This is a genomic window from Mycobacterium alsense (assembly GCF_002086635.1).
Taxonomy (GTDB): Bacteria; Actinomycetota; Actinomycetes; order Mycobacteriales; family Mycobacteriaceae; genus Mycobacterium; species Mycobacterium alsense.
On sequence record NZ_MVHD01000022.1, the window covers coordinates 1 to 57,671 of the forward strand.

Genomic DNA, 57,671 nt, shown 5'->3' on the forward strand with positions numbered 1-57,671 from the left:
GCGCTGGGCGGCGCCGGCACGGGCGTGGGGGGCGGGGGCGCCGGGCTGGGCACCAGGGAGCTGACCGGCGGCAGCGGCAGGGGCGCGACCGTCGGCGGGCGCGGGGCCTGGCGGTTTTCGATGCCCGTCAACGTGACGGCCACGCCGCCGACCGCGGTCACGGCGACCACGGCGCACATCCCGACGATCAACTGCGACAGCCGCAGTCGCCGCCATGGCCTTTCCTTGGGCGGCTCGATCACGTTGAGGCGCATCGACCACCCGGCCGGACCGTCCTCCTCGAACGCGGCGGCGCTGTACGGGACCCGGATGTCGCCGGGGAATTCGGTTTGCGACCAAGCCAATTCGCGGTCGGTGAGGGCCTCGTCGTCGATCACCAGCACGTCGCCGGCGGGTAGTTCGACGATCTCGCCGGCGGCGGCCGTGAGCAGGCCGATGGACGTGCGCGTCCGCAAATCCCGCTCCTCGCCGCGGGACGCCAGCGTCAGCGCGCCGAGGGCCGCGGCGTGCCCCGGCTGCGCCGGGCTGACGACCGGCCGGCGGCCGTGCACCGAAAGGCGTTCGGTGACAAGGGGAATGCTCGCGCCGCCGCCGACGGTGACCACCGCGGACAAGTCGGTCCAGCCCCGCTTGTGCCGGGCCAGCATCTCGTCGAACGCGTAGATGAAGCCGGACAGCCGATCCTGAATCAGGTCGCCCAGCTCGTCGCGCGTCAGCTTCATGGTGCACCGCCGCCCACCGAGCTCGGCCGCGAATTCGACGGCGGTTTCGGTGGACAGCCGCTCCTTGGCCGCGCGGCACTGCTCCCGGAGCAGGCCGAGTTGCCCGACCCCGGCGGTGCTGGCGGGGTCGATGCCGCTGCCGTGTCCGAGTTCCTCGAACACCTTCAGCAGCACCGCCTGGTCGATCTCCTCACCGGAGAACGCCGCGTAACGCATTGTCGGGCTGACGAGTTCGAAGTCCCCGGCCAGGCTGATCAGGGTGGCCGAGGTGCCGCCGCCACCGAAATCGATCAGCGCCACCACGCCCGTCGCGGCCAGGCAAAGCTCCGCGTTCGCCGCGGTCAGCGACGCGATGGCGTCCGAGACCAGCCGGGGCGCCATGCCGCTTCGGACGAACCCCAGATGCGTGCGCAAGCCGTTGCGCAGCGCCTGCACCGTGCCGGGCTTCCAGTACGCGGGGACGGCGATGGAGATCTCCGACGCGGCCGAATCCGCGCCCGCCGCCACCATCATCGCGTCCAGCGCCTCGACCATGAGCAGGTCCGGGTCGTGCGTGGAGCCGTCGGGCGAAACCAGCGCGACCGACTCCCCGATTCGCTCCACGAAGCCGCGCATGAGCACGCCCGGCTCGGCCAGCTTCGGATCTTCCGTAGGCAGGCCGATTTTCGGCGCACAATGCGGATACAGGCTCAACACCGCACGCCGTGCTACCGGTGGGCTTTCGTTGCGCGCAGCGACCAGGTTCGTGGTCCCGATCGACAACCCGACTGGGTCGTACATAGAGCGAAAACCTTCGTCTACTGAGGGTATAGAGGTCGTTGGCCAGCGTTAACCATAGCCGCGGACACGCGCAAAGCCGATGGCTTGCAATGTCATTGGTATCGGCTCGATGTGATTGTGTCACCGAAGCGGTATCAAATACCCCTTGACAAACCTGGTCAGATCGGGTCGAAGGGGGCCTGGTTCACACCACGGTGAGCGGCAGCGAGCGCCTCGGCTCGAACTGGAACGTGGATCCGCCGCTGAATTTGGCCACCGAAACCTCGGGCAATTCGGCCGCGGGGGCGTCGGTTTCGACCAGTCGTGCGGTCCACTCGGTGCCGGTGCCGCTGACGTGAACCCGAAGGCGCGGATCCACCGCGGTGGCGATCGCCTGCAGCGGCCGCACGGATTCCGGCGAGCACAGCGATATCCAGGCGCCGTCGTCGTGGGCCGGCGACGGACGCACGATCAGCTCGTCGTCCGCCGTCTGCGCGACGACGTAGCCCGCGGGATTGAGCAGCGGGTGCAACTCGAACACCGTTCGCGCCCCGTCGATTCCGCCCGGAGAGCCCAGGGCGCGGTGGATCCGCTCCGCGCCCAGCCCGGCCACGCCGATCAGGCCGCGGGTGCCGACCGAGACGGCCTGTGCATCGTCGGAGGCGCGCGCCCGCACGGCGACGGCGAACGACAGGTACAGCAGGTGCATCTGCAAGCACACCTCGTCGGCCATGCGCACCAGCGCCGAGTGCGAGAACGCGGAGAAGTCGAAGTCGGACAGCAGCGGCCCCGAGTAGTCCGCCTGCCCGTCATCGGAGCGATCGATGGGATCCAGTTCCCATGTCGCGGCGCGGGTTTGGCGGATGGTGTCCAGCGCGGGTATGCCCTGGGCCTCCGGGTGGGAGTCGTCGATGATGACGGTCCACGCGCAGTGCGGGTGCCGATCCGCCGGCGTGCGCGGCGGCCGGTGGATGGGACGCATCTGCGCGCGCGGGTTGGTCGCCACGGCGGTGGCGTCGAAGGTGGGGTCCTCGATGGTGTGGCACATCCCGAAGACGTACTCCTCGCCCATGGGCTCGACGTCGAGCAGCGCCCCGCAGTGGTCGAGCTGGAATTCCCCGTGCCACCGGTCGTCGATCGTGTAGCGGAAATCCATGAACTGCGGCGGGGCGCCGATGTCGAGCTGCAGGCCCTTGAAGATGGTGGGCACGTCGACGCCCTCGTAGTTCAGCGCCCGCTGCATGCGCTTGGTGTAGACCGGGCTGGCGCCCGCCCACTCCTCGATGGCGATCTGCACCATTTCTTCACGGCCGAATTCCTGGATGCACCAGGCCATTCCCGAGCGGTCGATCATGTGACCGATCAGGAGCAGTTCGGGCACCAGGACGGACAGCTCCCGCCGGGACAACCGCGCGTATCGGGATGGGCTCACCGCCCAAAAATAGTTGCGTCTATGTTATAAAGTCAACAATGACTACCGTCTCGGCCGCCGCGGGTAAGGGCCCGGGGCGCCCCGCCGGCCCCACCCGGCGCACCACCGCGCCGCGCAAGCGCGGCGACGACACCCGCACCAAGATCATCGACGAGACGGTGCGCTGCATCATGGAGGAAGGCTTCGCCGCCGCGACCGCCAAGCACGTGGCCGAACGCGCCGGCGTGACGTGGGGGGTCATCCAATACCACTTCGGGGACCGCAACGGCTTGTTGATGGCGGTCGTGGACGACGGGGTGGCCAGGCTGGTCGAGAGCCTGTCGTCGGCCAACGTCAGCGACCTTCCGCTGCGCAGCCGCATCGAGGTCGTCGTGGACACCGCGTGGGCCTGCTACAGCAGCCCGACGTCGATGGCCGCCTTCGAAATCCTGCGTGCCACCCGCGGCGGATCGTCGCGGCGCCACCTGCTCGAGATGAACTCCGCGATCGCCCAGCTCGGCCGCCTGATCACCGAGGACCCCGCCAAAGCCGGTGTGGCCGAAGTGATCTGGGCCGCCCTGCGCGGTGTCGTGCTGGCGCAGATGATCACCGGGACGGCCGTCGACTGGAGCCTGGAACGGCACGCCCTGATCGACATGGTGACCCGTGTGCTGCAATGACGGGATGACCCCTCAAGATCTCGCCGACATCGAGGCCATCAAGCAGCTCAAGTACCGCTATCTGCGCGCGCTGGACACCAAGCACTGGGACGACTTCGCCGACACGCTGGCCGAGGACATCAAGGCCGACTACGGCCCATCGATCGGCAACGAACTGCACTTCACCAACCGCACCGAGTTGGTGGACTACATGCGCTCGTCGCTCGGCCCGAACGTCATCACCGAGCACCGCGTCACCCACCCGGAGGTCACCGTGACCGGCGACACCGCGTCGGGCAGCTGGTACCTGCAGGACCGGGTGATCGTCGCCGACCTCAACTTCATGCTGATCGGCGCCGCCTTCTACCGCGACACCTACCGGCGCACCGACGCCGGCTGGAAGATCAGCGGAACCGGCTACGACCGGACCTACGACGCCACGATGTCGTTGGCGGGCATGGACTTCAAGGTCAAGCCGGGCCGCGCGCTGGCATAGACGGCCCCGGCCCCGCTCAGTACCTGCCGAAGGCCATGGCGACGTTGTGGCCGCCGAATCCGAACGAGTTGTTGATCGCGTAGTTGAAATTGGCCTGCCGCGGCTTGCCCGCCACCACGTCCAAATCGATTTCGGGATCGAGGTTTTCCAGGTTCAGCGTCGGCGGGATCACCTGGTCCCGCAGCGCGAGCACGGTCAGGATCGACTCCACCGCGCCGACCGCGCCCACCGAGTGACCCAGCGCCGCCTTGGGCGCATACACCGCGGCGTTCCCGCCGTGCGGGCCCAGCGCGTTGTTGATCGCCTGGCCCTCGGCCACGTCACCCACCGACGTGCCGGTGGCGTGGGCGTTGACGTGACCGATGTCGCCCGGCGTCAGCCCCGCCAGCTGGATCGCCCGGCTCATCGCGTGCCCGGCGCGCTCGCCGTTGGGGTCCGGGGCCACCATGTGGTAGCCGTCGGAGGTGATGCTCGCGCCCATCAGCCGGGCCAGGATTCGGGCGCCCCGGGCCTTGGCGTGCTCCTCGGTCTCGATCACCATCAGCGCGCCCGCCTCGCCGAACACGAAACCGGTCCGGTCGCGGTCGAACGGGCGGCACGCGCCCACGGGGTCGTCGTTCTTGGTGGACATCACGATGCGCATCTGCGCGAACGCCGCGATCGCCACCGCCTCGATCTTGACCTCCACGCCGCCGCAGATGGCGATGTCGGCCTCGCCGAACACGATGCTGCGCCACGCCTGGGCGATGCCCTCGGAGCCGGACGCGCACGCCGACACCGACGTGAGCACGCCGGCCCGCGCGTGCCGTTCCAGCCCGACCGCCGCGGCGGCGCTGTTGGGCATGTACTTCTGCACCGCCAGCGGCGACACCGCCTTCCTCCCGCGCGCGCGCATGTCGTCGTAGCTGAAGACGATCTGCTCGGCGCTGCCCAGGCCGGTACCGACGGAGACCATCAGCCGGTCGGGGTCGACCTCGGGGGCGCCGGCGTCCTCCCACACCCGGCGGCTCAACATGGTGGACATTCGCGGCAGATAACCCATCCGGTGCCGCTCGGCGCGGGTCAACCCGTCGTCGAATTCCTCCAGCAGGTGCCCGCCGATGCGCACCGGCAGGTCGTAGTGCTCGACAAACGAGTCGTCGAGGGTGCGGATGCCGCTCTGGCCATCCAGCAACAACTTCCAGGTGGTCTCCGCGTCAGTCGCCAACGCGGTCGTCATGGCCATGCCAGTGACGACGACGTTTGGCAGCGTTTTCCCGGTAACCAGCTCTGTCATGCGAAGGCGCCTTTCGTCCTTGCGTAACACTAGCCCGGCGGGGCGGACGCTCCTACACCCCTCGCGGCCGCCGGTCATTTCGTGATCGCGATCACCGCGCCGGGCCGCAGCCAGCGGATGATCTGCACCAGCGTGGCATCGTCGATGGCCACGCACCCCTCGGTGGGCGCCCCGTCGGTGGTGTGGAAGAAAAACGCGGAACCCCCGCCGGGGGTCTTGTTCTTGTTCACGCCCATCACCACGGCGTGCTTGTACTGCGGGATCTGCAGGTTCTCGCTGGCGGAGGTGTCGAACGGGCACCGTGCCTTCTGGCAGACCTGCATGCTGTTGAAGGTCGGGCTGTGGTCGTCCCCGCTCCACCAGTGGTTGGGTCCGACTTGCGTATACGGCAGTCCCCCACCGGGATTGGGTGCCGTGCCGAAGGCGGAGTCGAGCGTGTACACGCCCATCGGGGTGGCCGGCACCCCGCTGCGGGCCTGCGGCGCCATGCCCGCCGAGCCGACGTGCGTCGGGATACCGGTCGCCAGCGCCTGCCACCCCGCGGTGGTGCGCTGGTAGATGTCCATCGTCGCATTCGAGCCGCCGGTGCTGACGACCGAAACCACCTGCGTGGCATTGCTGACCGAGTTCGCGAACCACGGGGTCGCCGCGCCGCCGCGCGGTGCCGGCACCAGTGGCGTCACGATCAGGCACGCCGCGGCGCACAGCGAAACGAGCAGTCGGCGCATGGATTCCATCGTCGGGCGACCCGAAGCTAAGGGTCAAGTAAAGCTTTAGCCCCGGTTGGGTAACTGCGCCGTGACCGCGTGCGCGCGGCCGGCCGGCCGACCCGGCCGAAACACCAACAGGCACAACAGGAAATAGAGGTAGCCCAGCGACCAGCCCGCGAGCACGTCCGACGGGTAGTGCACGTTCAGCGACACCCTGGCGATCCCCACCGACAGCACGTTCAGCGCCGCCACCGCGATCGCGGCGCGACCCAGCGCGCGGCCCATCATCGGCAGCAGGAACGCCAGCAGGGCCAGCGTCGCGGCCGTCACCTCGAGCGCGTGCCCGGAGGGAAACGACGACGAGTCCGCCGCCACCAGCATCGTCGCCGGTCGCGGCCGGTCCACCAGCGCCTTGGCCGCCACCGTCACCAGCCCGCTGAGCGGCGCGCAGGCCAGCAGCACCAGCGCCGCGCGCAGGTTCCGCATCACCAGCGCGGCCGCCGTCGCCACCACGCCCGCCAGCCGCAACGGGACCGGCCCCAGCACCAGCGACACCCCGTCCCAGAACCGCACCCAGAGCGGGTGCTGCGCGGCGAGGTCACGCGCGGCGTCCAGCAGCGACCAATCGCAGCGCTGCAGCCAGTTCCAGTGCTGGCAGCAACCGAGCCACATGACCGCGTAGATGATCGCGGCCACCAGGGCGACGCACAGCATGGGGACGGTCCGCGGACGGGTCACCGGTACACCGATACCAGCACGCCGGCCGTCGCCGGCGCCCCGGGGTGGCGCGCGGGCGGTCATACTTGCGTCATGGCGGTCTTCGTCCGCAGGTTGTTCGGTATCGGCAAGCTTCCCGCCGATCTGCACGCCCAGGTCGAGGCGGAGGGCCTGCTCTACCTCGCCGACTACGTCGCGGTGACCCGGCGGTTCAGTGGCGTCCTGCCCGGTGTGCGGTTGCCGCACAGCGTCGCCAGTTACGCCGGCTCGCTGGTCTTCACCTCCGAGCGGGTGCTGGCGACGCTGTCCATGCTGCCCAGGCTGGCCGGGCCGACCGTCAACGCGCGCTGGGACGCGCCGCAGACCGGCGCGGCGAAGGTGGAGATCTCGTCGACCGGCCTGCAGGTCCACGTCGACGTCGCCGCGGTCGACAAGAAGTTCAGCGGCGAGCTGTCGCTGCACTACAAGGCGACCATCCCGGCGGACGTGCTCGCGGGCCTGCCCCGCCGGTCGCTGGCCTTCGACATGCCGCCCGACTACGTCTTTCGCGCCGTCGGCGTCACCTACAGTCCGTGATCGTCATGCGCGGCCAGGGCGGCTGCCGGAGCACCGCCAGGCTGCCGATCACGGCCGCCAGCAGACCGGTGACGACGCCGATCAGCGCGATCCGGTTCTGGTCGACGGCGGGCACCCAGCGGGCCTCGCCGCCGCTGACGACGAACACGCCGAGCGGTTTGGCGACGGGGATCACGGTGGCCCCGGCGGCGGTCTCGTACGGCTCGCCGTAGACGCGCCCCGCGGCGTCGTCGGGCAGCTGGTCGAGTACGTCGGAAAGCTTCATGGGTCCACGCTAGTGCGGCTTTCCTACCATGGCTGGCGTGAGCGAGCAGGCGTACAGCCCCGAGGAGCGGCGGGCCGTGTATCGGGTGATCTCCGAGCGGCGCGACATGCGCCGGTTCGCGCCGGGCGGGGTGGTGAGCGAGCAGGTGCTGGCGCGCTTGTTGCAGGCCGCGCACGCCGCGCCCAGCGTCGGCCTGATGCAGCCTTGGCGCTTCGTGCGGATCACCGACGACGCGCTGCGGCGGCGCATTCACGCCCTCGTCGACGAGGAACGCCCGCTGACCGCCGCGGCCCTGGGCGATCGGGCCGAGGAGTTCATGGCGCTGAAAGTCGAGGGCATCCTCGAGTGCGCCGAGCTGTTCGTGGTGGCGCTGTGCGACAACCGCGACCGGCACGTCTTCGGCCGGCGCACGCTGCCGCAGATGGATCTCGCGTCGGTGTCGTGCGCGATCCAGAACCTGTGGCTGGCGGCGCGCTCGGAAGGCCTTGGCCTGGGCTGGGTTTCGCTGTTCGACCCGCGACGGCTGGCCGAGCTGCTGGAGATGCCCGCCGGCGCCGAGCCGGTGGCCATCCTGTGCCTGGGTCCGGTTCCCGAATTTCCGGATCGCCCGGCACTGGAGCTCGACGGGTGGGCCTACGCGCGGCCGCTGCCGGAGTTCGTCTGCGAGAACCGCTGGGGCCAGCCGCCGGGGTAACCCGACGGTAAACCGCCAGCGCCGGCCGGCGACGTCGGTGCCTGCGGTATTGTCGCCGGTCGAGGTGACCGTATGACAGAAAACCTGCTGCTCGTGCACTGGCACGACCTGGGCCGATACCTCGGCGTCTACGGCCACCCCGACGTGTCCAGCCCGCGGCTGGACAGGCTCGCCGCCGAAGGCATCCTGTTCACCAGGGCGCACGCCACCGCGCCGCTGTGCTCGCCGTCGCGCGGATCGCTGTTCACCGGCCGCTACCCGCAGAGCAACGGGCTGGTCGGCCTGGCCCACCACGGCTGGGAATACCGCAGCGGGGTGCGGACCCTCCCCCAGATACTGTCCGAATCCGGCTGGTATTCGGCGCTTTTCGGGATGCAGCACGAAACCTCGTACCCGAAGCGGCTGGGCTTCGACGAATTCGACGTGTCCAACTCCTACTGCGAGTACGTGGTCGACAAAGCCGAGGCGTGGCTGCGGGAAAGCGCCGAAAACCTTGCCGGGCAACCGTTCTTGTTGACGGCGGGGTTCTTCGAGACCCACCGACCCTACCCGCGGGACCGCTACCAGCCGGCCGACACCGCCGCCGTCGATCCGCCCGGCTATCTGCCCGACACCCCCGAGGTGCGCGGCGACCTTGCGGAGTTCTACGGGTCGATCGCCGCCGCCGACGCCGCCGTCGGGCGCCTGCTGGACGTGCTGGCCGACACGGGCCTGGACGCCAACACCTGGGTGGTGTTCTTCACCGACCACGGCGCCGCCTTCCCGCGGGCGAAATCCACGCTGTACGACGCCGGAACGGGGATCGGGATGATCGTCCGGCCTCCCACCCGGCGCAGCGTGGCCCCCCACGTCTACGACGAACTCTTCAGCGGAGTCGACTTGGTGCCGACGCTGCTCGGGCTGCTGGGCCTCAACCTGCCGGCCGACGTCGAGGGCGTGTCACACGCCGACGCGCTGCTCGCGCCGGAGCCGCAAGCCGAGCCGATCCGCGACGAGGTCTACACCATGAAGACCTACCACGACTCGTTCGACCCCATTCGCGCGATTCGCACCAAGGAATACAGCTACATCGAGAACTATGCGGCCCGTCCGCTGCTCGATCTGCCGTTGGACATCCAGGAAAGCCCGTCGGGGCAGGCGGTCGCGCCGTTCATTTCGGGCCCGCGCCCCGAGCGCGAACTCTACGACCTGCGAACCGATCCCGGCGAGACCGCCAACCTGCTGACCGACGCGCCGGGCGGCGACGCGGACGTGGAAGGGGTCGCCGCCGATCTGGCTGTGCGCCTGCATGATTGGCGCCAGCGCACCGGCGACGTCATCCCGTCGGAGTTTGCCGGCCACCGCATCGCCCTGCGTTACACCGAGACCTATCTGCAGATTCACCGCATCAGGCCGAGCAGCCGCTCGGCGATCGCCGTCGACCGCGGCATCGAGGAATAGCCCGGCTACGCCTGCTTACCGCCGGAGCGCTGGGCGCCGCCGACCTCGGCGACGATGAAAACCCGCCGGAAGGGAAAGATCGTGGTGCCGTCGGCGCGGGGCGGGTACGCGTCGTCCAACAACGGGATCAGCTCGCGGCGAAACTGCTCCCAGCCCGCGTCGTCGAGCCGCTCGCGCACCGGCACCAGCGCCGTGCCGGTGATCCACTCCAGCACCGGGTTCTCACCGGTCAGCTGATGCAGGTAGGTGCTCTCCCAGACGTCGATCTTGCATCCGGCGTCCAACAGCAGGTTGGCGTAATTCATGGGCGGCTGAACCACCGCGCCCACGCGAAACGGTATGTCGCGCATGAGTTTTGCGTAGGGCTCGCGACGGGCCAGCGCCCGCACGGTGGCATGCGACGGGGTCTCGAAGTTGCCCGGGATCTGCACGCCGATCCACGAGCCGGGCGCCAGCTCGCCGGCCCACCGCACCAGCAGATCGGCGTGCTCGGGCACCCAATGCAGGGCGGCGTTGCAGATCACCACGTCGGTGTCGGGCTTGGGCTTCCAGTCCCGCAAGTCGCCGATGACGGCGTCGATGCCGCGCTCCTTGGCAGCGGCGACCATCTCCGGCGAGCTGTCCACCGCCTCGATCGCCGCCTCCGGCCAGCGCCGGGCCAGGTACTTGGTCAGGTGGCCCGGGCCGCAGCCCAGGTCGACCACTCGACGCGCCTGCTTGGCACCCACTCGCGACACCAGGTCATAGAACGGGCGGCTGCGATGGTCAGCAAAGGCCAGGTAGACGTCGGGATCCCACATGTCGGTCCTCCTGATCAACACCAGCACGGGTCGGGCTGATAGGTAAACCGTATTACCGCATGCGGCCCCACGGCCGACCGAGTGGGCGTTAGCATCGCGTTTGTGACACCGCCTGACCGGGATCCGGTCAATCCCCCGGTTCCCGTTCCGGATGTTCCCGGCGCCGACGTGCCGGCCGGCGCGGCGGGATTGCCACCGCGCTCCGCGCTGTCGCCCCGCCAGCGAATGGTCGTCGAGGCGGCGGCCATCTCCGACCTCGCGCTGCGCACCGCGGTCGCGTCGGTGCTGACCACCACGGTCACGCCGGCCGTGCTCGCCTCGTCGGTGCGCTTCGGCAGCGAACGCGAGAGCCTGCGCTTCTACGCCGAGCTCGGCGCCGAACGTGACCCGGCGAGGTCGTTTCCGGCGCCCACCGATCTGCCCACCGTCTCATCGCGGCCGGCCAACCGGCTCGCGGAGTGGATCGCCCACGGCACCGTCGACAACATCTCGTTCCCCAGCAGCTTCCGGGCCATCAATCCCGCGCTGCGCACGCGCTGGAACGCGTTGTCCGCCAACAACGTTGTGCACGCGCAGCACTGGCGCCATGGCGACGGACCGCACCCCACGCTGTGCGTCATCCACGGCTTCATGGGGTCGTCGTATTTGGCCAACGGGCGGTTCTTCACGCTGCCGTGGTATTACCGTGCCGGCTACGACGTCCTGATGTACACCCTGCCCTTTCACGGCCCACGGGCCGAAAAGTATTCGCCGTTCAGCGGTTTCGGGTATTTCGCTGGCGGCCTGTGCGGCTTCGCCGAGGCGATGGCGCAGGCCGTGCACGACTTCCGGTCCATCATCGACCACCTGCGCCACACCGGCGTCGAGCGCATCGCGCTGACCGGCATCTCGCTCGGCGGCTACACCTCCGCGCTGGTGGCCTCGGTCGACGATCGGCTCGAGGCCGTCATCCCCAATTGCCCGGTCGTGACGCCGGCAACGATGTTCGACGAATGGTTCCCGGCCAACAAGCTCATGGGGCTGGGCCTGCGGATGTCCAAGATCACCCGGGACGAGCTCGCCGCCGGGTTGTCCTACCACTCGCCGCTGAACTACCCGCCGCTGATCGGAAAGGACCGCCGGATGATCATCACCGGCCTCGGCGATCGGATGGCCCCGCCGGGACAGGCGGTCACGCTGTGGGAGCACTGGAATCGCTGTGCGCTGCACTGGTTTCCGGGCAGCCACGTGCTGCACGTGAGCCAGCTGGACTACCTGCGCAGGATGACCCAGTTTCTGCGCGGGGTTATGTTCTAGCGGTTTCGGCCAGCCGCGCCCGGTGGGCGCCCGCCTCCGGGGTCGGCCAGATCAGCCCCGCCAGCACCCCGGCGGGCTCGTCGGCGTGCCCGTCGAGGCGCTGCGCCGACGACAGATCCAGGGTCGCCAGCGCCGGCCGGTGATTCCCGCGCTGCGGGATCAGCCCGGCCAGCGGCGCCGCGCCCGCGGGTGGCGAATCGGTCAAGAACGCACACGCGGCCGCGACGGTGCGGTGGGTGCGGTCGCCGGCGATCTCCAGCGCCGTGCAGGTCTCGCGCACCGGGTGCGAGCGGATCGCGTCCAGCGTCTCGGCCAACCCGTCGTCCACCCGGACGCGGTAGGCCGCAATGTAATCGGAGTCGCCGCGCTGCACGCCCCGCCAGGTCTCGCGGGCGTTGGGCGCCAGCAGCCGCGGGACGTCGTCGGGTGCAACGGTGCTGGCTTCCCAGCCGATCTCACGGAGGTGGTCGGCCAGCCGGCGCGCGACCACCTGGGCGGTTTCGGTCAACGGGATCCGCGACGAGCGCGCCTGCAGCGCCGCCAGGTTGTCGGCCGCCGACACCGTGAGCCCGATCCAGGTCTGGCGTCTGGAGGCGTCGGATGCGTTGTCGCGGCTGGTGATTCGGATCTTGTCGGCGCGGATGCCGTAGCGGTCCAGGTAGCCCGCGATGAGCTGCAGCGGGAGCACGTCCGAGTCACCGAGCGGCGGCCCGAGGCGCAGCAAGGCGGTCACGCTTGTGGCAGGGCCTGATTCGGGCACGAATCCCCGGGCGCGCCGCGCCATGGCCAGGCGGCGGCGCAGGATGGTGGTCAGGTGCAGGCCCTGCCACCAGCCGAACAGCACGATCACGACGGCAGCCGCGATGCCGAGCACCCAGTAGTCACGCGGGGACCGCCAAGGGTATGCCATCGCGGCGGGCACCACGGCCAGCAGCGCCAACGTGATCCGGCCCGTTCCGGGCGCGGGTATCGAGCGGCTCACGGGGTGGTCTCCTTCTTTCTGACGATCGCGGTGATGGCGGCGACGATTGCGACGACGACGGCCAGCGCGGCGGTTCCGGCGAACGCCACGGTTCGCGGGGTGGTGCTTTCGGGTGCGGGTGTCGGCGGGGCGGCGACCGGCCTGGCCGCCGGCCCGCCGGATGGGTTGCCGGCGGGCAGTTCCCACGTCAGCGCCGCCACGGGGTCCACCGCGCCGGCGCCGACGACGTTGGAGGGAGCGCGGGCACCGTTGTGGGCGGTCGCGGTGATGCGGTGCACCACCTGCGTCGCGGTCAGTTGGGGATACTTGCTGCGCACCAAGGCCGCAACGCCCGACACGTAGCCGGCCGCATAGCTGGTGCCGCTCAAGGCGATCAGCTGCTGGTGTTCGTCGGGCAGGCCATTGGCGAGGCCGCCGCCGTCGCGGTTGCTGACCGACACGATGTTTTCGCCGGGTGCCGCGACGCCCACCCACGGCCCGGCCATGGTGAATTTCGACGGCTCCGCGTCCGGCGTGAGGGAGGCCGTCGACAGCACGTAGGGCTGCCACCACGACGGGATGGAGACCGACGTGACACCGGCCCAGTTGCGCGGGTCGTCCGGGCGGCCGAGGTCGGTGAGCGGGTTGGACTCACACGACGTTCCGCCGGCGACCGATCCAGTGGGGCCGTTGTTGCCCGCGGCGGCCACGATCACGGCGTCCTTGTCCACCGCGGCGTAGCGGATCGCCGCACCCAGTGCGGCCTGGTCGACCGTCCGGTCGGCGGGCAGGCAGGTGATCGCCGAGATGTTGATCACGCGGGCGCCGAGGTCGGCGGCGTGCACGATGGCCCGCGCCAGGGTGGCGACGTCTTGAGATGCCCTGGCCAGCAACGGATCGCCGCCCGGCGTGCGCGGTGAGAATTTCGCGGACGTCGTCCTGATGGAGAGCACCCGCGCCGCGGGCGCGACCCCCGAGAACCCATCGTCGCCGGGCTGGCCGGCGATGACGCCGGCCACCAGGGTGCCGTGCCCGTCGCAGTCGGTCAGGCCGTCGGTGGTCTCGACGAAATCCCCGCCGGGATCGACATTGGGCAGCCTTGGGCCGGGGCGCACGCCGGTGTCGATGACCCCCACCAGTTGGCCCTCGCCCCGCGAAAACCGCCATGCCGCGGGAAGGTTGAGCATCGCCTGGCTGGGCGTCGTCACGGCCGGATCGCTGCCCGGGATCACACCGGAGGCGCTGCAGGGGCCGCGCTGCTCCATCGGCTGCCCGGGTCCCGGGGTGCCGCTCGGCGGCGGCACACCGGGGTCAACCTTCGGCTGGTCGACGGCCAACGCCGACGGAGCGGTCCACATCATGGCCGCCAAAGCGGCTGTGACGCAGGCCAATCCGGCTTGGGGCCTCATCATCGATTGAGCACCCAGGCGAACAGACCGACCAGGTAGGCCAGCACGGGGATCAGCGAGGCGTCGAGTCCGGCCGCGGCAAAGCCCACCAGCCGCCGCAGCGGCAGCGAATAGCTTTCCGGCACGGCGATGCGCGGATTCAGCGCCACCACCAGCCATACCAGGGCCAGCGCGACGAGTACCAGCGCGGCGCCGAGGGCGGCGCCGTACCGCCCCGTCGCGGTGTAGAGCACCAACAGGACACCGGCGACCAGGTAGGGCTGGGCGAGCAGCCAGCCCTTGCAGGCGGCCGAGTCCCACACGCGGGCGCGCAGCACGGACGTCGCCGCGGTGGCGCCGACCACGTACCAGCCGAAGCCCCCCAACGACTCCGGGCGCAGCGCGATCGCCACCGAGCCCAGCGCGCTGAGCAACACCGCGGCGGCGATGAACCCGCTCTGATGCGCGTCGCCGATTCGCACCCGCCGCGGCAGGTCCTCGAGCACGCGCAGCGACGGCGCCGACGGGGTCGGATCGCCGGGCGCCGGAATGACGGGCAGCGGGAAGCGCGCCCACAGCGCCGACAACGGAGCGGCCTCGACGGTGACCAGCAGGGCCGCCACGATGAGGCCGCAGCCGATGGCCAGTACCGGGAAATGCCAGATCAATTCGGCGCCGGCGGCCAGCGACACCGCGGCGCCGACGGTTGCGGTCGTGGTGAAGAAGGCGACCACCCGTTCGCGCTCCGGGCCCGGGACCATCAGGGCGATCAGCGACCACGCGGTCACGCCGGCCGCCGCAAGCATCAGCTGTGCCGGCCCGAACCCGCCGGGCACCGCCAGCGCCAGTGCGGCGCCGATGGGCACCAGGGCCGCGATCGACAGCGCCATTCCGGCGCGCGGGGAGCGCACGGTGATGAGCAGGCCGATCACCCCGGTCAGCGCCGCGATCGCGGCAACCGCGACCAGCCCGGCCAGCGCGCCGGTGGCCACCCGGTAGGTGACCCCTAGGCCCGTGGTCAGGAACGCCACGGCGATCGCACCGGCCAGCGCCGCACGCTGGATATGCGCTGTGCCCCAAGGCCGCAACCGGGAAGTCGAGAAGATCATGGCGGCGTCGGCGATGTCCTCGACGATGCCCGGCGCGGCCGGCCCGGCGGGCACCGGCTGCAGCGCCAACAGGTCGCCGTCGACGACTCCGACGGTGTCCAGGCTGGCGTCCAGGCTGAACGGCGCGCCGCCGATCGGTGCGAGGCTCAGGTGGGAGGCCGCGAGACCATCCAAGGTGTCCTCGGTGTCACCGTTGGTGGCCGCCGGGGCCGCCAACCGCTTGACCGCCGGTAGGATTTCGCGCAGCGGAAGCTCGGCCGGCAGCGCCATCTCCGTCAGCCTGCTGTCCGCGAGGATGGCGACGCGCACGATCGGCATCACGGCACCGGACGTCACTGGCATGGTTCTCTCTTCTCTATTTCGTTGCTGTATCAGAACGTTGGGCGGTTATGAACTCTGTGCGGAAAAGTCTCGGGACAGCCGCCGGCCGGGGAACCACTGGCCCTCCGGCAGCAGGCCGACCAGCTGTTCGACGGCGACGGCGATGGCGAACGGCGTGCCCGGGGCGAAAGTGGAGACCCACTCGCCGTCAAAGGCGCGCGACGGGCTGACCAGCACCCGGCCCGCGGCGGTGTCGACGATGCTCATCCCGACCTCGGTGGTCGAGTGCTGCCCGTCGCAGTGGGAGCCGGCGACGATCTCGACGTAGCTGCGCGCGCCGGAGAACACCGACTCCACGACCGGTCGCGCCGACGCCGGAATGCCCAGATAGTCAACGACTTCCGCCAGCGAAGCGCCGGACCGCAGCCGTTCGTCGGCGCGGGCCCCCACCCGCATCGGCATGCTGAACTCGTCGAACCGGGCCGGCGGCCGCTGCGCCAGCCCGACGCCGAGGACTGGGACCAGCCCCCGCGCGTCGTCGATCTCCATGGCGGTGAAGGTGACCAGTTGGGCGCTGCGCAACGCCACGACGGTTTGCGGCGCCGTGCCGCTCCCACCGGTGCAGCGCTGCGCGACCACGCCGCGCAGCAACTCGCCGGCGCCGGCGGCCGCCCCGGGTCCCACGTACCGCAGGTCGAGCCAGCGGTCAGGGAAGCACACCGTCTTGATCCAGCCGGCGACCGCCGCGTTGACGAGCCCGTCCCCCGATACCAGACCCATCCGGGTCAGCTCGGCGCGTTGCCGCTCCAAGAACTCGGCGCGCTGCGCGGCATCGCGATAGGGCGTGGTGATCGCGAGAACCCACGGGAAGCTGCCCGCCCCAGTGGTTTCCGCGATATACCACGCGTGGTCAACCGTCAGCTCGACGGCGTTTGGTGCTGCGTTCATCAGGCGGGGGTTAACCGCCCCATTTGGCGGCCTCGGCCTGGTCGCGGGCGAGCATCGCGGTGGTGTTGGCATCGTGGGTGCCGGCCATCGACTGGTAGGCCCGGACCAGGCTGTCCATCGCCTGGTTCCACTGCGCCTGCCACACCTGGTACGTCATGCCGGTGTCGCCCTGCCAGGCGTTGGACAGCGTGGCCTGCTCGCTGGCAATGTCCGAGCCGAGCGCCTGCAACGTGCCGGCGTAGCCCGACATGTCCGCGGCGTGGCCCAGCATCGCGGGGTAGTTGTACATGATTTGCGACATCGCAAGTCCTTTCGCGGTTTAGAGGTCTGATCAGAACGCGGTGTAGCCGGAAGCGGCCGCGGCGTCGGCGGCCACGTAGGTGCCGGCGGCGTCCCCGAGGTTGGCCTGGGCGATGTCGAGCAGGGTGTTGATCCGCGCCGCGACCTCCACGAAGCGGGCGTGGGCGGCCTGAAACGCAGCCGAGGACTCGCCCTGGTGGAACGCCTGCGCCGAGACCGCTTCCTGCTCGGCCTGGCTGATCGTGCTGCGCATCAGCGCCGCCTTGGCGCTGAACGCCGACTGCGCGGCCACCAACTGCGGAATATGAGCGTCCAACATACTCATGGTGATTGGTTTCCTTTCGCTCTCTTCGGATTTCGGTTGCTGACTGCCACGTTAGGTGCCGTCGTCTCCCCCTCTCCCCGGTTCGTAATCCCACGTTCCCGGCACCATCGGCACCCGCGGACCGCCGCCGAATTCGTCGCCGGCCAGCTTGGTCAACCCGGCCGCGCTTACGGCGGACTCTTTGTGTGCGGTCCCCGCGAATCCCAGGCTCCCGGCCCCGTTTCCGGAGGCCACCGCCGACACCAACTGCTCGGCGGCAAAGTCGGGCGGAAGGCCGATGTCGGCATCCATGTCCAGGAACTCGTCGCCGTACTCGCGCATCGCCGCCCGCCGGCGCCGCCGGGCCCGCGCCTCCGCCCGGATCGGCGCCACTGCGCCCGCCGCCGGTAGGGTCGCCGCCGGCGCCTTGGCGCCGCCGCGGCCACCGAGTGTCGGGCCGGACTCGGTGCCGGGGCCGCCGCCGAAACCCACGATGTAGGCGAAGGTTCCGGCGGCTGTCGCCGGGGCCGGCGCGGCCGGAGCACCGGCGCCCGCAGCGCCCACCGATGCCGGTGCCGCCGCCGGAGCCGCGGCCGTCGGGGCCACGCCGGCGACCGGCCACACCGCGGAAACGGGGGCGGCGCTCGCGGCGATGCCTCCCGCCACGGGTGCCGCCAACGCGGGAGCCGCCGCGGCCGCGAGCGCCAGCGCCGGCTGCAGGGTCACCGGGAGGATGAGCCCAAGGAAAGGACTGAGCAGCAGCGACGGGTAAGTGATCGACGCTCCGACCCAGGAGAACGCCTGGTAGGCGATCGCGAACAGCAGCGGGCCGTAAAGCACCAGTGCCTCAGACGGATTCGTCATGAACGCCTGGATGATCTTCACCGAGTTCCCGATGGGATCCTGGAAGAACGTGGCGAGCTCCTGGAACATGTTGCCGTAGAAATTCGTGTACTGCGACAGCAGCTGAGAAAACAGGTCGGAGACATTGAGCGACGAACCCGACTGGGCGGCCGGGGTGGCCGCGCCGCTCTGGTTCACGATGGACGGAGCCGGGGTGGTGCGCGGCGCCGAGGCCAGCGCCGCGCCGGAGACCGCCTGGTAGGCGCTCATCGTGGTGGCCGCCTGGATCCACATGCGCACGTAGTCGGCCTCGTTCAGCGCGATCGGAATCGCGTTGATCCCAAAGAAATTCGTGGCCAGCAGCACGCCGTGGATGACGTGATTGGCGGCCAGCTCTACCAGGGTCGGCATCGCGGCCAGCGCGCCGGTGTACGCCGTCGCGGCGACCTCGTGCTGGGCGGCCACGCCCGCGCTGTCGGCGCTGGCCTGCTGCAGCCACATCAGGTAGGGCAGGTGGGCCGCCGCGTATTGCTCCGCGCTCGGGCCCTGCCATGCCCCGGCCTGCGCCGCCCCGAGGATCCCGCTGAGTTCGGCCGCCGCCGAAGCGTATTCGGCGCTGAGCGCGGACCAGGCACCGGAGGCCGCCAGCAGCGACTCCGGCCCCGGACCGGCGCTCAGCAATGCCGAGTGCACCTCCGGCGGCGACGCCATCCAGACGGGGGCGGTCATTGTCAGCCGGCCGCCATCCCATAGCTCGCGGCCGCCGCCGTGTCACCGGCGAGGTAGCTGGCGCCGGACTCACCCACGCCGACGCCGGCGCGGCCCAACTCCTCGACACCCTGGGTGGCGACGGCGGCGTGCTCCTGGCCCTGGGCGCTGAACCCCGCGGCCGTCTGCAGCGACACGGGGTCCGCCGCCGGCGGCACCACCGCGGTAATCGCGGGGGCCGCCGCCGCATGCGCGGCCGCCAGCCGCGCCGTCAGCGCCTCCACGGCCGCGCTGGTCGCGGCCAGCCCCTCGGGAACCACTCGCAACGTCATGACTAACTCCCCTTCTGTTGCGTCTCACCGGACATCACGGCCTCACCGGCTAGCGGATTGACCAACTGCACATACGTCGGAATGTCGCTGTCGCCCAGCAGAATTGCCCGACCGGCGGGCAACCGGCCAAACCGCTGCCCGCGGATCTTGCCGCTGTCCTGCGGGTTGCCCGAAAGCATCAACGTGGTCGCCTGCAGGTCGTTGAAGCGGCGCAGCAACGGGCTGGTCATCAACGCGTGGGCCGACCCGGTGGCGCGCGCCGTGACGATCACCCGCAGGCCCAGGTCGCCGGCCTGCGACAGCTGGGCGATCAGCGGGGTCCACGGCCGCTGCCCGACATACGGACCGCTCATCGCCGGCGCATCCGGGATCTGGTCGACGTCATCGATGATCAGGTAGTGCGTGTGGCCCTGGTACGTCCAGCGGGACAGCTCCGCCGGCGACAAGCCCGCCGGCGGCCGCCGAGACTCGATCAGGTTGGCGAGCCCGAGCATGGCCGGGGCGACCCGGTCGATGTTGGCCGTGTACTCGTTGTCGGGGAACAGCGGCTCGTCGACCAGATGCAGCCGGCGGTCCAGCACCGTGAACGCCACCTGGTCGGCGGTGGAGTGCTCGCGGATGGTGCGGATGATGTGGCGCAGCAGCGTGGTCTTCCCCGACCTGCTGTCGCCGAACACCATCAGCAGTGGGTTCTCGGCGAAGTCGACGGCGACGGGCGCGAGGTCCTCTTCGCGCTGACCGATGACCACCGACTCCGCGCCCAGGTAGAGCGGCCCCAGCGCGTCGGGCGCGAGATTGGTGGGCAGCAGCCGCACTGGCGGTGCAAAGACCCCGGGGTAGCGGGCGTTGATCGCGGCCACCTGGTCGAGCTCGGGAAGCGCGAACAGGAAATGCTCGGCGGCCATGGTCAATCCGCGGCCCGGCTGGTCGTGCGGAACGCTGTCGGCCGGGCGGCGCAGCGCGCCGACCACCCGCACGTTGCTGTCCCGCGCGTCGTGCAACTTGAGCTCGAGCCGCAGTCCGAGGCCGTCGCGCATGGCCAGCGGCACCTCCAGCCAGCTGGGGGTGGTGATGACCACGTGGATGCCGTAGGCCAGGCCGATGTTGACCAGCTCGGTCACCTTGGCCAGCAACGGATTACGGGTGTTGAACTGGTCGGTGTTGTCCCGGCCGAACGCGTAGAGGTTGTCGATGACCAGGAACACCTCGCCGTAGCCGTCGTCCGGCGCGGAGCCGTGGCGGTCGCGGAAGGCCTCGCGCTGCTGCCGCGACAGCAGCAGCTGCTCCAGCTCGCCGAAGGTGCGGCGGATGCGTTCGGGTTGCAGCGCCGAGGCGACGCTGCCCACGTGTGCGAGGTCCTCCAGCCCGCGCAGCTGCCCGCCGCCGTAGTCCAGGCAGTAGAACGTGACCTCGCGCGGCGAATGCAGGTTGGCCGCCGACATGATGAACGTCTGCAGCGCGGTCGATTTCCCGGATTTCGGGCCGCCGTGGATCACCATGTTGCCGGCCGCCGACGAGGCGTCGAAGACCAGCGGGTCGCGGCGCATCTCGAAGGGCTTGTCGATCTCACCGAGCGGCCAGCGGCGCTGCCCCGGCGCCACGCCGGCGCGAGCCAGCACGGCGGTCAGCGGGATCGGTTCGTCCAGCGGCGGCAGCCACAGCTGCGGGGCCCGCGGCCCGTATCCCGCCAGCTGCTCGCCGATGGTCGCGATGAGCTTGCGCGGCGGTCCGGCGACATCCTCGTCCTCGCCCGTGGATATCACGGTGCCGATGTCGGGCTCCACCATGCCGGCCGTGAACAGCTTGGGCTCCGGGTTCGAATGCACCACTAGGGCTTTGGCCGCCTGCGGTGGCTCGTAGATGCCGTCGACGTAGGTACTGCGGAACTTGATCGGGGTCGCGCCGGGCGCCGGCACCAAAAAGGCCACGCCCTTGTGCTCCTTGCCCGATTCGATGTGGTACGCGTCCTCGACGCCGATGATCTGGCGCGACACGCTGGGGCTGGCCACCTTCAAACCGATGCGGTACGAGGTGTTCTTGTCGATGTCCTTGATCTTGCCCACGTCCAGCGTCTGGGACGCGAACAGGATGTGGATGCGGAACGAGCGCCCCTTGCGGGCCACGTAGTCGAACAGCTCCGCGTATTCCGGATGGTCGGCGAGCATCAGGGTGAATTCGTCGGCGACCACGAACAGGGTGGGGATCGGCGGCAGGTCGTGCCCGCCCGCTACCGCGTTCTCGTATTCGGTCACCGAGTTGAACGCGCTGCCCTGCACTCGGCGGCCGGCCTCCCGCAGCAGTGTCTCGCGTCGGGCCACCTCGCCGCGCAGCGTGTCGGCGAAGCGGTCGGCCAGCGACTTCTTCTCGGCCATGTTCGAGATCACCGCGACGACCTGAGGGAAGTTGCGGAAGCTGTCGGCGCCGGCCTCGCCCTTGAAGTCGGCGTAGATGACGATCAGCCGGTCCGCCGAATGGGTTGTCAACAGCGACAACAGGATCGACATCAGGGTCTGCGACTTCCCGGACCCCGTCATGCCGATCATCAGACCGTGCGGCCCCATCCCGCCCTCGGCCTCGTCCTTGAGGTCGAACATCAACGGCTCGCCGGTCGCGGTGACGCCGATCGGGACGCGCAACTCGTCGTCGCGACGGCGCGGCGCCCACAGCGTCGGCACGTCCAGCCGCGACGCGTCCGGGATGCCCAGCAGCGTGGTGAAAGTCGCGCCGCGGGTGGCCGCCGAGCGCAGGCCGGCATGCGTCGGGTTGGAGTCCCACCGCGACAGCTGCCGGGCCAGGTGCGCGGCGTCGTCCGCGCCGAGTCGATCCGCGCTGTCGACGTAGGGCTGCCAGCCGCCGGTCTGCCAGCGTTCGATGGCGCCGCCGGTAAGGCGCAGGATCGGCTTTTCCGGATCCGAATACTGCTCCCGGTGCGGGGGCGTGGCGGAGCAGTGCACGACAGTCACTCCCGCCCGGCCCACCGCCAGTGCCGAGGCGTTGAGGTCATAGTCGGGATCGTCGACGACGATCAGCAAGTGGCGCAACGCATCCCCGGGTGCACCGGTGAACGCGGGGCGGTCGACGAGCGCCGGCCCCAGCATGGCGATCAGCTCGTCGGGGTCCGTCGACAAGAAGCGGGCCGGGCCCACCCCATCGAGCTCGCCGGGAATGTCGGCGTGCGGCAACCACTTCAGCCAGGACCAGTCCTGGCTTTCCAGATCCCGCGAGGCCAGCGCCACGCCGAGCACCGTGGGGTCGTGCCACGTCACCGCCTGGGCGATCCAGGCGCGCAGCGCCGCCCGCACCTCGTCTTCGGTGCCGAGCACCGTGATCCGGGAGACCTTGGCCAGGTCGATTCCGGTCGGGACGTCGCGGACCGTGCGCTGGGTGTCAAGCAGGCTGCGTAATGCGCTGTGCGACACCGGTTCCAGGTCGATCTCGTCGGCGGTGTCGTTGACCCGCAGCGCGGTGGCCAGCGGCGCGTGGTGACGACCGGCCCGCAGCACCAGGAAGTCGGGGTCGTGCGGATCGCGCTCCCACTGGCGTCGCGAGCCGGGCACCGCCGCGAGCGCACTCGGATCCGGGTGCGACCACTCCGCGGCCGCGCGCTGCTGGGCGGCCTGGGTGCGGATGTTGTCGCGCACGACCGACAGGTAACGCAGGTAGTCGGCGCGTTCGGCGTCGACCTCCTCGGTGCGGGTCTTGTTGTCGTTGCCGCGGTAGAGCGCGGTCGCGGCCAGCAGCAACACGAACGGGAAGAACAGCGTCTGCGGGGAGATCACCCGCATGCCGGTGGCCACCAGCGCCACCACCATGCCGACGATCAGGATCACCAGCACATAGGGCATGGCGCGGCGCAGGAACGACGGGGGAACCACCCGCGGCAGCTCCGGGGGCGCCTCGATGGTGATGGTGCCCTTGCGCGTCGCCGGCGGCGCGAGCCGGCGGCGGGCCTCGAAGATCAGTCGACTCATCGTCCCTCTCCCTGGGCCGCAACCGGGCGACCGGGCTTGGCGTCGGGCGCCAGGCCGTCGTGGGCTAGCAGCGCGTCGGCGCGCGACAGCGTCGGGCCGGGCGCAAACAGCGACAGCACCGACCACGGGACCGGCACCGCGGGCGCGTTCAGGCCAAGCGCCTCAACCGTTTTCCCGTGTCCGACGGCCCCGGGCCCGCTCTCCGACTCGTTGTCGATGCCGTAGCGCACCCCGGTGTCGGAGATCCAGAACAACGAACCGGCCGCGGGTGCCGCCGACCCGCCGCCCACCGTCTGGGCGAAGTAGCCGGTTCCCGGCGCCAGGGCGACGCGGGTGGCGGTGCCCTGGGAGCCGGCGGCGACCAGGTCCACGGTGCGCACCGCATCCGGTACCGGCAACACCGACCCGGACAGCAGGCTCAGCGAGCTCGTTGCGGCGCCGGACGGCTTGCTCCAGTACGCGCAGGCGACGGGGCTCTTCGCCGCGTCGATCAGGGCAACCTGCTGATCGGGGTAGCGGCTCGTGTCCAGCATCCGAGACACCGGCAGCTTGGCCACCTCGTCAGCGCCGAGCCGTGGCGGTTGTTCCAGCCCATAGGAATTGGAGTTGCGCAGGATCGCGGCGAGCACCGGCGAAATCGGCTGCAGGCCGTCGGGCAACACCGCGTAGTAACGCAGGGTGCCCGACGAGTTCGGCTCCAAGCCGTAGGAGACGATGACCGCGCCGATCGGTGCCGGCACCGAGAAGCCAGCGGGGGCACCAGCATTCGGGATCGAAGGCGCCGTCAGCGCCGGGGACTCGGGTATCGCGTTGAACAGGCCCTGCGCGATCGGCCGCGCCGCGGGCACCTCGGAGTTTCCTACGCCGAGGCCGAGCGCGTTGGTGACGGCGTGGTTGGCCAGGTCGATCGGGCTGCGCTTGCCGTCCCAGAGCAGCCAGGTGGTGGTGCCGTTGTCCACCAGGATGCCCTGATTGGCGTGGATCGCGGTCGCCCGCGCGCCATTGCCGTCGGGCGGGCCTGCGATCACCGTGACGCCCGTGCTGTGGGCGCCCCGGGACGTCCCGCTGACGGCGTCGCACACCGTCCAGTTGGCGTCGTGCGAGGCGTTCTGCACCATGCGCTCCGGCGCGCCGGGGATGCCGATCAGGTTGCCCCGCGGAAACCGGTCCAGCTCACTGCTTTTCACCGTGGTGGGGTTGACCGGCTTGCCGACGATCAGCCGGGCCGAGGTCAGGTTGAGCACCGGGTGCAGGTCCTCCCCGACCCGCACGTACAGCGCGGCGGTCGAGCGGTCGGCGAGCACCGCGTTGTTGCCCACCGTCCCGTTGGGCCGTATCAGCGAGAACACGAAGCAGCCCGCGAGGCCGGCGATCAGGATGACCGCGCCCATCAGCACCGCGCGCGACTGGGTGCGCAGCGGGTCGACCAGCATCCGGGTGTCGTGCAGGGCGATGCCCGAGGCGATGCGGCGCATCACGAAGCGCCAGCCGCTCACCTGATGGCGGGTGACGAAACCGCGGCGGTATTCGACCCTGTCGGGGTTGTCGTTGACCGGGGTCCGCGAGGTGAACGAGCGCCGGTCCGCTTCGGGCTCATGGTTATTGGTCGTCATGCCGGCACCTCGAGGCCCAGGCCTCGCAGCAGCGGCTCGACCGAATATTGCACGTCCTGGTCGGTGATCGTTATCAGCTCCTCGTCGGTGAACTCGCCGGATTCGGCGTGCGCGGAGTGATCCAGCCGGAATTCGCGTTCCTCTTCGGCCTTTTCGACCACGTTGCGGACGAACCGGCCGTTGCCCGCGATATCCAGGCCGCGGCGTTCGACGCCATTGAAGTCGGGCTTCGACATTTCGGCCAGGTGCGTGAACAACGCCTCGAGATGCTCGAGCGCGGCCTGATCGAAAGCGCTGTCGCGCTTGTGGGCCATGAAGTTCGCGATCTCGATGAGCTCGGCCGGCTTGTAAGACGGGAATTCGATGCTGCGGGTGAACCGCGATCGCAGGCCTTGGTTGGTGTCGAGGAACTTGTCCAGATCGGCCCGGTACCCGGCGATGATCACCACCAGCCGATCCCGGTCGTTCTCCATCCGGGCCAGCAGGGTGTCGATGGCCACCAGCCCGAAGTCGTTCTTGGCGCCGGTGGCCACCAGCGCGTAGGCCTCGTCGAGGAACAGCACCCCGTCCAGTGCGCTGTCGATGACCGCGTTGGTCTTGGCCTCGGTCTCGCCGATGTGCTGGCCGATCAGGTCGGCGCGGTGCACCTCCCGGATGTTCTCCTTCTTCAAAAGCCCTAGGCCGCAATAGATTTTGGCGATGACGCGAGCGATGGTGGTCTTGCCGGTGCCCGGCGGCCCGGTGAACACCAGGTGGTGGGTGCGCTGCGCCACCTCCAGTCCGCGCGCCTTACGCACGAGCTCCATGGCCACCGCACTCTTGAGCCGGGCCACCTGGTCTTTGACCTGCTCCAAGCCGATGAACTCATCGAGCTCGCGTTCGGCCTCCGCGAGCAGCACGTGCTTGCGCTCCTGGGCTCCGGGGTCGACGAAGTCACCGGGACTCGGCTCGGTGTTGGGGTCCCACGGGTCGGTGCGTGCCGCAATGCGATCCGCCGTGGTGGTCACAAACCCGAAACTGGTGTCGGACAGGGCGTGTTCGACCTGCTCGTTCTCGGGATGGGCCGCGTACAGGTCCTGCAGTACTTCGCTGGCTGACTCCTCGTCGACGTGCGCGCGCAGCACCAGCCCCTTGGCCAGCGCGCCGTCGACCGCCGCCACGGCGACGGGGCCCTCGGGCTCCTCGAGGTAGGACAGCGCCGGCGCGAACATGCCCAGCCGGGCCAGCGCGATGCCCAGGGTCACCCTCGCCGCGTGGGAGAACGTCTCGTCGAGATCGGGGTCGTTGACGATCGCGGTCAGCAGCTTGACGACGTCCGACCAACGCTCGGCGCGGTAGTTGATGACGACCGCGACCCAGCGGGCCTCGCGCCAGCCGGGGCGGCGTTCGCTGAGACCGGCGACGATCTCGTGCGCTTCGGCAAACCGCCCGTCGGTAGCCAGCGCCGCGGCATAGGCGAGGTGGAACTCATCCGGGGTGGCCGCGCGGAACTGCAAGTACAGACCGGTGTCGTAGCGGAAGCCCAGGGCGCCGGGGGCCAGCTCCACCTGGCGCTGCAACCTGCCCGCAGTGGTCGCGGTGCGCGATACGGCCTCCAGCACGCGCAGCGAGACGTCGCCCGCGGCGGCCAGCCCGGTCCAGGCGTCGCATTGGTCGTGGGCGATGCGCGTCAGCGCTGTGAAACCGGAGCGCGCCGCGTCGAGGTCGGCGGGACGCTGACGGTCGTAGACCGAGATGCCGAGCGCGCGACAACAGGTGGCGAACCGGCTGACGACGTCGCCGTCCACCCTGCCGTCCGAGCGAGAATTGACGGGCTGAGCTGCGAGCACGCCGCTGTCACCACGTTCCACGGCCGCTTTTTCCATCTATGTAGCCTCCCCTAACCTAACTGCCTGAAGTTAGCATTGCCTAAGCTCGTTGTCGAGGCGCTCTCGGGTTCGCCCGAGGCATCCGATCAGCTCCGGTCCGTGACCGGTCCATAGGCGCGTTATCCCTGGTCACTGGTGGCAAAGCAAGAATGTGATGGCCCCTCTCAGAGTCGGCTCATCGGAGCTTACTGAAAATCATTGTCATTTTCAAAACTTGATCCCCCGGTCTCCCCGTCGCCACGCTCCCGCGGTTCGGCGCCGCCACGCCGCCGGCGCGCTCAGCCACCCCTCGTACGGAGACGCCGGAGAATTCATAGGCCCTTCTTTTCGTGGAGTCGCAAAAGGTCGCATCGTCAGGGCTCCGCACTTCTCGGCCCGACTCGCCATCACCTCCACCCCGGCCTGCCGCGCCAGACTTTATGTTTGGTCGCAGAAAATGGGCGCATAGTTCCACGCTCGTCTAAATACCTTCCCGCACGCCCCGGCCGAACACGCTGTGGACGTCCTGCAAAGCTTCGTCTGGTACGGGGGTGCCAGGGAAACTGCGGTGTGGAAATGACGGCGCGAGGCCGATACCGCGGGCAGGCACAGCCCAGGCCGGGGCCGTGGCGGCGGGATTGAGCTGGCGAACCCTTTGCCGGCGCCAAAAACACGCCGGCCGGTGATCCCGGAGCCATCAGGACGATCGCGTCACCCACCGGCGGAGATGAAATAGTGAGCGGGTGAGCGCAGAGTATCCGATCTCCGTGCACAGGCCTCGCTCCGACGAATCGCTGGCGTTGCGATTGATCAACGTCGGCAAAACCTACGGCGCCGAACCCACCCGAGTCGTCGCTCTGCATCAGGTGAACTTGGAAGTCCGAGCCGGCGAGTTCGTGGTACTCCTGGGGCCTTCGGGCTCGGGAAAGACGACGCTGCTCAACATCATCGGGGGAATCGATCAGCCGTCGAATGGGGCGGTCGAGGTCGGCGGACAAAGTGTCGGCAAGCTGAGCCGCAAACTCCGCACCAGATACCGCCGCGACAACGTGGGCTTCGTCTTCCAATTCTTCAACCTCGTGCCCACACTGACGGCCCGCGAGAATGTCGAAATCCTCGCCGAGCTGACTGGACCCGACGCCCGATCCCGCAGTCGCGTCGCATTGGAACGGGTGGGTGTCGATGACATCGCGGACCGCTTCCCCGCGCAGCTATCCGGCGGCCAGCAGCAACGAGTGGCCATCGCCCGGGCGATCGTCAAGCAGCCCCCTCTCCTGCTGTGCGACGAACCCACCGGGAGCCTCGATCTGGTCACCGGCCGACAGGTCTTGGCCGCGTTGAGCGACCTGGCACGAAACGGTCGGCAGGCTGTTCCCCAAACTGTCATTGTGGTGACCCACAATTCCGAAATCGCCCGCATGGCCGACCGTGTCCTATGGCTGCATTCCGGCTCAATCAGAAAGTCCGAGGTCAACCAGAACCCAGTGGACGCATCGGAACTGGACTGGTGAGCCGCGCGCTGCGCCGCAAAGTGCGCCGTGACGTATGGCGCGAACGATGGCGCTTCGCGGCCATCGCCGCGATCATGGCCATCGGCGTGGCCGTGTTCGTCGCCACCACCGATGGCTACCACAATCTCGATCAATCCTTCGACCGCTCTTACACCACCCAACGCTTGCCGGACGCGATCGTGTCGGGCCCCGGCGCGGCCGGGCTAAGCGACTCGGTCGCGAAGATGCCGGGCAGGCCACTCGTCGACATCCGCCATCAAGCCGACGTCGGCATCCGGGTGAACCAGCACGCGCTGTACGGCCGCGCTGTCGGCGTGCCCGATTCCCGGCAGCCGAACGTGTCGTTGCTCGACATGCGGACCGGCGCGCTCCCCCACGCGGGGCAGCTGGTCGTCGAGCAGCATGTCGCCGAGCACTACCACCTTCGCCCCGGCGACACCGTCGAACTGTTGGGCCGGCAGGGGTGGCAGCCCTTTACGATCGCGGGCTCGGCCCTGTCGACCGAGTACCTGTGGCCGGCGCGTTCCGGTCAGGAGATCCTCACCACCCCTGAGGATTTCGGTGTGGTCTTCCTACCCGACGGCGAATTGCGGCGCGCGCTGCCGGATCCGGTCGAACAGATTGCCGTCTACGCGCAGGACCGCTCCGCCGCGGACGCCCTGACCGCCGCGGTCGGCAAGCTCGCGCGAAGCGCCGGGATGCAGTTCGTTCCCCGCGAGCAGCTGGCCTCCTACTTCACCCTGCGTGACGACGTCGTCCAGTTCGGCACCCTCGCCCGGATCCTGCCGTTCCTGTTCCTCGCGGCCGTCGTACTGGGCACCTATGTGCTGCTCTCCCGGATTGTTTCGGCGCAGCGAGCCATCGTCGGGACGCTGGTCGCCAATGGACTCTCGCCGGGCGCAATCCGCAGACACTATTTGGGATACGGGCTCGCCTGCGCCGTAGTGGGGACAATTCCCGGACTGCTCGGTGGTTACCTGCTCGAACAATGGATCACGACCAAGTACACCGAGGCGATCGCGCTGCCGATGCACCTCACATCGATGCATCCACTCACCTACCTGCTCGCGGCCGTCGCCGCCGTCGCCGTCGCCCTGGTGGCCGCGGTGGCGCCGGCCCATGCCGCCGCCAGAATGCCGCCCGCGGAAGCCATGCGCGTGGCCCCTCCCATGCACCGGGGCCGTCGCAGCATCGGTGGACGCGCGGCTCCGGCGCTTGAACGCATCCCGGCGCGATGGCGAATGATGCTGAGGGCCATTCTGCGCAACGGTCGGCGATCGGCATTCACGGTGGCCGGGGTGGCGGCCTCGATCATCTTGGTGATGGTGTTCGCCGGCATGCGCGACACAGTTCCCGGCATGGTGCACAGGCAGTTCGGCCAGATCGAGCGGCAAGATGGCGAAGTCGTGGTGTCCGGCTCTGCCGACGCGGTCCTGGACAAGCTGCGTGCGGATCCCGACATCGTCGCGGCCGAAGCCTTCAGTTCCCACGGCGTCACCGTTTCCGCTGGTGCGCACCGATATCAGACCTTGTTGGTCGGGCTGAGGTCGCCCACCCAAATGCACGCGTTCCCAGGGCAATCGGGCGCTGATCACCTGCCCGACCACGGGGTTCTACTCGGGGCAGGCCTGCGCGACACGCTGTCCGTCTCGTTGGGGGACCGCATCGAGATAGCGATGCCGCAGTCGCGGCTCAAACTCAGCGAGCGGGTGGCGGGATTCGTCGACGAACCGTTCTCGCCGGTCGTCTACATCTCGCTGAACCAACTGCAAGCACAAGCGGATCCGCCGCCGCTCAATGGCGCGCTGATCAAGCTCAGACCGGGGATCGACGGTCGTGTGGCCGGCGACCGGATAGCAGCGATACCGGGAGTCGTGGCGTATCGATCGACGACATCGCTGGCATCGACCATGCGGCAGGCCTTCAGCCTCTACGACACCCTTGTCGACATCATGCTTGCCTTCGCCGCCGTCATGGCCGCCGCCCTGCTGTACAACGCGATGTCCGCCAACATATCCGAGCGCCTTGGCGAACTCAGCGCGTTGCATGCCGAGGGCATGGGTGCCGGCATGCTGTCCCGGTTGATCGCCACCGAAAACTTCAGCCTCGCCCTTGTGGCGGTTCCGTTCGGCGTTCTGGGCGGTGCACTGCTCGCAGACCGGCTGCTGTCTACCTATGTCAGTCGCGGCTACCATGTGCGGCTCGAGATGCAGCCGACGACACCGGTGGTGGTGGCATGCGCCATTCTCCTTGCCGCCGCTCTGGCCCAGATACCTTCGGTGCGGCGGATTTACGGCATCGATCTGCCGCGGGTCGTCAGAGAGCGCGTTTTGTGAGGATCAGCGTCGACGACCACACGTGACGGCGATGTCGGAGAGGTAGGCCACGATCTGGGCTGCGTGGGCCGTGAGATAGAAATGGTCGCCGGGAAACGGCCGCACCTGCCAGTCAGCCCGGGTGTACGCCGCCCACGCCGCGACACGCGACGCCGTCACCTCCGGATCCGACGTGCCGTACATCACGTGCAGGGGGCACGACAGCTGGGGATCCGGCTCGGCCCGGTAGTTCTCGATCAGGCGATAATCGTCGCGGATGGCGGGCAAAAACAACCGTCGTAGCTCGGGCACCGCCAGCACCTCGAGGCTGCGGAGATCGAGTTCACCCGTATGCCGGACCAGGTCGTCGTCGCAGGCGCGGTGCCACGCCCGCTCAATGCCTGGGTGGGGCTCCAGGTGCGGTGCGTCCGCCCCCGATACGACCAGTGCGGTGACGGGCATTCCCGACCGCTCCAGTGATCGGGCTGCCTCGAGCGCCACGCAGGCGCCCATCGAATGGCCGAATATCACGACCGAGCCCGACCCCCGGATGATCGGTTCCAATTCGGTACCGCAATCCGATGCCAGGTCGACCAACGTATCCGGTTCGGGTTCGTCGAGCAGCAGGTCTCGCCCCGGGTAAGTGACGCCGTACAGGTCAACTCCCGCCGGTAGTTCCCGACACCAGGACGAGAAGAAACGTGGGCTGCCGCCCGCGTGCGGGAATACGACGATGACGTGGTTACCCGGGGTCGATCGCGACAGCGCCCGCACGCGGGCGGTCACCGAACGACCAGGTCCGAAGCCGAGACCTGCACCGCCGGTGGCGCTTCGATCAAAGTCGCCGGACCCATTGCCGATGTGAATTCGGACCACAATCGTGTCGCGCGCACAAACCTCTGCGACACCAGGGTGCGGGAGCGGCTGATGGAATCGATGAAATCGGCCGCCGCGAGTCGAACGGCACTCGGCCACAACCTGTTTCGCACCTCCGATGTGGTCGGTTCGAAATCGATACCGACACGTTCGGCGATCGGCACATCCGTCGCCCCGGCCGCAGAGTTAGGTCGCCGATGCCACCGGGTCGACCCGTGAGTGTGGGCGAGCACCAACTCGCCGGCATCCGAGCCGACGGTGATGGTGTGCATCAGCCGCGCGTGATTATCGGGGTCGGTGGCGCACAATTCGTTTTGGATCAGCAGGTCGACGGCCACGTCGCCGAGCATAATGCGGCCGGAGACAAACGAACTCGCGGCGCCGACGGGTTGTGGCGAAACCATGATCCGCGATGGTGTCAGGGGGCCGATGACGGAACCCAGAATCGTGAACAAGGGATAGGCGACGTGGATCGCGCAACGGGCATGCACATAGCGGATGGGCGACGCGGCATCAAGGACTCTCGCGGCACCGATGAACTGACGCATCGGCGCGACGCGGCTGTAGAAGTCGTTGACGGCGTAGCGCGCCGAATTCGCCTTCGCGACACGCAACAGCGACAGCATCTCGTCGGCGTGCACGGGTTGTTCCTGCATTACGTGGATGCCCCGGGCGAGCAATCGCTCGCAGATGCCGGAACCCTCTCCGCCAACCACCCCCGAGCGCACCACGACAAACGCGAGGTCGACAGGCGGGAGGCTCTCCAGCGAGGTATACAACGCAACCCCGAGGCGCTCAGCCAGCTCCACCGACGCCTCCGATCCGGTGGAGACCACTCCGACCAAGTCGACCGGTGCTTGCAGCGCCGCCAAGGCCTCCGCGTAGATGGCGCCGAAGGTCGCCCCGACGACGACCGCTCTGGGGCGGCCCTGACCGCCCGCAGTCACAGCGAGCCCTCCTCGACCATCGGAAGCGCCGCGTCATCGACGAGCGCGACCTGAGCACCGGGCACGTTGTCGGTCAAGAACTCCAGCGCTTCCCACGGCTCGTCAAGGCGCCACAACGGGTGTGCGCCCGCCGGCATGTCCGCGACCCGTTCGGCGGCGAACGCGGCCAAAGCGCCGGTGATGCGGTAGCTGTCCGAGCAGGTGAAGACCACGGTCGTGGAGCCGACGCCGCCGTGTGCGGTGCCAACGATGGTGAAATACGGTTGGCGGCCGAACAAGTCAAGCTTGGCCGCCGCCAACACCGAGTCCGTGTCGGACTGGCCACGCGGTCGTCGGTCGCCGACCGCCAGCAGTTGCATCGCCCGCGCGGTGTGCACTCCATCGAACACGTTCGTCCACCAGACGTTGCCGACGCCGAGATGCGCCGCCACGGCGACGGTCTCGGCATCCAGGTGCGGATGCACCGTGACCGGCCCGGGGAAGTACTGCGCCGGAGCGGGTTTCCGCTCATCGTGGCCGATCCGGCGAATCACCCCGTCGCGCAACGCCGCACCCGGGTGGCTGTGTGGATCGTGCAGGCTGGCCGCGTACTCGAGCACCGACGCCGGTGTGAGCGGCTGCAGTCCGCCACACCATGCGGTGATGGCGTCGATCTGGTCGGTTCGGTGCAGCGCAACCGCCCGTAGCAACAATCCGGACAGGCCGGGCTGCACACCGGCTTGCAGCACGACGGGCACTCCGCTGCCGGCGAGCCGGTGGAGCAGGGCGGAGTCGCCGCCCGGGTCGACGTAGGGCACACCGGCGGCGACGGCGGCGCCGGCGACCTGGGCGCTGTGTCGTTGTGACGGTCCGGCGCAGTTGACCACGACGTCGCAACGTTTCATTGCGTCGGCAACGGCGGCCGCGTCGGTGATGTCGAGCCGCGCTGTCTCGATATCGGCCGCGACCGTTGAGGCGCGTTCGCGCAGCCTGGCTTCGTCACGGCCGGCGATGATCAGGGAGGTGTCGCCGCGGCGGGCCAGAACGTCGACGCAGGCCGCCCCGACCGCCCCGGTGCTGCCGAAGAGCAACACCTTCGTCACGTGTCGGCCCAGGAGTCAACCAGCAGCCTGGCGACGGATTGCGCGTTGTCTCCGGTCAGGCAGTCGAAATGGTTTCCGTTGATCTCGCTGATGGTCAGCTTGCCCAGGCAGTACTCGGCCCAGAACGCGGTCATGTCTTCGGCCAGCGTTGGCAGGAAATGGATGTCGCCGCGTTGCCGAAGGAAATGGATGTCGCCCAGGAAGGGCTCGGCCGCGCCGTGCACCACAGCCTTCAGGCTGTGCACGAAGATCGACCGCAACTCGGTGAGCGATCCGACGTCCCATGACCCGCCCAGTGCCCCCGATTCGGCCAGCAGCTTCAGCCGCGGCTCCCCGGCTTCCGCGCTGCGCTCGAGGCAGGCCGCCAGCACGGGCTCGGCGACACTGCGCAGGGCGCCGGCGGGTATCACGTCGGCGTAGCGCGCCCTGGCGCGGGTGAACGCGCCGCGGACTTCGTCGTCGTCGACCTCCATCCCGAGCACCTCGGGTGAAACCCCCAGAATCTGGGCGAAACAGTAGTCCAGGACGTCATCGTCTTCGACATCCATCGGGACCCGGTAGGAACTGACCACCGTCACGGTGCCGACGTCGATACCCGCCTCTTCCAGGCACTTCGCCAGCTCGGCCGACAGCAATCCGCCCATGCAGTAACCGAGCAGATGAACCTTGGTGGGCGCCAGGGCGATGATCGGGGCGCTGTAGCGTGCCGCCAACGTGGTGAACAGCTCAGCCGGGGCGATCTGGGAGTAGCCGTCCGCGGGAACCCTTTGCAGCCCATACAGATCGGGCACCCGGTCGTCCACCGCCCGCAGGTGCGGGATCAACTGGTCATAGGGCGCCAGCCCCCCGCTTCCGTCGTGCACGCAGACCGCGATCTCGCGGGCGGGCGTAAAGCCCTGACCCGCGCCGAGATACACCAGCGGCGAGAGCGGCGCGGAAGCGGGGTCGGACAGGCTCGCCCGACCGCCCGTGGCGCGCCCGCGCACCGCGTCGGCGGCCGCAGCCAAGGTGGGATTGGAGACCATCGCGCGCAGCAGGTCGTCCCAGGCAAGCGCCGAGGCCTCGGCGATCTCGCGGCGAATCCGGCCGATCGCCTGAGCCATCAGCAGGGAGTCGCCGCCGAGGGCGAAGAAATCCGATGCGGGCGAAAGCGATTGGTCCGGCTCCAGGCCAAGGACCGCGGCCCAGATCTCGGCGATCCGGGACTGCATCGCGTCCAGCGAGCCCGATCGCGCGGTGACGTCCCCTCGCCCGCCGCGGGCCGCGGACCGAAGCGACTCGAGCTCGGCCGTTACCGCCGCTCGGTCGATCTTGCCGTTGGCCGTCAGCGGCAGCGCCGGCAGGCAGATGAGCTGTTGCGGCACCATGTAGCTCGGGAGAACAGCCCGGGCGCGCTCGATCAGCTCCGCGGGCCGGAGCGTCTGCGCAGTGGATGCCGAGTCGCACCAGAACACGTGCTGGCCGAGCAGACCGAGCCGGTGATCGGGCGGCGGGAAGCTCTGCACCTCGCCGAACGGTGATCGCTGCAGCGCACGATGCCATTGGGCATACGTGAGAAACGCCGCGTTGGTCCCCGCCCGCGCGTCGGTGAACCCGTGCAGGCCCTCTTTGAACTCCATCGAGATCATCAGCGGGTGGCTGAGGGCGGTGGCATCGATGAAGGCCAGCGAGCCACCCGGTGCCAGCAGGCGGTTCAGCATGGCGAGCGTGTCGTCGATGTCGACCGCGTTGTGCAGCACGTTGGCGCTGACGACGACGTCGAATGAGCCAGGGGCGAAGCCCTGTTCGGCGGGCGGGCGATTGATATCGAAGATTCGGTAGTCGATGAAGTCGTGCTCGGCGAACATCTGCCGGGCCCGCGCGAGGAAGAAGTGCGAAACGTCGGTGAACGTGTAGTGCACGTGGTAGCGCGCGAGCGCGGCAACCAGCCCGGCGCTGGTGCCGCCGACACCGGCCCCGATCTCCAGGACGCGCAGCGGTCGTGCGGGTGTCGCCCGGCTCGCGCGGGCGGCAACACCGGATATCACGAGTCCGTTGGTGTATCTGCTCACCAGGTTCTCACGGTAGGCCGCCGTCGCGACGTCAACGGTGGCTTCCGGGAACAGCAACCCGAGCGGATCGACGGTGCCCGCCAACAGGCCGGGCAGGTTCTGGATGCATTCGCCGACGTACGCCAGGAGGTCGTCGCCGTAGTCGACGGCCGCGCCCAGGTCACGGACGTGTCGCCATCGCGCGGCGCACTCCGAAAGCTCGTGGTGTTCGGTCAGTTCCAGGATCGACCCCGGGTGCCGGGTCAGCCGGCCCTCGTCGACGAGTACGTCCAGCCAACGGCGGAACAAGCGGTGTAAGCGGTCCGGCAACGACAATCGGCAAGCGAGTTCGTCGACGCCGATCCGTTCGCCCGGTTGAGCGACGGCGCCCAGCGCCGCGCACATGCTGTCGATCGCGGTCGCGCGGGCGGCCGAAGCAAAGCGAAGCAGCTTCTCGGTGTCAAGACCGGTGGTCTGCCCTCGATGCGCTTCGCCGATGGCGCGGCGCACAGCCGCCGCGCCGCAACGGCGTTCGGATTCCTCGTCGCCGCCGGCGGCGGCGGGGACCACCGCGGCCGCGATGACTCGTTCGTGCGGCGGCCGGCCGACGACGGTGCTCATGGCGGTCCGCACCCCGGGCACGGCGCAGAGCGCCGAATCCACTTCCGCCAATTCGATCCGGTGACCGCGGATCTTGACCTGGTTGTCGCGGCGGCCGAGCAACTCGACCACGCCGTCGTCGGTCAGCCGACCGTAATCACCGGTCCGGTACAACCGCTCGCCGCTGACCGGATGCTCGATGAACGCCGCCGCCGTGCGCGCCGGGTCGCCGAGGTAGCCCTGCGCGAGACCGATTCCACCGATGTGGATCTCGCCGATCTGCCACGGGGCCGCCGGCTCGCCGCGGTGCGTCAGGACGTGAACGCTTTGGTTGCGCATCGCGGTGCCGTAGGGGACGCTGCGCGCGTACCGGCGCGCGTCGAGCGGATGGCAGATCGACCAGATCGCGGCTTCGGTCGCACCTCCGAGGCTGAGCATCGAAGCCGCCGGCGCCAACGACGCGATCCGCCTGGGCTGGGACACCGGAATCCAGTCGCCGGACAACATGATCTGTCGTAGCGTCGGCAGCGTCCCCCGATCGCCGACATGGTCGAGCAGGAGCTGCATCTGCGCGGGAACGGAATTCCAGATGGTGACGTGATGCGTCGAGATGGCGTCGAACCAGGCCTGCGGGTCGTTGCGTGCGCCGCCGAGCACGATCGCGCCGCCGGCGGCGAGGATCCCGAAGATGTTGTAGACCGACAGGTCGAAGGTGTGCTGCGATACCGCAAGCACCGAGTCCGCAGCGCCGATCTTCAGACGATCGTTGACATCGTTGAGGGTGTTCACCGCGGCGCGATGACTTACCATGACTCCCTTGGGAATCCCCGTCGACCCAGACGTGAAGATCACGTATGCGGTGTCATCCGGCCCGCACGACGCGCCCGCCGCCGGGGCGGCGCGGGGCGTCCAGGCCGCCCGATCGGAGAGCATCTCATCGATTCGTCCGCCCGGTTCGAACAAGGCGGCCGGCGCACACTGCTCGGTGATCTGCGCTACCCGGTGGTCCGGCCATTCCACGTCCAAAGGCACGTACGCGGCGCCTGCGAGCACGGTGCCCAGGATCGCCGCTACCTGACTCGGGCTCTCCTGCAGTCGAATTCCCACGTAGTCACCCACACCAACGCCGGCCGCCGACAACTCGGCGGCGACCGAGCGGGCCGCGGCGAGCAATTCTCCGTAGCTGATCGACCGATCACCCTGCCGGATCGCGACCGCGTCCGGGGCCTGGGCGGCCCGGCGCAGGAAACCGGCCTGGAGCAGGGCAGACTCGCCGCTCGGCGGCGCCTGCATCCGGGCGGGTTCGGGGGCGCGCGCGGGCAGCACGGGACGATCCCAGGCCGTAGGGTCGGTGCTCAGCGTCTCGAGGACACCGCGGAGGTCGGCGAACGCGCAGTCGAGCACCTCGGGGCTGATCGCCTCGTCGCGGGTGTCCCAATTGACCTCACACCCGCCGTCGATCTCGAACACCTGACAGTCCAGCAACACCTGGGGGGTCTGGCTCAGCCCCCGGCCCGGTATGGGGCGCAGGAACGAACCGTTGGGACCGAGGTCCCGCACGCCGCCACCCACACCCAGCGTCGAGGTGAGCACCACGGGCGAGTGCTCGCCACGGTTTTCGTCGCTTCGCGCCAGCATCCGCGCGATGTCGACGCCCCCGACGGACGCATGGTCCATGTCATCGAACAGGCGGGCACCCGTCGCCTGCACGAGTTCGGTGAACGTGCGCTGTCCCCCGACGTCGACTTCCAGCACGCTGGTGCCGGTGAAGTCCCCGACCAGTCGGCCGACCTCGGGTGTGAAGGGGTGGCGGGCCATCGTCGTCAACGTGAGCAGGAAATGGTCTCGGTCACCGTATCGCCCGAGGACCGCGCCGAAAGCCGCGGTAATCGCCACACTGGCGGTGGCGCCATGCTCGGTGGCGTGACGCTCGAAGGCCGCGAACCGGTTGGCCGATAACCGCATTGAGCGCCGCGAGAAGGTGGGTGCCACCGCGGGAGCTTCGGTCGCCGATCGGTCGGTCGGCAGCAGCGGCAACGAAATCGGCGGCGGCAGCCGGCCGAGCCGGGCCTGCCAGTAGTCCAGGTCCCGTTGCCGGCGAACGGATCCGGCGACGGAGTTGCGGTGGCGGGCGAGGTTCAGCAGGTATTCGCGGAAGCTGAAATCGATCGCGGGAGGCGTGTATTCGCGGTCGAGCAGCGACAGCCCGAAATCGGTCATCAAGGTGAAGATGCTGACGAAGTCGGCGATCAGCAGATCGACTGAAACGTGCAGCACGGTGTCGTCGGGACCGATCGTCACGACGATGTCATACATCGGGCCCTCGCCCAGCGGGTAGGTGCGGTTGCGCAGCTCGTTCGCGACGCGGACGCGCTCGTGCGCGATGTGCCGGCCGTCGGAGCTTTCGTGGACCGTGAGGCCATCGGGAAGGTCGGGACGGATGACTTGGTAGCCGTCGGGGTGCACGACACAGCGGAGCATGTCGTGCGCGTCGACGACCTTGCGCCACGCGGACCGATATTCGTCGGCAGTCGGCGTCGCGACGGTGTGGTCGACGGCGAACTCCGCGTAGCCGTGACACCCGACGCCGCCCCAGCGGAACGCCGATGTGCGTCCGACCGAGTAGGCGGCCTGCACGTCGGTCAGCGGGAACGGCTCGAACCTGTCCTGCGGTGCCCGCAGCACCTGAGTCTCGCGCGTCAGCTCGGCGATCACGTCCGCCTTGGCCGCGGACAGTTGTGCTTTGAGGTCCGCGCCGAGCGCGCCCTGCGGCGCCCGGAAGCGCAGGTTGTCGCCGTCGACCCAGAGTTGAACTCCGCTGCGGCGCACCTGGTCGATCAGCTGGGCGGCGCTCACAGCACACCTTCTTCGAAGCCGTCCTCGGAAGCCCAACCGGCCGTGCTCTCCGCGACGGTCCGGAGCTTCTCCGCGAACTCCCCGATGACCGGGTTCTCGAACAGCAGCCGCAGTGTCGCCGTGGCCGACACATCCCGGCGCAGCTGCTCGACCACCCTCGTCGCGGTTGCCGAGTCACCGCCGAGCAAGAAGAAGTTGTCGCGGGGCTCGACCCGCGACACGCCGAGGGCGGCCGCGCAGCTGCGCAAGACACGTTCGACGTGTTCGTCACCGGTGCCCGGGTTGTCCGGTTGCGCCGCGTCCTCGGGTGGATTGACGGAGGCGACCATGGCGGCCACCATCATGTCGAGATTGCGCCGCGCGGTGTCGCGGGGAATCGCCTGAGTGACGAAGTCCCACGACAACGATAGCGATCCGGCTTTCTCCCACATCTGAAAGTCCAGGACCGTCTGGGGCGTCTGGGACAGGCCGAAGACCAGGTCGCCGAACTCAAACGTTGACCTGCCCGCAGTATCGATCAGCCCGAGCCCGCTGGTGAAGACCACCGGAAACACCGCGTGCGCCGGCTGGCCGTGGTGGCGCAGCAGTTCGCGCTGCAGCCATACGGCGTCCGCGGTGCGATGCGGTAGGTCCGTGATCAGCTGGTGCTGCAGGCGACGCGCCTGCTCCCAGATCGACACGCCCGCGTCGGCGTGACATTCCAGCAGCAGCAGCGACGTGAAATCTCCGATGACGTCCTCGATTCCGGGAACGCCGGGGTCCCGGTCGAACAGCGTGACGTTGACGCAGAAGTCGGCCGTTCCTGCCCATCGAGCCAGCACCCGGGTGTAGTTGGCCAGCAAAAACGCGGCGGCGGTGACCCTTTCGGTCCGGCACTTCTGTGTGATCCGTTCCCAATCCGTTTGGACCACAGTCGCTTCCACCCGATCAAACACCGGTGTGTCGATAGCGAGGATCACCTGCATCGGAACGAGTTCGGGTGCCGGCGGCAGCGCGGGCAGGCGGGCGCGCCAGTAGGCGCGGCTTGCCGCGAGGTGTGGCAGTGTCAGCTCGTCCGCGCCGGGCCACAGCTCGGGGTGGCTGTTCACGTACTGGGCGAAAGATGCTTTCGGCGGCGGTAGTTCATCGATGCTTCCACCCCGATACAGGTGGTCCAGCTGCGCAAGGGCGATCATCATGCTGGTGCCGTCGAGCATGACGTTGTCCATGCTGATCCCCACCACGCTGCGCCCGTCTTCGGACACTTGAACCCCGAAATCGATTCCCGGCCGCGCTGTGAGGTCGATGACCTGATCACGCATTCGCGCTCGCATGTTGTCGTATTCGCGCACCACCGGTTCGATCGGCGCCGGGTGCACCGTGGCGCGAAGGCGCGACGGTGCAGCGCCGTTCGTCGTGGTCGCCACGGTGGTGCGCAATCCCGGATGGTGCTCGATGAGTTGCCGCGCGGCCTTCTCGAACCTGGCCCGGTCGAAGTCGTTCGGCGCGAACTCGAAATAGCAGTGCGCGGCGACGCCGCTGAGCATGAAACCGCCCTCACGCCCTGCGAGATATGCGTGCTGCACGACCGTCAGCGGGAATTCGGTTTCGTGGTGCGACTCAGACCCCGTCGCGGCCTGGTCCTCGGTGCGCCGCGGCGTAACGGGCGCACCGGCGTGCGCGGCGAGGTCGCCCAGCACCGGGTAATTAAACAGGTCGACCAGCGCCAGCCGCTCGAAGCCGGCGGCCCGCAAGTCGGCATATACCCGCGTCGCCACGAGGCTGTCACCGCCGAGCAGGAAGAAATCGTCTGTGGCGGAGGGCAAGTCGGGCCCCGGGATGTTCAGGTGCCGTTGCCAGGCCCCGGCTATCGCGGCCAGCACCGCCTCGTCGATCACCGGCCTTCGCTGCGGCAGCGCTGCAGTCGGCGCGACATCGGGCCGCGAGACCGCTCGCGGCGGCGTGGATCCGAGTGGTGGGCGGGCGATGATTGTCAGGCCCGGCCCGTCCTGTGTCATCTGCACCGGCCGCCAGCGGTGTTCCGCCAGGAAGCGCCACCACCGATCGGGTGCCCGCGGGTACTCCGAATCAGCCGACAGCAGAACGGGGTTGAGGACGGCGGCGCTGGCCAGCGTCGCCGCGGTGATCTCGCAGGACTCGGCGACCCACAGCCAGCCGTCGTCGGCCACGGTGAGCGCATCTAGCACGGTCCCCGCGTCGACAAGTTGGTGCAGCGACCCGCAGCAGATCACGATGTCCACCCGGACAGCCGCGATGTGTTCCGGCGAAGCGACCGGCCGGGTGGCCGTCGCGACGCGCCGCCCGGCGGCGATTTCGGCCAGCACGGGGTTCGGCTCGTAGCACAGGTACTCGTCGACGACCGCGCCGACCATGCCGGTGACACGTTGGGTGATCAACCCGGTGCGTGAACCGACCTCCAACACGCGAAGCCGCCGACCGGCCAGGCGCGCATGCGCGAAAACGCGCTCGCAGAGATCGTCGAGCGCCCATTGCACGCGGGCTTCGGCGAGCAGCATCGCCTCGGGGGCGAGTTGCGGGTCGCCGACGAGCGTCTGCGGCGAGGCCGCTCCGATGACGATGTCGGCCAACCTGCGCGCCGCGCGCGCGGTGTCCCCGCCCGCCGTTGCAGTTCCGCCCACCTGCTGCCAGCGCCGCACCAGCACCTCGTACTCCGGATGGACCTGCTCGCCCTCACACAGACCGGCCGCCGCGGCGATCACCGCGCCGGCCCAGCCGGAATCCGCAGGCTGCGACTCCGACCGCACGACCGGCCCGGTATCCTCGCTCACCTGCCCCGCGTGGCGGCGCACCGCGTGCTCGAAGCGCGAAAACGCCTCCGCCAGCGATTCATCGGCGATGATGCCCGTGGCCGCGTCCCAGCTGACCCGGGCCGCGGCGGCCCCGCCTTCGAGGTGGTCCTCGACCTGGCAGTCCAACCAGACCCCGGGGGTCTGGGTCAAGGTGAGAACATTCGACAACACGGCCTCCCCCTGGGGGGCAAGCCCCAGCGTGCTGGTGAACACGACCGGGTGACCGGCCGAGCCGGCCGCGCGCGACGCGGCGAGATGCCCGGTTGCATCGCTAGCGCTGCCGACGGCACGCCAGAGCTGCTCCTGCGCGGCGATCACCGCCTGCCGTGAACCGGGTTGCGCGGCAACGTAGTCGACGTCGCACAGCGCAAGCCTGGTGAAGTTGCCCAGCACCTCGCGGTCCGCTGGTGCGTAGTCGGGTCGGTGTGACGTGGGGACGACGACCGCGAACCGCTCGCCGGCGCCGATCGAGTGCAGCGCGTCGGTGAACGCCTCGAAGATCAGGGCGGTGGGAGTGACCCGCAGCCGCGAGGCCCGGTCGCGCAGGCCGGCGAATTCGTGCGGGCCCAGGGTGAAGCTGGTGCGTGCGAAGCCGGCGCGGGTGGCCGAGTCGATGCGACGCCCCGTCAGCGGCAGCGCCGGCGGCGCGCCGACCCCATGGTCGACGCTCTCATCTCGCCGCTGGCTTTCGGCCGCGTAGCGCGCGAAGACGTCGGCGCTGGGATCGACCTGCCGCGGCCGGGGCGCCTGCTGGTAGTCGGCGATGATCGTCGCGATGACGGTGGCGAGGCTACGGGCATCGAGGCTCAGATAGTTGACCAGCAAACCGACGTACCGCGACGAACCCGACGGCGCAAAACACTGAATGACCGGAACCGCCCGCGGATCGAAGGATGCGTCGGCCATGTGTCGCATCAATGCGTCCGGGCCCTCGGCGTCGACGACGTTGACGGACACGGGGGCGCCGGCGGCGTGCACGCGCTGGGTCGTGTCGGCGTCCAGTGTGCAGCGGAGGACCGCGAACTCGTCGATACAGCGGCCGACCACGGCCGCGAAGCGGTCGAGCGCGACGGCGTCCCCGGGCGCATTCGCCGCCAGGACGATAGCGAAATACGTCGGGGCACAAAGGCTGCCGTTAAGCCCCGCGCTGCCGAGGACGTAGGCCTGCTGCAGGCGCGTCAGCGGGAAACCGGTTGCGCACGACACGGGTTCGACGGCGGGCACGGCCGGGTCCTGCGCGAGCCCGCCGAGGACACACACGGAGCTGAACTCCGCGAGCGTCTGCCTGCCCAGCAGTTGACCGACGTCCGCGCCGAGCACCCCCCGGCGTGTCAGCTGCACGGCCACCTGCGTTGCGCGCAGGCTGTCGCCGCCGTGCTGGAAGAAGTTGTCGTCTCGGTTTGTGATCGGCGTTGCGAGCACCTCGGACCAGACACCGGCGACCAAGCGCTCGACCGGGCTCAGCCCGACGGCCGGCTCCCGCCCTGCCGCCGTTCGCGAGTAGGCATCCACTTCCGACGCGACGCGGCGCCGATCGACCTTCCCGTTTGCGGTGAGTGGTAGCTCGGCGAGCGGGACGAACCATCGCGGAACCATGTACTGCGGGAGCCGATCCGCCAGGTAATGGCGCAGCTGGGCCGGCATCGAATCGGTAAATCCCGTTGTGCTGCTGCGGCTTACGACTGCAGCCCCAAGCGCCGAGTTGCCCTGAACCGGCACCACCGCCGCCCCGGCGATCAGGGGATGCTCACGCAGAACGTGCTCGATCTCGCCACACTCCACACGGTGGCCGTTGATCTTGACCTGGGAATCGACCCGGCCCAGGAACTGCAGGGTGCCGTCGGGCCAGTAACAGCCGAGATCGCCGGTGCGGTACCACCGGTTGCCCGCCCGGTCCGTCAAAAATCGCTCGACGGTCAGTGCGGGCGCGTTCTGATACCCCTGCGCGACACCCGCGCCGCCGATCCACAGCTCACCCGCCACGTAGTCGGGGCAATCGCGGCCTCTGTCGTCGACGACACGAAACATCTGGTTGGCCAACGGATATCCGTAGGGTACCGAAACCCAGTCATGGTCGACGTCGGAATCGAGCACGAATTCGTTCGACCAAATCGCGGCTTCCGTGGCCCCGCCCATCGCAACCAGTCGCGCCTCCGGCGCGGCTCGGCGCAGACGGCGCGGCAGGTCCAGCGGGATCCAGTCGCCGGAGAGAAACACCGTCCGCAGACTCGACAGCGGCGCGGCTCCCTCCCCCGCGGCGATCAGCAGCATGTCCATCAACGCCGGGACCGAATCCCATAGGGTGACACCAAAGTCGGCGATCAGCTGATTCCAGCGGAAAGCATCGCGACGAGATCGCTCGGCTATGGCTATCACGTTCGCACCGCAGCTGAGCGGGCCGAATATGTCGTAAACGCTGAGGTCGAAATCCAGTGCCGACACCGCCAACAGCGAGTCGGTGCCGCGAATTCCGTTGCGACGGTTCACATCGATGATCGTGTTCAAGGCGGCCGAATGCGAAACCAGCACGCCTTTGGGGTCACCGGTGGACCCGGAAGTATAGATCACATAGGCGATGTCGCCGGGATGAGCGGGAACGGGATTGACCGGCGCGCACCCAAGCATCGACTCGATATCGTGAACCATCGGACGCACGGTTGTCTCTCCGTGCGCCACCTGGCTCGAGCGGATAGCCCCCGACATGCCGGACAGGGCGCAGATGCGCGCGAACCGGTCCTCCGGTTGGTCCACACCGACCGGTAGGTAGCTGCAGCCGGCCATCAACACGCCGAGCACGGCGACGACCTGGGCGGGTCCCTTGGGCAGCTGGACCCCGATGACCGAGCCGGGGGCATGCCGATCGGCCAGCACCCCCGCAACGCGACGCGCGTGTTCGTCGAGTGCGCCGTAAGACAACTGGGAGCATGCGGCCGAGATCGGGTCGCGGTAGGGTCCGCCGTCGAATTCGTCCGTCGCCCAGCGCAGCGCGATCCGGGTGGGATCGGCTTGCGTCTGCTCCCGGAACGCGTCGTAGAGCAGTCCCACCGGCCGCGGCGCGGTCGTGGCGTTGCGTTGCCGGCGGATCCGTCGCGAATGCTCCGGCAGATCGATCACCGCGGGGCCGGACCAATCGTGGGTGCCCAGACTCTCCAGCAACGTGACATAGGCATGGAACATGTCCGCGACCACACCGGGCGGGAAACAGCCCGCGCGGTAATCCCACGACACGATCAGGTCGTCCCCGACGGCGCCCACCTGGTTGTCGATGATCACCTGCGGGGTCATGGACGCCACTTCGCCGACGGTGCCGAGCGTTTCGGCGTCGCGCGGCGCAAGGACGCTTGTGTCGGCGGCGTAGGTGAAGACCACGGGGGCGATCCCGCTGTGCCCGGTGCCGCCGTGCAGCTGGGCCGCCAGCAGGTCGGTGGCTTCGGGCGCCGCCAGCGCGGCGCGCAGGCCGCGCTGCGCGCCGCGTGCCTGGTCGGCGAAGCCCGCCGGCTCCTCGACCCCGGTGCGATGCAGCTGGGTCTTGGTGAAATCGCCGATCACGTCCGAAACACCCGGCGGGCGGCCGAACGTCGTCACGTTGATCAGGAAATCCTCGGTGCTGGACCAGCGTCGCAACACCGAGGCGTAGGCGGCCAGGAACACCGCGGCACGGGTGACTCCGTGGGCCCGGCAGGACGCGTCGATGGCCCGGATCACGGACGCGTCGAGCGTGTGCTGATGACGCCGGAACGCGATCTCTCGTTCCTCGGCCCGGGGTAGCTGCGGACCTTCGGGAAGCCGTTCGACGTCGTCGGCCGGCTGTGGCGGTGTCACGCAGACGAGATCGCCGAATTCCGCCGACACGGCGGGCAGTCGCTCACCGCGGTACAGCGCGGCCAGGTCACGCAGCAGGATACCGATGCTGGTCAGATCGGCGATGATGAGGTCCAGCGCGAAGTGCAGTATGCAGCCGTCGGGCAGGCGAGTGAGTTCGACGCGCCAGGTGTCTCCCGTCTCGAGCCCGAATCGGTGGGTGCGCAACCTGTTTCGGACCTCGTCGAGGTGGCGGACGCGCACGGCGTCGGTGGCCTCGGCGAAGTCGTGCAGCCGCACCGGGACGTGGATGTTGTATGGCGCGATCCGACATCGATCGGCGTCGGGAAACCTGCTGCGCAACATCGGGTGCCGGTGCGCGAGCGCGTCCAGGGCAGTGGCGAGGCGCCGCGGGTCGATGACGACGCCGGCGAGTTCGAAGTAGGTCTGGCAGCCCACTCCGCCGAGCGGTTGTTCCGCACCGCGGCCGATCCAATAGGCGCGTTGCAGCGCCGTCAGGGCGAACGAATCGGATCCGGTCCCGCTTGGATTCAGCGCCGGGGCCGGCGGCGCGCCGTCGAAGAGCCGCTGCCAGTCGTCCAGCGTCGGTTCGGCATACAGGTCCGCGAAGTCGAGGCGCCGCGACCGGGCCGCTGACCACTCGACGACCTGTGCCGTCAGCATCGACGTCAGGCCCCACTCGGTCAGATCGGCGTCACCCGCCAGTTCATGCGCTTGCACGCCGAGCAGGCCGGCGACGTGTTCGGCCAATTCGGTTGGCGCTGAGGCTATTCCCGACGGCGCGGGCCGAGCCGATACCTCGCGGACGACATCGAAGTCTCCGGCGTTGAGCATGGCGAGCGCCTTGCGACGCCTGATCTTCCCTGACGTCGTCCTGGGCAGCACGCGCCGGCGGACCCAGACGATGCGCTCGGGTGCGGTCTGGTGTACCTGAAGAATTCTGCGTCGCAGTATCCGACTGATGTCGCCGAGATCCGATGCCGGATAATCGGTTTCGACGATCAACCACCATTCTTCGCCCGAGGTGAATGCCTCCGGCTGAACGGCGCAGGCCCCACCGCTTTCCACCCCGCAGCGTGCCTCCTCGACGGTCGACTCGATGTCGTTCGGGAAGTAGTTGCCGCCGCCGACGATGATCAGGTCGCGATAGCGCCCGCAGATGTACATTTCGCCGTCGCTCCGAAATGCGGCGTCGCCGGTGCGTAGGTAGGGCCCCATCCCGTCCGCGGTGGTGGCGCCGAATGTTTCCGCGGTCTGCTCCGGCCGCCCCCAGTATCCTTGCGGCAGGCCGACTCCCCCTACCCAGACTTCGCCGACTTCGCCGTCGGGTACCACCGTCCGCCGCTCCGGATCGACGATGCGCACGTCCCACCCGAATGTGCTGTCGCCACAACTCACCAGCGTGCGTGCGCGAGTGCTCTCGTCGGGTCGTTCGCTGACCGCGACGGCCCGCCCGCGGTTGAGTTGCTCGGCATCGAAGCTCGACTGCACCCACAGCCGGGGTGTGGACATCCCGGTAACCGCAAGGCCGGCTTCTGCGAGCCCGTATTGGGGCGCCATGGCATCGGCCCGAAAGCCCGCCGGTTCAAACTTCGCCGCGAAATCACGCAGGGTGGAGGGGCGGACGGGCTCGGCGCCATTGGTCGCCAGGTGAAGACAGGACAGGTCGAGGGGTTCGATCGTCTCTTCGTCGAACGCATCGATGCAACGCCGGTAGCCGAAATCTGGTCCGGCGATCCAGTTTCCGCGCACCTCGGTGACGGTCTGCAGCCAGATCCGCGGATTGCGCACGAATTCGAGTGGTGGGATGACGGTGGCGGTCCCGCCGGTGGCCAGCGCCAGCAGGACCCCCCAGAAGATGCCCAAATCGTGGTAGAGGGGAAGCCAACTGACGGTGTTGACATCGTCGGGGCGGTTCCACAGGGCCAAGCCGATGGCGCGCTGATGCAACATCGACTCGTGCGTGTTGACGATGCCCTTCGGTTCGCCCGTTGAGCCCGAGGTGTACTGCAGGAACGCGACCCGTTTGTTGGTCGTCGTCGCATCGACGGGTGGGCGTGGCGAGGCGGCGGGCGTGGAATCCGGAGTACGGATGGCAAGCCCGCTCAGCAAGGGATCGCGTCCGAGCACATCGGCAAAGTCGGCACTGGTGTAGACCGCCGCCGGTGCACAGTCCCGCAGTATGTGCTGCGCCCGTCGAAGAAACCGTTCGGGCGCATCAGCGGAGGGGAGGAACAACGGGACGGGGATGAGCCCGGCAGCCAACGCGGCGACGAACCCAGCCACGTAGTCGGCGTCGCCGGCCTGTGCCATCAGTACCCGCGAGCCGAACGGAAGGTCGGCGAAGGAGCCGTCCCTGATCCAGCCGACCCGGTCCCACAGCCGCCGATACGTCCAGACGTCCGTTCCGGCGGTGTCGACCATGCGAAGCGCGACGGAGTCGGGCCGCCGGCCGACCCACTCGGCAATCACGTCGTGGACGAGCCGATCGTCCGTCGACCCATCTGGCCGGTGCTCGAACTGGCCGCCCCGGGTCGCAGAAATCGGTGTCCCACTAACCGTGAACACCATCCCCTACGCCTCCGATCAGCCTCGATGCGGGCGAACTGGCCGGCTTTCGGCCAAATACACGCCTACCACAGCCCGCACCCATGCTCCGTCTCACGTGCGGCGACAAGGAAGGAACTTGGAAGCGCGGTGCTACATGCGAATCATATGCAGAACCGGTGAGCGATACGGGCGGCGAATCGGGCCCGACCGGTACGTCTTTGACCATCATCCGCAACGCCCTAGCGACGCCGACAAACAGCCGCCTCCCCGTAAGAAATCCCGTCGCCGCTAGCCGACCAGCGGTCAGCCGAGCAGGCTGCCACCGAGTGCTTGCCCAAAGATGTCGATCAGCCCCGCGGTGGCGCCGATCGGACCCACCGGGATTGCGGGGACATGGATGATGTCGCCCGCGCCGTCGTCGGGCGGTATGAGGCTGAGATCCATACCCAGGGAGTTGAACAGCGAACCACCGGTGCCGTAGTACATCGGGCCGTTGACACCGTTGATCACCTGGCCGGGGCTGAACAGCCCGCCGAAGGCGATGCTGAGGCCGGTGAGTTGCTCGCCACCGGCGTCGCCGGCACTGACGAACGGGCTGAAGACCGGTGCCAGGGGATCCAGGTTGAGCGTGGCGCCGTTGAAGAAGGCGTTGGTGAGGTCGGCGGGCGTATTGATCAGCTCGGTCAGCGCGGCCGCCGGATTGCCGCCGGTGAGGTCGGTGGCGATGGCCCCCGCATTGTTGAGCAGCTGCACGCCGGGGCTCACGATCGGGCCCGCGAAACCGATGAGCACCCCGCTGAGCGGTGACGCGGCGAAATTCGTCAAGGCCGAGACGAACTGACCCGCCGGACCGGTCGGTGGCGCAAAATCCCCGACCCCGACCAAGCCCTGGTAAATGTGGAGATGCACGTCGGGTACAAGAGTGCCGGCATCGGGGCCGTCGCCGGCTATCGTCGTGACACCACCAAGCGTGTGGTTGACCACAGCCGACTGGAGGGCGCTGGGCGCGCCGACCAGGGCCACGGATTGCAGCGCGTTCTGGAGGTTCCCGAAAGCCGTTGCCGGACTGGTCAACAGCTGGCTGAACTCCACCGCGATGCCACCAGACAGCGTAGTGAGGGCCTGCTGGGAGGCGGCGAACACCGTCTGGGCGTTGCCCGTCGTCGTGGTCAGCACCTGCTGCCACGGCCCGAGCAGCTCGGTCACCTGCGCGGGCGCTGCCACCGCGCCCAGGGTCTGCTGCGCATTGGCCACCTCCGCGCTCACGTAGGCCCCGGCACTCGCATTCAGCACCTCGACGAACTGTGCATGAAACGCCCGCGCCTGAGCACCCAGAGCCTGAAACTCCTGCCCCACGCCACCGAACAACGACGCGATCGCCACCGACACCTCGTCGTGGGCTGCCGCCGCGATCCCCGTCGTCGGACCCGCCACGCTCGCGGCGGCCTCGGCCAGCGACGAACCAAGACCCGCCAGATCCTGGGCCGCACCCTGCACCAACTCCGGCACAGCGATCACAAACGACACTTGAAACCTCCATCAGTCCGTGTTGACATGCGATCGCGCTGCAGGGTCGCACTGTCCCGCGCGGGCGCAGCCGTGGCGAAAGTCTTTCCCATCGAGTTAAGTAGTCGGTTCAGACGCCGAAGAAGTTCCCGGCAGCCCCACGGGATCATCCGAGCGGGTTGGCTGCCCGTGACGGATTCATGCCGGTGCGTAGCCGTGACTCCTTCGACGTGGAGGAGTCGCCGTCTCGCTCCAGCCGAAACCCCAAATGGTCGCCTCAGACCGGTTTCCGGCCCGAAGGCTCCATAGATCGAGTCGAACCTATGCGACGGCCCGCAGCAGTTGACAAAAGGCGGTTCGACGCGCAGATTACTACATGCAAACCAGTCGCATCACGGGTTCTGCTCGGAGCACTTGCGCAGGTCCCGAAGAAGCCGGATGGAGCACAAAGGTCGCCGCGATACCGCCGACTCGAGCGGCGCCGGCCGCCTCATCGCTGCGACGGCGCTGACTGTCTTCGGCATGCAGCGTCGTAACTCGTTGCGCCCGTTATGTCTTGATCGGTCGCGCCCATGACCCTCCGTCATGGCCGTACGGCGGAAGGGGCCGGAGATGTCGTTCGTGATCGCAGTGCCGGAGTTGGTGCAGGGTGCGGCCCAGGATCTGGCGGGTCTTGGTTCGTCGCTGGCCGAGGCCGCCGCGCGCGTGGCGGGTCCGACGACGGGGATCGCGGCGGCAGCCCACGACGAGGTGTCGGTGGCGATCGCGTCGTTGTTCGGTGGCGTGGGGCAGGAGTTTCAGGCTCTGGGTGCTCAGGCGCGGGCGTTTCATGCACAGTTCGTCGAGGTGCTGAATGCGAGCGCGGGGGCCTACGTGAGCGCGGAGGTGGCCAATGCGCAGCAGACCCTGGGCGCGGTGGCAGCGCCCGCGCAGGTGACCGAGCTGCTCGGGCCGTGGCAGCAGGTGCTGACCACGACGACGGGCAACGCCCAGACGGTGTTCGCCGCCTCCCAGCAGGCCCTCACTACGCTGTCTGGTGGCATCGCGGTGGAGTTCGGCCAGCTGTTGACCAGTCCGGCAACGGCTTTCGGGAACCTGCGAAACGCCCTGCAATCCGTGGCACTGATCGGCAATCCCAACGACGTCTCGTTCCAAAACCTCTCGTCCGCCGTGACGCAACACACCCTTGGCGGTACGACAGTGGCGACTCCCGGCATTCTCTTCAACGGGCAACCGGTCCAGATTAACGACATCCATTACCAAATCTTGTTGGGTCTTCTCGGCAGCGGTTTCACGCCGGGGACCGGTATGCAGGCTGGCTTGGTCGGGGCGCTTGCCAATTTCGCCGCGTCACCGCTCAGCGGGGTGCTCATCGGTTTCGCGGGCCCGATCGTGAGCCCCGGGGTGCAGCTGCTCAACAACGCGGGGGCCATCGCCACCGACCTCACCGGCGGCAATCCGGCGGCCGCGCTGACCGAGCTGATCAACACGCCCGCCGACCTCACCAACGCCTTCTTCAACGGCGCCACCCTCAACCTCGACCCGCTGGCACCCGTCATCAACCCGTTCGTCAGTGCCGGCGACGCCGGTGGACAGACGCTCACGGGCCTCAGCATCGCCTTCGGCGGGCTGTTCAGCCCCGGCCAGGTGGCCTTCGGTGCCAACGGGCCGATGTACAACGGCACCGGTGGTTCGCTCCTCAATTCCCTGGGAATGGGTTTCAGCTTCTCCCCGCCCGACGACGACGCGGGGGCCACCATCGCCTTCCCCGGGCTGCCGGTAGGCCCGATCGGTGCCGTGGCGAATCTGATAGATATCTTCGGGCAACAACTGGCGGGCAACCTGATCACCAGCCCGGACGTCGCCGGGTACGGCCCCATCTAGGCTCCACGCTGCCGTTGCCACCGCCAGCCCGAAGCCCGCAGGGCGGTCCAGCTAGTCTCCAACTCGTTGAGTCAGCCGTTGCCGGCGGCGACTGGTCGACTACTAGAACCTAAGGGGTTCACGGAAGGTGGCTTGATGAGCGGGAGCGTGCCCGACCTCGGCGACGTGCAGGAAACGTTGCTGATCCCGCTCTACGCCCGAGCGTGTGACGCGGCCTCGCGTCGTCCGGTGCTCGGCGACCGTCGGGCGCGCGAACTGGTCGACGCCATCGACTACGACTTCAGTCGTTTCGGCGGTTCCTCTCTGTCCGGCTCTGTGTTTCGATCGTCGATCTTCGACTGCTGGGCGGCGCGATTCCTCCGCGAGCATCCCGAAGGAACCATCGTCGAACTCGGCACCGGGCTCAATACCAGGTTTGACCGCCTCGACAACGGTCGCATCCACTGGTTCGACCTCGACCTTCCCGACGCAATTGCGTTGCGCCGCCGGTTCTTCGGCGACAGCGAGCGATACACGATGCTCGCCGGCTCGGTCACCGACACCGACTGGTTCGACGCCGTGGCCGCCTCGCCCGCCCCGCGGCTGTTCCTCAGCGAAGCCGTGCTGATATACCTCACCGGCGCTGAGGTACGTAACACCCTCACCCGCCTGGCCCAGCGCTTCCCTGGTTCGTTGATCGCATTCGACACCGCGGGCAAACGGATGGTCGCCGGCCAAGACCGCAACAAGACACTGGCGCAGGTGAGCGCGCGGCTGCAGTGGGTCTGCGACGACCCACACGACGTCGAGCCCTGGGGCCTCGAACTGCTCGACACCCGAACGCTCGCGACACCGCAACCCGAGATCGCCAAAACCTGGCCACCGCAACGCCGTTACGGTATGCCGCTGCTGGCGCGCCTGGCGCCGGGGATGGTCAACACCTACAAGTTCAACTTGTTCAGAGCCGCCGCGCGGTGATCACGCTGGGCGAATGCTGAAGCTACTCATTAGCCTGTCGGGGATTGCGCTTGTCGAATCGCTGAACGTTCTCAACCTCGGAGTCACCTCGGGGATCGCCTATGACAGTCGGCTGCGTCGCCGTTCCCCGCTGCCGGGCGGTCTGAGTTTCCTGGCCGGCCTCTTCGCGGCGACCCTGGCCGTCGGCATCGCCGTGGTGCTGGGTGTGGACCTGCTCACCGAGCTGACCGCTTTCAGGATGACCCCGACGCTGCGCTATCGCGGCGAGCTGGTGATCGGTGTAGTTCTCGTCGGCGTGGCGTGCTTTCCCTCGGCGGCCAAAAGAACGTCGCCGGGGCCGGCGTTCGCGGCTATGCGGCAAAACCCGTGGCTGCTCGGGGGCGCCGGCGCGGCACTTGGATTCGGCCAGGCGGCGACCGACGTGGTGTATCTGGCTGCCCTCGCAATGCTCAGCGCCCACCATCCGCGGCCTTTGATCTGGCCGCTGATCGTCGTTGCGTACTGCATCATCGAGCTATGGCCGCCGCTGCTGGTGCTCTTCCTGGCCACCAGGCGGTCAGCACGAGCGCAGCGCGTTCAGCGCGGCCTCGTACGCGTCATCACCCGCTACGGCCCCACGTGGGTGCGGGCACTGTGTTTGACGGCCGGAGCCGCGCTCGTCATCGATGCGCTCCTGCACGGCCACACACTTTGGTGAATCGCCCGGTCTGAGTCACCGCAGTTGCCAGCCGCGCGCGCGCAGGCGTTCCTGCCAGAACCGGGCGTAGGTCCCACCCGCGGTGACAAGTTGGTCGTGGCGTCCGCGTGCTGTGATCCGACCGTTGTCGAGAACGAGGATTTGGTCAGCGTCAATCACCGTCGAAAGCCGATGCGCGACAACAACGACGGTGCGGTCGCGAGCCAGTTCATGGATGGCGGCCGATACCGCGGCCTCGTTCACGGCGTCGAGCGCGGCCGTGGCTTCGTCCAGCAGCACGACGGGTGCGTTCTTGAGCAACGCGCGCGCAATGGCGACACGCTGCCTTTCCCCACCGGAAAGGATCGATCCGGCCTCACCGACCCGGGTGTCCCAGCCGTCGGGGAGACGGTCGATCACCTCGTCGAGGCGCGCAACGGCGGCGACGCGGTGCAGCTCCGATTCTTCCGTGTCGGGGTCCGCCATCCGCAGGTTTTCGGCGATGGTGCCGTCGAAAAGGTAGGCGTCGTCAAACACTTGCGCGGTCAGGTGCGCGACGGTGCTGGTGCCGAGCTCGCGCAGGTCGTAGCCGCCGAGCGCGATGCTGCCGTCGTCGACGTCGAAGAAGCGGCTGATCAGCCGAAGCAGCGTGGTCTTCCCCGAACCGGATGGGCCGACGATGGCGGTGAGGCGGCCACTCGGGATAATCGCGTCAACGCCTTTGATCACGGCATCGCCGTCGCCGTAACCGAAGCGCACACCACGTAATTCGATGTCGGCACTGGCGGGTGCAATCTCCCGGTCCGGTTCTGGCAGAGCCGGCACCGCGAGCAGATCGCGCACTCGCACAATCGCGTCGGCGGTGACTTGGACGTGGCCGGCCAGATCACCGAGCTGGGAGATCGGATCGATCATGCGCAAGGTGATGATCAGCAGGCCGATCATGGTGGGCAGCGCCAGCTCGCCCTTCAGCGTCAGGGCGACGGTGAACGCGATGATGGCCGTGACGACAAGCTGCATCGTGCCGAAGCACCCGATCAGGCCCCAAGCCCCGCGAATGGTGAGCCGGGACTGTGAGCGTTGTTGGCGGGCAAGGGATTCCTCGAGCGTACCGAGCTGCCGGTGAGTGAGAACCCCATAGGCCCGTAGCGTCGGTTGAAGACGGGCGTACTCAACGATCCGGGATGCGGTGGCGCCGATGTCATGGTCATACTGCGCGTCGTTGCGGTGCACGACGAGCATGTAAAGCCGCAGTGCTGCCGCGCAGAGCAGGGCGCCCAGGGTCAATGCGATCCCGATACGCCAGTCGCCCGCGTAGCTGCCCACGATGAGGGTCGCCGGTGCACTGACGCCGACGACCACATGCCGCAGCAGATGCGCCGGAAAGTCCGCGACGTCGACGGCGTCTTTGGTGATCAGACGCCCCACCGGTCCGGTGCGGACGGCGCCGAACCAGCCGAGCGGCAGCGTGGCCAGATGGTTCCCGATCCGGGTGTGAAAGCCGGTCAGCAGATCGGTCCCGATGAGATAGCCCAATGAAGTGCTGCGCGTGAGCAATCCGTGATGGAGGCTTACCGTCACGGCGATCGCGGCTATCCAGAACCACACCTGGCCCCAGGACGCGGGTCGTTCGATGAGTGCTGCGAGAAGGGGGATGACGAACAGGAATCCGAGGCCCTGCAGAACTCCTTGTGCGGCTTGCAATGCCAGCATCGCGCGCAGACGGCGGCGCCCACGATCATCCAACAGCGCACTGAGGTAGCGAATGATGATGCTCACCGACCAGCCTCCAGCTGCTCGGCCACTTCGCGTTCGGCGTTCCTTTCCTGCCGCCACAGTCGCGCATAGATTCCGTCGTTCTCGAGCAATTCGGAGTGCCGGCCGCGCTCGGCGATCCGGCCGCCATCGAGGACGACGATGGCGTCGGCGCCTCGTACGGTGCTGAGCCGGTGCGCGATCACCAGCACGGTCCGGCCGCGCGCGACCTCGCTGAGCGCCTCCTGGATGCGAGCCTCGTTTTCCGGGTCGGCGCTGGCCGTGGCCTCGTCGAGAACCAGTATCGGGCGATCGGCGAGGATCGCCCGGGCGATGCAGACGCGCTGTCGTTCACCCGCCGAGAGCGCCGCGTCCTGGCCGACGACGGAATCGAGCCCGCGCGGCAACATCGCGATCCTCGACAAAATCTGGGCTTTCCCGGCCGCATCACGCACCGCCGCGTCGTCGGCGCCGGGACGGCCGAGGCGAATGTTGTCGCGGATGCTCATCTCCGACAACAGGTGCGAGTCCTGGAAGACGAAGGCGACGTGCCGGTACAGCTGCGCGGGGTCGATCCGGCGCAGATCGACTCCGTACAGTTCAACCGAACCTTCGCACGGATCGTTGAACCGGGGAAGCAGCCTGGCCAGGGTGGACTTTCCGGATCCGGATGGCCCCACCAGCGCGGTGATGGTCCCCCGATCGAGGCTCAGATCGACGCCGGTGAGTGCGACGGTGTCGCCATACGTGACGCGCACGCCGCGCATCCGTACCACCGGCCCGGCACCGGTGACCCCGGCGGGATCGAGTTCGACCGGCTCGTCCGGCGTCGGAAGCTCCGGGGTGGCAAGCAATTCGCGAATTTCGCGGTAGACCTTCAGCGCGGTGACCAAGGGCTGCACCGACATCAGCACGGTCATCCATGCCGAAGTCATGACGGTGCCGAACACCAGAAACGCGATGAAGTTCACCAGGGAAAGATGACCGCTTGCGGTGAGGATGCCGCCCGTCGTCGCGACGGCAAACAGAATGCTCGGCGGCGACAGGAATATCTCGGCGGCGACGCTTGCGGCGCTTGTCGCTTTGGCCCAGTCGAGGAAGAAACGCGCGAAACCGCGCGAGACTTCCTGGAAACGGCGGCTCGCTTCGCCCGGCGTGCCGAACGCCTTCACAACGCCGATGCCGTTCACGAATTCCACCGCGGCGCCGTTGAGACGTGCCAGCCAATCCATGAATTCCGGATACTTGGTCCCCGAACTGGCCATCGCACGCCGGTATGCGGCCAGCCCGGCGACCACCGGGAGCAACGTCGCCAACGCCATCCGCCAGTCCAGGGCGAAGAGATAGGCGAACGCCACCAGCGGCGGCACTGCGGCGGCGCTGAGTTCCACGATCGAATGCGCGATGAGCCGATGCAGGGCCGCGACGTCGTCTTCTACGGCCTTCTTGACGATGCCGGAGTTGCGATCGCTGAACCAGCTGAGCGGCACCTTGCTCAGCTTGGCCAGGAGGTCACGGCGGACCCGAAAGGACACCTTGATGTCGGCCAGGTGTGTCAGCACGCCGGCGGCCAGGACGCCCAGCTGTTTGACGGCCAGCGCGACGACCGCCACGACGACAATCGGCCAGACGTTGGTGTCGCCCGCAAGGAGTCGTCTGCTCACTTCCACGACGGCGAACAGCGGCGCCATACCGGCCAGGGAGCTGACCGCCGACAGCAGACCGCACGAAATGAGAGTTGTGCGGGCTGATTTGAGAATCTCCGGCTCCTGCCCGGGTCCTGGTGCCGCGCTTGGTCGCACAACTATCCCTTCGTCGCTACCATCCGCCGTCGGGCCGACGTCGCAATAATGCGCTACGCCGGAAACGACAGGTGCGTACCCGTGCCGCCGGTGGCGGGATCGCACGCAACTGCGCTAACCTGACTCGCGTCGCCCACCTGCAAGCAATTCGCAGGATAGCCACAAGCAGCCTGCACGATTCGCTCCAGCGTGACCCATTGGGTCAGTTGGAATGCAACAATGTCGCCGGTAAGGCGATGACGACGCAGGAAGCCGGTGCAAATCCGGCGCGGTCCCGCCACTGTCATCGGGGAGCGACCCTCAATAGGCCACGGCCACTGGCTGGAAGGCGAGGCGAGCGGCGATCCGAGAGCCAGGAGACTCGCGTCATCGCGTCCTGCGACACCGGGGCGGAGCATCCCGGAGAGAGCTTTCGCCTCATGACGCTGCACGGCATATCCGGCGGCCGCGGTGACCGTACCGTTGAACCGCCCGCCGCGCGCGCGATTGGCACCCGGGGCCGGCCGCGATGACCGGCCCGATCTGGGCGGCATCCCCGCCCGAGGTGCACTCCGCACTGCTCTCGACTGGACCGGGAGCGGGTCCGCTCCTGGCCTCCGCCGCGGCGTGGAGTTCACTGAGCGCCGAATACACCGAGGCGGCCGATGAGCTGAACGCGCTGTTGGCCGCGGTACAGGCCGGGTCCTGGGACGGTCCGACCGCCGAGACCTACGTGGCAACGCACACGCCATATCTGGCGTGGCTGATGCAAGCCAGCGCCAACAGCGCCGCGACAGCCAACCAGCACGAAACCGCGGCCGCCGCCTATGCCGCGGCCCTGGCCGCCATGCCCACCCTGGCCGAACTCGCCGCCAACCACGCCACCCACGCGGTGTTGCTGGCAACAAATTTCTTCGGAATCAACACCATCCCCATCGCGGTCAACGAGGCCGACTACGTACGGATGTGGCTTCAGGCCGCCACGACCATGACCATCTATCAAGCGGCCTCCGCCGAGACCGTCGCCGCGGCGCCCAGCACACCGCCGGCCCCGGCAATACTGAAATCCGGCGACCCGTCCACCGCGGCAGACCTTTCCCCCGCTGGCATCCTCGCCGGCTGGGAGAATTTCGTTGAGAACTTCACGAATCAGCTGTTCGGCACCCAGAGCCCGATCTACGCCTCTACGGCGCTGACAAATCTGTTGGCGAATCCTTCCCCGGAGGCCTTCGTTGCCCTTTTGTTCG

The 57,671-nt window shown here is 68.7% G+C and carries 38 protein-coding genes and 1 riboswitch (1 of these 39 running past the window's edge); of the genes, 12 read left to right on the top strand and 26 right to left on the bottom strand.

All coding sequences use genetic code 11. The features are described 5' to 3' along the window. Positions 1 to 1,502 (bottom strand): Hsp70 family protein (locus tag BST11_RS14050; protein WP_142276345.1); only part of this gene is annotated, 1,502 nt, incomplete at its 3' end. 184 nt (positions 1,503 to 1,686) lie between these two features. Beyond that, the gene (locus tag BST11_RS14055; RefSeq protein ID WP_083138557.1) at positions 1,687 to 2,913 is read right to left on the bottom strand and encodes a hypothetical protein; all 1,227 of its coding nucleotides are present in this window, start codon (positions 2,911 to 2,913) and stop codon (positions 1,687 to 1,689) included. A 38-nt stretch (positions 2,914 to 2,951) separates the two neighbouring features. Between BST11_RS14055 and BST11_RS14060 the strand changes: the two genes are divergently transcribed. Both BST11_RS14060 and BST11_RS14065 read left to right on the top strand, forming a co-directional pair. After that, on the top strand, positions 2,952 to 3,572 hold the full coding sequence (locus BST11_RS14060; RefSeq protein WP_083138558.1) for a TetR/AcrR family transcriptional regulator: 621 nt from the start codon (positions 2,952 to 2,954) through the stop codon (positions 3,570 to 3,572). Further along, positions 3,559 to 4,047 (top strand): nuclear transport factor 2 family protein, encoded by a 489-nt coding sequence (locus BST11_RS14065; RefSeq protein ID WP_083138559.1) that lies wholly within the window; start codon positions 3,559 to 3,561, stop codon positions 4,045 to 4,047. Before BST11_RS14060 ends, BST11_RS14065 begins: the two co-directional genes overlap by 14 nt. 16 nt (positions 4,048 to 4,063) lie before the next feature. Here the strand turns inward: BST11_RS14065 and kasB are convergent, their stop codons facing one another. The 3 genes from kasB to BST11_RS14080 form a co-directional block, all read right to left on the bottom strand. Next, on the bottom strand, positions 4,064 to 5,323 hold the full coding sequence (gene kasB / locus BST11_RS14070) for a 3-oxoacyl-ACP synthase KasB (RefSeq protein ID WP_083138560.1): 1,260 nt from the start codon (positions 5,321 to 5,323) through the stop codon (positions 4,064 to 4,066). A gap of 74 nt (positions 5,324 to 5,397) precedes the next feature. Beyond that, positions 5,398 to 6,051 carry a L,D-transpeptidase family protein gene (locus tag BST11_RS14075; protein WP_083138597.1) on the bottom strand — a complete coding sequence of 218 codons (654 nt, stop codon included), beginning with the start codon at positions 6,049 to 6,051 and terminating at the stop codon, positions 5,398 to 5,400. Between the two features lie 45 nt (positions 6,052 to 6,096). Beyond that, on the bottom strand, positions 6,097 to 6,771 hold the full coding sequence (locus BST11_RS14080; RefSeq protein ID WP_083138561.1) for a phosphatase PAP2 family protein: 675 nt from the start codon (positions 6,769 to 6,771) through the stop codon (positions 6,097 to 6,099). Between the two features lie 72 nt (positions 6,772 to 6,843). Between BST11_RS14080 and BST11_RS14085 the strand changes: the two genes are divergently transcribed. Then, positions 6,844 to 7,326, top strand: coding sequence for a hypothetical protein (locus BST11_RS14085; RefSeq protein WP_083138562.1), 483 nt, complete (start codon positions 6,844 to 6,846; stop codon positions 7,324 to 7,326). On the opposite strand, the gene BST11_RS14090 is transcribed toward BST11_RS14085, so the two are convergent. After that, positions 7,310 to 7,591: a hypothetical protein gene (locus tag BST11_RS14090; protein WP_083138563.1), complete on the bottom strand. Its 282-nt coding sequence runs from the start codon at positions 7,589 to 7,591 to the stop codon at positions 7,310 to 7,312. The genes BST11_RS14085 and BST11_RS14090 overlap by 17 nt on opposite strands. A gap of 28 nt (positions 7,592 to 7,619) precedes the next feature. Here BST11_RS14090 and bluB point away from each other — a divergent pair, with 28 nt between their 5' ends. Next, on the top strand, positions 7,620 to 8,285 hold the full coding sequence (gene bluB / locus BST11_RS14095) for a 5,6-dimethylbenzimidazole synthase (protein WP_083138564.1): 666 nt from the start codon (positions 7,620 to 7,622) through the stop codon (positions 8,283 to 8,285). A 72-nt stretch (positions 8,286 to 8,357) separates the two neighbouring features. Beyond that, positions 8,358 to 9,725 (top strand): sulfatase family protein, encoded by a 1,368-nt coding sequence (locus BST11_RS14100; RefSeq protein WP_083138565.1) that lies wholly within the window; start codon positions 8,358 to 8,360, stop codon positions 9,723 to 9,725. Positions 9,726 to 9,730: 5 nt separating this feature from the next. Here BST11_RS14100 and BST11_RS14105 read toward each other — a convergent pair whose 3' ends face one another. Beyond that, positions 9,731 to 10,525, bottom strand: a complete 795-nt coding sequence (locus tag BST11_RS14105; protein WP_083138566.1) for a trans-aconitate 2-methyltransferase — start codon at positions 10,523 to 10,525, stop codon at positions 9,731 to 9,733. 102 nt (positions 10,526 to 10,627) lie between these two features. On the opposite strand from BST11_RS14105, the gene BST11_RS14110 reads away from it, so the two are divergent. Beyond that, complete coding sequence (locus BST11_RS14110) at positions 10,628 to 11,821, top strand: alpha/beta hydrolase family protein (protein ID WP_083138599.1); 1,194 nt, start codon at positions 10,628 to 10,630, stop codon at positions 11,819 to 11,821. Here BST11_RS14110 and eccE read toward each other — a convergent pair. Genes eccE through eccA form a run of 11 tightly spaced genes read right to left on the bottom strand, consistent with a single transcriptional unit; the run spans position 11,811 to position 26,469 of the window. After that, on the bottom strand, positions 11,811 to 12,803 hold the full coding sequence (gene eccE / locus BST11_RS14115) for a type VII secretion protein EccE (protein WP_142276346.1): 993 nt from the start codon (positions 12,801 to 12,803) through the stop codon (positions 11,811 to 11,813). The genes BST11_RS14110 and eccE overlap by 11 nt on opposite strands. Continuing rightward, entirely contained in the window at positions 12,800 to 14,194 is a 1,395-nt protein-coding gene (mycP, locus tag BST11_RS14120; protein ID WP_083138567.1) for a type VII secretion-associated serine protease mycosin, read from the bottom strand. The genes eccE and mycP overlap by 4 nt, the downstream gene beginning before the upstream one ends. Next, positions 14,191 to 15,621 (bottom strand): type VII secretion integral membrane protein EccD, encoded by a 1,431-nt coding sequence (gene eccD / locus BST11_RS14125; RefSeq protein ID WP_142276347.1) that lies wholly within the window; start codon positions 15,619 to 15,621, stop codon positions 14,191 to 14,193. Before eccD ends, mycP begins: the two co-directional genes overlap by 4 nt. A 45-nt stretch (positions 15,622 to 15,666) precedes the next feature. Then, positions 15,667 to 16,548, bottom strand: coding sequence for an ESX secretion-associated protein EspG (locus tag BST11_RS14130; RefSeq protein ID WP_083138569.1), 882 nt, complete (start codon positions 16,546 to 16,548; stop codon positions 15,667 to 15,669). Between the two features lie 10 nt (positions 16,549 to 16,558). Further along, complete coding sequence (locus BST11_RS14135; RefSeq protein WP_066968224.1) at positions 16,559 to 16,849, bottom strand: WXG100 family type VII secretion target; 291 nt, start codon at positions 16,847 to 16,849, stop codon at positions 16,559 to 16,561. Positions 16,850 to 16,879: 30 nt separating this feature from the next. Continuing rightward, on the bottom strand, positions 16,880 to 17,173 hold the full coding sequence (locus BST11_RS14140) for a WXG100 family type VII secretion target (RefSeq protein WP_066917492.1): 294 nt from the start codon (positions 17,171 to 17,173) through the stop codon (positions 16,880 to 16,882). Between the two features lie 51 nt (positions 17,174 to 17,224). Beyond that, positions 17,225 to 18,724 (bottom strand): PPE family protein, encoded by a 1,500-nt coding sequence (locus tag BST11_RS14145; protein ID WP_083138570.1) that lies wholly within the window; start codon positions 18,722 to 18,724, stop codon positions 17,225 to 17,227. A gap of 2 nt (positions 18,725 to 18,726) precedes the next feature. Next, positions 18,727 to 19,035, bottom strand: coding sequence for a PE family protein (locus BST11_RS14150; protein ID WP_083138571.1), 309 nt, complete (start codon positions 19,033 to 19,035; stop codon positions 18,727 to 18,729). Between the two features lie 2 nt (positions 19,036 to 19,037). Further along, positions 19,038 to 23,006, bottom strand: a complete 3,969-nt coding sequence (gene eccCa / locus BST11_RS14155) for a type VII secretion protein EccCa (RefSeq protein WP_083138572.1) — start codon at positions 23,004 to 23,006, stop codon at positions 19,038 to 19,040. Beyond that, on the bottom strand, positions 23,003 to 24,619 hold the full coding sequence (gene eccB, locus BST11_RS14160; RefSeq protein WP_083138573.1) for a type VII secretion protein EccB: 1,617 nt from the start codon (positions 24,617 to 24,619) through the stop codon (positions 23,003 to 23,005). The genes eccCa and eccB overlap by 4 nt, the downstream gene beginning before the upstream one ends. Next, on the bottom strand, positions 24,616 to 26,469 hold the full coding sequence (eccA, locus tag BST11_RS14165; RefSeq protein ID WP_083138600.1) for a type VII secretion AAA-ATPase EccA: 1,854 nt from the start codon (positions 26,467 to 26,469) through the stop codon (positions 24,616 to 24,618). Before eccA ends, eccB begins: the two co-directional genes overlap by 4 nt. A 740-nt stretch (positions 26,470 to 27,209) precedes the next feature. Here eccA and BST11_RS14170 point away from each other — a divergent pair. Together BST11_RS14170 and BST11_RS14175 are read left to right on the top strand one after the other, a co-directional pair. After that, a complete protein-coding gene (locus BST11_RS14170; RefSeq protein WP_244897649.1) occupies positions 27,210 to 27,977 on the top strand; it encodes an ABC transporter ATP-binding protein in 768 nt (255 codons plus the stop codon). Next, on the top strand, positions 27,974 to 30,313 hold the full coding sequence (locus tag BST11_RS14175; protein ID WP_158086791.1) for an ABC transporter permease: 2,340 nt from the start codon (positions 27,974 to 27,976) through the stop codon (positions 30,311 to 30,313). The genes BST11_RS14170 and BST11_RS14175 overlap by 4 nt, the downstream gene beginning before the upstream one ends. Before the next feature lie 3 nt (positions 30,314 to 30,316). Here BST11_RS14175 and BST11_RS14180 read toward each other — a convergent pair whose 3' ends face one another. The 6 genes from BST11_RS14180 to gjpA (BST11_RS14205) form a co-directional block, all read right to left on the bottom strand. Beyond that, positions 30,317 to 31,078 (bottom strand): thioesterase II family protein, encoded by a 762-nt coding sequence (locus tag BST11_RS14180; RefSeq protein ID WP_083138575.1) that lies wholly within the window; start codon positions 31,076 to 31,078, stop codon positions 30,317 to 30,319. Then, a complete protein-coding gene (locus tag BST11_RS14185; protein ID WP_083138576.1) occupies positions 31,075 to 32,115 on the bottom strand; it encodes a Gfo/Idh/MocA family oxidoreductase in 1,041 nt (346 codons plus the stop codon). The genes BST11_RS14180 and BST11_RS14185 overlap by 4 nt, the downstream gene beginning before the upstream one ends. Further along, on the bottom strand, positions 32,112 to 33,197 hold the full coding sequence (locus BST11_RS14190; RefSeq protein ID WP_083138577.1) for a saccharopine dehydrogenase NADP-binding domain-containing protein: 1,086 nt from the start codon (positions 33,195 to 33,197) through the stop codon (positions 32,112 to 32,114). Before BST11_RS14190 ends, BST11_RS14185 begins: the two co-directional genes overlap by 4 nt. Further along, on the bottom strand, positions 33,194 to 38,683 hold the full coding sequence (locus BST11_RS14195; RefSeq protein ID WP_083138578.1) for a non-ribosomal peptide synthetase: 5,490 nt from the start codon (positions 38,681 to 38,683) through the stop codon (positions 33,194 to 33,196). Before BST11_RS14195 ends, BST11_RS14190 begins: the two co-directional genes overlap by 4 nt. Next, positions 38,680 to 47,787, bottom strand: a complete 9,108-nt coding sequence (locus tag BST11_RS14200; protein ID WP_244897650.1) for a non-ribosomal peptide synthetase — start codon at positions 47,785 to 47,787, stop codon at positions 38,680 to 38,682. Before BST11_RS14200 ends, BST11_RS14195 begins: the two co-directional genes overlap by 4 nt. 381 nt (positions 47,788 to 48,168) lie before the next feature. Beyond that, entirely contained in the window at positions 48,169 to 49,392 is a 1,224-nt protein-coding gene (gene gjpA / locus BST11_RS14205; protein WP_083138580.1) for an outer membrane porin GjpA, read from the bottom strand. Positions 49,393 to 49,983: 591 nt separating this feature from the next. Here gjpA (BST11_RS14205) and gjpA (BST11_RS14210) point away from each other — a divergent pair. From gjpA (BST11_RS14210) to BST11_RS14220, 3 genes are all read left to right on the top strand, one after another. Continuing rightward, positions 49,984 to 51,255 carry an outer membrane porin GjpA gene (gjpA, locus tag BST11_RS14210; RefSeq protein WP_158086792.1) on the top strand — a complete coding sequence of 424 codons (1,272 nt, stop codon included), beginning with the start codon at positions 49,984 to 49,986 and terminating at the stop codon, positions 51,253 to 51,255. Between the two features lie 147 nt (positions 51,256 to 51,402). Then, complete coding sequence (locus BST11_RS14215; RefSeq protein WP_244897651.1) at positions 51,403 to 52,212, top strand: class I SAM-dependent methyltransferase; 810 nt, start codon at positions 51,403 to 51,405, stop codon at positions 52,210 to 52,212. 13 nt (positions 52,213 to 52,225) lie between these two features. Further along, positions 52,226 to 52,909, top strand: coding sequence for a GAP family protein (locus BST11_RS14220; RefSeq protein WP_083138582.1), 684 nt, complete (start codon positions 52,226 to 52,228; stop codon positions 52,907 to 52,909). Between the two features lie 15 nt (positions 52,910 to 52,924). On the opposite strand, the gene BST11_RS14225 is transcribed toward BST11_RS14220, so the two are convergent. Both BST11_RS14225 and BST11_RS14230 read right to left on the bottom strand, forming a co-directional pair. Beyond that, the gene (locus tag BST11_RS14225; protein ID WP_211284713.1) at positions 52,925 to 54,667 is read right to left on the bottom strand and encodes an ABC transporter ATP-binding protein; all 1,743 of its coding nucleotides are present in this window, start codon (positions 54,665 to 54,667) and stop codon (positions 52,925 to 52,927) included. Further along, positions 54,664 to 56,334 (bottom strand): ABC transporter ATP-binding protein, encoded by a 1,671-nt coding sequence (locus BST11_RS14230; protein WP_083138583.1) that lies wholly within the window; start codon positions 56,332 to 56,334, stop codon positions 54,664 to 54,666. Before BST11_RS14230 ends, BST11_RS14225 begins: the two co-directional genes overlap by 4 nt. 313 nt (positions 56,335 to 56,647) lie before the next feature. Then, a riboswitch (cobalamin riboswitch) is annotated at positions 56,648 to 56,828 on the top strand. A gap of 125 nt (positions 56,829 to 56,953) precedes the next feature. On the opposite strand from BST11_RS14230, the gene BST11_RS14235 reads away from it, so the two are divergent. After that, positions 56,954 to 57,671, top strand: the 5' portion of a protein-coding gene (locus BST11_RS14235) for a PPE domain-containing protein (RefSeq protein WP_083138584.1). 776 nt of this gene lie beyond the right edge of the window; only the first 718 of its 1,494 coding nucleotides appear in the window; the start codon lies at positions 56,954 to 56,956; its stop codon lies beyond the right edge, outside the window.

Coding starts and splice junctions, on each gene's coding strand:
- BST11_RS14060 (WP_083138558.1), top strand. CDS start 2,952: ATGACTACCGTCTCGGCCGCCGCGGGTAAGGGCCCGGGGCGCCCCGCC.
- kasB (WP_083138560.1), bottom strand. CDS start 5,323: ATGACAGAGCTGGTTACCGGGAAAACGCTGCCAAACGTCGTCGTCACT.
- BST11_RS14075 (WP_083138597.1), bottom strand. CDS start 6,051: ATGCGCCGACTGCTCGTTTCGCTGTGCGCCGCGGCGTGCCTGATCGTG.
- BST11_RS14085 (WP_083138562.1), top strand. CDS start 6,844: ATGGCGGTCTTCGTCCGCAGGTTGTTCGGTATCGGCAAGCTTCCCGCC.
- BST11_RS14090 (WP_083138563.1), bottom strand. CDS start 7,591: ATGAAGCTTTCCGACGTACTCGACCAGCTGCCCGACGACGCCGCGGGG.
- bluB (WP_083138564.1), top strand. CDS start 7,620: ATGGCTGGCGTGAGCGAGCAGGCGTACAGCCCCGAGGAGCGGCGGGCC.
- BST11_RS14100 (WP_083138565.1), top strand. CDS start 8,358: ATGACAGAAAACCTGCTGCTCGTGCACTGGCACGACCTGGGCCGATAC.
- BST11_RS14105 (WP_083138566.1), bottom strand. CDS start 10,525: ATGTGGGATCCCGACGTCTACCTGGCCTTTGCTGACCATCGCAGCCGC.
- mycP (WP_083138567.1), bottom strand. CDS start 14,194: ATGATGAGGCCCCAAGCCGGATTGGCCTGCGTCACAGCCGCTTTGGCG.
- eccD (WP_142276347.1), bottom strand. CDS start 15,621: ATGCCAGTGACGTCCGGTGCCGTGATGCCGATCGTGCGCGTCGCCATC.
- BST11_RS14130 (WP_083138569.1), bottom strand. CDS start 16,548: ATGAACGCAGCACCAAACGCCGTCGAGCTGACGGTTGACCACGCGTGG.
- BST11_RS14135 (WP_066968224.1), bottom strand. CDS start 16,849: ATGTCGCAAATCATGTACAACTACCCCGCGATGCTGGGCCACGCCGCG.
- BST11_RS14140 (WP_066917492.1), bottom strand. CDS start 17,173: ATGAGTATGTTGGACGCTCATATTCCGCAGTTGGTGGCCGCGCAGTCG.
- BST11_RS14145 (WP_083138570.1), bottom strand. CDS start 18,724: ATGACCGCCCCCGTCTGGATGGCGTCGCCGCCGGAGGTGCACTCGGCA.
- BST11_RS14150 (WP_083138571.1), bottom strand. CDS start 19,035: ATGACGTTGCGAGTGGTTCCCGAGGGGCTGGCCGCGACCAGCGCGGCC.
- eccCa (WP_083138572.1), bottom strand. CDS start 23,006: ATGAGTCGACTGATCTTCGAGGCCCGCCGCCGGCTCGCGCCGCCGGCG.
- eccB (WP_083138573.1), bottom strand. CDS start 24,619: ATGACGACCAATAACCATGAGCCCGAAGCGGACCGGCGCTCGTTCACC.
- gjpA (WP_158086792.1), top strand. CDS start 49,984: ATGTCGTTCGTGATCGCAGTGCCGGAGTTGGTGCAGGGTGCGGCCCAG.
- BST11_RS14220 (WP_083138582.1), top strand. CDS start 52,226: ATGCTGAAGCTACTCATTAGCCTGTCGGGGATTGCGCTTGTCGAATCG.
- BST11_RS14230 (WP_083138583.1), bottom strand. CDS start 56,334: ATGGCGCCGCTGTTCGCCGTCGTGGAAGTGAGCAGACGACTCCTTGCG.